We start from the raw sequence: 57512 nt of genomic DNA, 5'->3' as shown, positions 1-57512 counted from the left end.
TGATGTGCTGCCGGCCCGGTTATTGACTTCACAAGACCCCCGCGCGACATTCCCAGCCCATTCCCCGTCGGGCTGGAGCGGCCATGACCCCGAGCACGGACGCACATGCGGAACTCCCGGGCAGAAGACGCGTGTTGGCCGGTGGTGCGGTCGCCGCGCTCGCCGTCGCCGCCGGGCTCCCGCACGCGGCCCACGCCGCGGACCTCCCCCTCCTCGGCACCTACGACGTCGTGGTGATCGGTGCGGGAGCGGCCGGGATGACGGCCGCGCTGACCGCCGCCAAGCAGGGCCTGAGCTGTGTGGTGGTCGAGAAGGCGCCGACGTTCGGGGGCTCGGCGGCCCGCTCGGGGGCCGGGATCTGGATCCCCAACAACCCGGTGATCCTGGCGGCCGGAGTCCCCGACACCCCCGCCAAGGCCGCCACTTACCTCGCCGCGGTCGTCGGCGCCGACGTCCCCGCCGACCGTCAGCAGTCCTTCCTCTCCCACGGCCCCGCCATGATCTCCTTCGTGATGGCGAACAGCCCGCTGGGCTTCCGCTGGATGGAGGGATACAGCGACTACTACCCGGAGTTGCCGGGCGGGCTCCCCAACGGCCGTTCCATAGAACCCGATCAGCTCGACGGCAACATCCTCGGCACCGAACTCGCCAACCTCAACCCGCCGTACCTGGCCGTCCCGTCCGGCATGGTCGTCTTCAGCGCCGACTACAAGTGGCTCGACCTGGCCGCGGTGAGCGTCAAGGGAGCGGCCGTCGCCACCGAGTGCCTGGCCCGGGGCACCAAGGCCGCCCTGCTCGGCCAGAAGCCGCTCACCATGGGCCAGTCCCTCGCCGCCGGCCTGCGCGCCGGACTCCAGTCCGCGCAGGTGCCGGTGTGGCTCAACACCCCGCTCACCGACCTCTACTTGGAGGGCGGAGCCGTCACCGGAGCCGTCGTCACCCGGGCCGGTGCCGCCGGACTGGTGCGCGCCCGGCGCGGGGTGGTGGTCGGCTCCGGCGGCTTCGAGCACAACGCGGCCATGCGCGCCCAGTACCAGCGCCGGCCCATCGGCACGGACTGGACCGTCGGCGCGAAGGAGAACACCGGCGACGGCATCCAGGCGGGCCAACGGGCGGGCGCGGCAGTGGCGTTGATGGACGACGCCTGGTGGGGCCCCACCATCCCGATCCCCGGCGACCCGTACTTCTGCCTCGCCGAACGCACCCTCCCCGGCGGTCTGTTGATCAACCAGGCCGGTTCCCGCTTCGTCAACGAGGCCGCGCCGTACAGCGACGTCGTCCACATCATGTACGACCGCAACGCCGCCGCCCCCGACATCCCGGCCTGGCTGATCGTCGACCAGAACTACCGCAACCGCTACCTCTTCAAGGACGTCCTCCCGACGTTCACGTTCCCCGACGACTGGTACAGCTCGGGCGCGGCGTACAAGGCGTGGACACTGGACGCCCTGGCCACGTCGATCGGCGTCCCGGCGGCAGCCCTCCGGTCGACGGTGAGCCGCTTCAACTCCCTTGCGGCGAGCGGCAAGGACACCGACTTCGGGCGCGGAGACAGCACGTACGACCACTACTACACGGACCCGTCGATCCTCCCCAACTCCTGCCTCGCCCCGCTCTGGCTGCCCCCGTACTACGCCTTCCGCATCGTCCCCGGCGACCTCGGCACCAAGGGCGGCATGCGCACGGACGCACGGGCGCGGGTGCTGCGGGCGGACGGTTCGGTGATCCCCGGCCTGTACGCGGCGGGGAACGCGAGTGCGGCGGTGATGGGGCACAGCTACGCGGGCGCGGGCTCGACGATCGGTCCGGCGATGACGTTCGGGTATGTGGCGGCGCTGGATCTGGCGGGGGCGCTGTAGCGCCGGTGCTCCGGTCTGGTCATCGCCCGGTCAAGGGATGCCCGGGCCGGGGCCAAGCGGCCGTATGCATTGCGCATGCAACGGGTTCCGGGGCCTGACATAGCCGGATTTGGGCGTTGGTCCCGTGGCTACTGTGATGGCGCGAATACGTCCACAGTGACCACGAGGACCAACGGGGAAGAGGAGACGGCGGTGGGGGAGCCGAACCGTTCACGCCTTCTTGACTACACACAGGGGCCGGTAGCGGCGGGGGTGCCCGAGCCGCGTCGGTCGAGTCTGCTCGACCTCGCGGAGGCGGAGCCGCCGGCCCGCCCGGCATCGGAGGGGCGGCCGGGGCCCAAGCCTGGTGTGCCGTCGTACGAGACCGCCGTCTTCGTGCCCGCTCATCCCCGGTACGTCGATGCCGTGGACGAGGACGGGCGGCCGGTCCGCGTGCCGTTCGTCGTCTACGAGCTCTTCGAGCATCCCGCGCACCACACCGCGGCCTACGCCTTCAGCACGGTGGAGAAGCTCGTGGCCGCGTTCGGCGAGGCCCAGCCGTGGGTCGGGACCTCGATCGGGCCGCTCGCCGAGGCGATGGGCGAGCGGGGAGGCACCGTCGTCCTCGACCCGGAGGTCGCCCCGGGGCCGCCCAACTGGCGGCCGGCCGACCTGGCCGCCCTCGCGCGGGAGGTGCGCTGATGTCGGCCGACTTCAAGGCGGTGCTGAGCGACCTCACGTCGATGGCCACGACCTTCCACGACCAGGCCACCGACTACCGGAAGCTGCGACCCCAGGTCTCCCCGCCCGTGGTGAGCGGCGGGGACGCGGGTCTCGACGACGCCATCAAGGAGGTCGTCCACCTCATCCTCGGCCTGCACGCCGGTTTCGCCGACCGGCTGGACGACCACGGCGACAGGGTGGCGTACGCGCGCGACTCGTTCCACCGGCACGACGTCGACGTCCACGGAGTGTTCGACGACCTGATGGTGGGGGAGGACTGAGGACTCATGGGCGACAGCTGGGTCGGCGGCGACATCGGCGGGCTGCACACGATGGCCACGACGTACAAGAACGCGAAGGACCAACTCGACGACGTCGTCCGGCCGGTGACCAATGCCGTCGAGTCGCTCGTCGACGACGCGGGCTGGAAGGGCGACGCGGCGGAGGAGTTCCGCTCGAAGTGGAGCGAGGACGCGCTGACGGCGGGAGCCTTCGCCAGCCTGGTGTTCGAGGCCGGGGACATCCTCGGCACCCTCGCCGACGCGCTGTCCACGTGCGAGACGGCGCTGCAGAACGCGGAGCACGTCGCCACCGGCAAGGGTGTGTCCATGGGGGCCGAGGGCATACCCCTGCCCATGGTCATGGCGAACCCGCCCGGCGCGGCGGATCAGAAGACGATCTCCGCGATGACCGAGTACGACACGGTCCGCAAGCAGGTCATGCACACCGCCCAGCATGCCCGGCTGGTCGCGGCGGACAAGCTGCGTGGACTGTACGCCCAGGTCACCGCGCCGGTGTCGACCGGCGACAAGGTCACCATCGCCGACGCGCTGCGCGGTCTGTACGCCTACGACGCGGAGGACGCGCGGGCCGGGGGCAAGGAGGCGCGCGCCCAGCTCGACGACGCCAAGGCCGCGGAGCAGACGGCGAAGAAGGAGATGCGGGCGGAGCGCAAGGCCTACCAGAAAGCGGGCCGCGGGCTGCCCAAGGACCTGCCCGCCAAGGGCGCCTACCGGGACGCGGTCATGAACGTCGACTCGCTGGAGGAGGCCATCGCCCGCGCCGACGTCGGCAGCAGCAAGCTCCCGTACGACCGGCTGCTGAACGTCAAACTGGCCGACGCGGCGGACGCGTTGCGGCTGGGCAGGGGGCTTGAGGCACTGCCGGAGTTCCTCAAGGAGATTCCCGTGCTGGATGTTGCGGCGGCGGCCGCGTGCGGGGTGTTGGAGGCGAAGGACGACCATGACAAGGGGTGGTCGTGGCAGCACTCCGTGACGGTGGATGTCGGGGTGGCTGCGGGGGGTGTGGCGGCGGGGGCGCTCGCGGTGTTCGCGGCGCCGGTCGAAGGGGCGGTGGCCGTGGCGGTGGTCGGGGTCGGTGCGACGATCCTCGCGACAGACGTTCTCGACCACGCCTTCCACGAGCACTGGAGCGAGGACATTCATGACCACGGGGTTGTGAGCGGTGTGGCACATGGCATCGGGGATGTCGGCTACAAGACCGGGCAGGACGTCGGACGACTGGGTAAGGACATCTGGAATGGCGTCACGAGCATCTTCTGAGGCCCCCACTCACGGAACGCCCGCTGACATCCCGGCCCTGCCGAAGCTCGGCAGGACCTGGTACAAGCGTGGTGCCCTCTACTGGCTGTGCCGCGCCCGCACGACCACCTTCCTGATCATCCTGATGGTTGCCGTCAGCGTTTTCGCGCTTGCGCTCTACAACGGCTTCACCAGCGAGTGGTTGCCGACCGTGCGCCTCGTGTGGAACTGGGCCACGGGGGTCGCTTCCTGCGGGGCCCTCGTCTGGGGCTGGGTGCAACAGCGCCGGGAGCACCGCAAGGCGCTCCTGGACCCGCCCACTCCCGCGCAGACCATCCGGGCCAAGCGCGAGCACAACAGGCAGGCCCCCGCCAAGGCCTTCGCCGGCCGTTGGATGGTGCTGCTTCTGGCGCCCGTCCTGCCCGCCGTAGCCGCGTACATCGTCGGCTGGCTCGCGGCCTGGACCACCGTCCGCGAATACCCGAGCGAGGTCGGCGCGCGTCGCTGGCTGCAGGAGCATCCCTCCGGGACATGACCCCTTCTCCAACCACCCCGAGGGACGAGACCCGCCGCTCCACCGGGCTGCGTCGGCTGGGTGGCAGCCGTGTTCACCGTCCGCGAGTACCCCAGCGAGATCGGCGCCCGCCGTTTTCTAGAGACCCAGGCCCAGGCCCGGCAGACCGGCCATCGGCTTCCGGGCGATCAGGAACGCCTGCGGCGCTGACTCCCCGAGTTCCTCCTCCGCTTCCCGCACGGTCCGTGACCTCAGCGTGAACCCCGCCGCTCCGAGCAGTTCGCCCATCGGCTCCGGTCGCCGACGTTCGAAGTCGAGGGTCACCGGGTGACCGAAGGGCTGGTCCAGGGTGAGGGGCCGATCACCGGACTGGAAGGCGAGCAGCAGGTACCCGCCCGGTGAGATGACCCGGTGGAACTCCGCGAAGAGGGACGGGAGTCGGTCCACAGGCGTGTGGATGGACGAGTACCAGGAGACGACCGCCGCGAGCGTCCCGTCGGGGATGTCCAGCTCCAGCATCGACCCCTGCCGGAAGCGAAGCCCAGGGTTCTCACGGCGCGCGATCGCGAGCATCGACTCGGAAAGGTCGAGACCGAAGACGTCCAGTCCCTGCGCGGCGAGAAACGCCGTGGACCGCCCCGGCCCGCAACCCAGGTCCGCGACCTGCCCGCCCCCGCCGCTCACCAGCTCGGCGAAGCCCGCCATGACCGTCCAGTCCCGCGGCTTGGTCCGCTCCCCGGCGAAGTGGTCGGCGTAGTCCTCGGCGATGGCGTCGTAGAACGTCCGGGTGGTGATCACGAAGTCGGGCTCGGCAGAGGCGGACGGCGTCGATGTCATGGCCGGGGACCCTACCGACCCCCACTGACAACAGGCCGGGCTTCCTCCACTGCCCGGCGACAAGCGGCTGGGGCTGCCCGCACTCATCCGGCGGCGACGGTCCGGGCTGCCGCCTTCTGCCTGGCGACCACGGTCCGGCTTTCACCACCTGCCCGGTGGCGATGGTCCGTCCGCCTCCGGTCCAACGGTAACCGGCCGAGCTTCCGCCACCTGTCCGGCCAACACAGGCGATACCGGTCGGGTTCCTCGCATCCTCCTGGCGGCGATGGGCCAGGCTGTCGCCTTCTGCCCGGCGACCACGGTCCGGGCTTCCGCTCCGTGTCCGACCCAGACCGGCAATACTGGCCGGGTTCCTCGCATGCTCCCCGGCGGCGATGGGCCGGGCTTCCGCCTTCCGCCCGGCGGCGACCAGCGGGCCTTATCGCCTCCCGCTCGGCGGCGACCGGCTGTCCTCCCGCCACCTGTCCGACCGCGATACCGGACGGCCTCCCGCATCCTCCCGACGACCGCCGGACGGGCTCCCGCATCCTCCCGACGGCCCCCGACCAGGCTTTCCGGCACCTGCCTTGCGACGAGCGGCGAGCCAACGAGACCAGCCAAGCCAACAACACCTGCCCGGCGACGAGCGGCCGAGCTTTCCGACGCTTGCCCGACGAATGCCGAATACCGGCCGAGCTCCCCACGCCCTCGCGCCGACCCCGGTCGGCCAACGGCCCCCACTCAGCGACAACCAGCCGACCCAACGCCACCCGCCCAGCGACAACTCGCCAGCCCAACCACACCCGCCCAGCGCCAACCAGCCGCGCCAACCACACCCACCCGGCAACAACAAGCCCCGCCCAACCGCCGGAGGCAAAGGCAGGAGCCCCGTTGCCTTGCGGCACGGGGCTCCTTGGGTCTTGCTATCTGTTCCGGATCAAAGCACCAGGCTCCGAGACCGAAGGACTGCGATCAGGTGACTCAGACGGGGGTGACGTTCTCCGCCTGCGGGCCCTTCGGACCCTGGGTCACGTCGAAGGAGACCGCTTGGTTCTCCTCCAGCGAGCGGAAGCCGCTCGCGTTGATCGCGGAGTAGTGAACGAAGACGTCGGGGCCTCCGCCTTCTTGGGCGATGAAGCCAAAGCCCTTTTCGGCGTTGAACCACTTCACGGTTCCGGTAGCCATAAGCCCTCCTTGGGCCCAAAGGGTTGCCCTGCTCCAGAACCCTGCAAGTGTGAAAACAAGTCCCGCACTACTGCATACGTCTGAAAACGACAAGAGCCCGCGGTTACATGCTCCGCAGGCTCTGTACTGCAAGGGAAACCAAACTGCAACTTGCGGCGAGCCTAGCACTCGGGCAGCCGAAAGCAATAGAGGCCAAGATCACATCACCCGGACGTTTGAAGATCGCCGGGGGCTTGACTGTGGGGCCGAAGTATGGAGCGTACCTCATGAGGTCTAGCCTCACGTTGTGGACAATTCTCGCACCCGGCCGCGCGTCGGCCACATCCAGTTCCTGAACTGCCTGCCCCTGTACTGGGGGCTCGCGAGAACAGGCACGCTTCTCGACTTCGAGCTCACCAAGGACACCCCGGAGAAGCTCAGCGAGCAGCTGGTGCAGGGCGACCTCGACATCGGGCCCATCACGCTCGTCGAGTTCCTCCGCAACGCCGACGACCTGGTCGCCTTCCCGGACATCGCCGTCGGCTGCGACGGCCCGGTGATGTCCTGCGTGATCGTCTCGCAGGTCCCGCTGGACCAGCTGGACGGCCGCCGGGTCGCCCTCGGCTCCACCTCCCGGACCTCCGTCCGCCTCGCCCAGCTCCTCCTCGCCGAGCGCTACGGCGTCGAGCCCGACTACTACACCTGCCCGCCCGACCTGAGCCTGATGATGCAGGAGGCCGACGCCGCCGTACTCATCGGTGACGCCGCCCTGCGCGCCAACCTGCTCGACGGGCCCCGCTTCGGCCTGGAGGTGCACGACCTCGGCACGCTCTGGAAGGAGTGGACCGGGCTGCCGTTCGTCTTCGCCGTGTGGGCCGCCCGCCGCGACTACCTGGAGCGCGAACCGGTCATCACCCGCAAGGTCCACGAGGCGTTCCTCGAATCCCGCAACCTCTCCCTGGAGGAGGTGGGCAAGGTCGCCGAACAGGCCGCCCGCTGGGAGGACTTCGACGAGACGGTCCTGGAGCGGTACTTCACGACGCTGGACTTCCGCTTCGGTGCGCCCCAGCTCGCCGCCGTCGCCGAGTTCGCCCGCCGCGTCGGCCCGACGACCGGCTTCCCGGCCGACGTGAACGTGGATCTGCTCCAGCCGTAAGTGGCGGAGGGGACGGCGCACTACCCTGCTGGAAGTCGTACGGGGAGGGGTGGACGGCATGCAGCCGCTCGGAGGCGACGAACCCACGGTCGTGGGGCCCTACCGGCTGCTCGGCCGGCTCGGTGCCGGCGGGATGGGGCGGGTCTATCTCGGGCGCAGCGCGGGCGGACGTACGGTCGCGGTCAAGATCGTGCATCCGCACTTCGCGTTCGACGAGGAGTTCCGCGCCCGCTTCCGCCGCGAGGTCGACGCCGCGCGCCGGGTGGGCGGCGCCTGGACGGCCCCTGTGCTGGATGCGGATCCCGAGGCGCCCGTGCCCTGGGTGGCTACGGCCTACGCTGCCGGGCCCTCCCTCTCCGCCGCCGTCGCGGACGGCGGGCCGCTGCCCACGGCCACCGTACGGGCGCTGGGCGCGGGGCTGGCCGAGGCGCTGACGGCCGTCCATGAACTCGGGCTCGTGCACCGGGACGTGAAGCCGTCCAACGTGCTCCTCACCCTCGACGGGCCGTTGCTCATCGACTTCGGGATCGCCCGCGCCACCGACGGCACGGCCTCCCTCACCTCCACCGGCGTCTCCGTCGGCTCGCCCGGCTACATGGCCCCCGAGCAGATCCTCGGGAAGGGGGCGACGGGTGCGTCGGATGTCTTCTCGTTGGGTGCGGTGCTGGCGTACGCGGCCACCGGCGAGTCGCCCTTCCCCGGTGACTCCTCGGCCGCTCTCCTCTACAGAGTTGTGCACGAAGAGCCCGAACTCGGCGAGATGGACGGCGAGTTGCGGGAGCTGGCCCTCGCGTGTCTCGCCAAGGACCCTGCCGCCAGGCCCACTCCGGGCGAGGTGGCCCGGCGGCTCGCTCCCGACGGGACGGCTCGGCTGGTGGCCGGCGGGTGGCTGCCGGGGGCGCTGGTCGAGCAGGTCAGCCGAAGTGCCGTACAGCTGCTGAATCTTGAGGCGGCGGGGGTGGCCGAGGGGGTGGCTTCGGGGCCGGTGGGGTTCAGCAGTCCCTCGGTGGGGGGTGGCGGTGCCGGGGCGTTCGGGCCGCCGCCGGTGATGGGTGGCTCGGTGGACTGGGCGAAGACGCCGGCGCCGACCGCGCCGCCGTTCCTCGCGCCCGTGCCGGAGTTCCGGGACGCGCCGCCGCCGCACGACACCGTTCCGCCGCAGGCAGGTCGCCGTCCCGGGAAGGTGTCCGTCTCCGTCGGCGCCACGGCGGCTCCGGACGGCAACCGGCGGAGGCGCAGGGTCAGTTGCACACTCGTGGTGGTCGTCGCCGGGTTCGCCGCGGTGGTCCTGGTGCCGCTCGCCCTGTACTCGATGCTGCCGGGCGAGAAGGGCACGGACACCTCCGCGGGCTCCGCCTCCAAGCAGACGCCGGGCGCTACGACGAGCAGCACGCCGAGAGGTACGACGAGCAGCGTGCCGACCAGTGCGCCGTCCGCGACCGTGGGCACCCCGCTCCCGTCCATCCCCGACTCCTACCTCGGCACCTGGCAGGGCGAGGGCACCGCCCTCAACGGCACGCTCCCCGACGGGACCTTCCGGATCACGATCGCCAAGGTGGGCGTGGGGCAGCGGCTGGGCATCCTCCGCCAGACCGACCAACTCGGCGGCGTCTGCGACGACATACTGACCCTGAAGCAGGTGACGAAGACCCGGCTCGTCGCCTCGGCCGCGGGCGCGACATCGAACCGAGACGTCTGCAACCAGGCCGCCCACACAGTCACCCTCACCCCCGTCGGCGACGACCTCAAGTACCTGTCGGACAGTTCCGCCGAGGGCTCCCCGACCGCGCGACTGTCCAAGGTCAAGTAGCCGGTAGCCGGTAGCCGTCCAGTGGACTACGACCAGCTGCTGATCGCCCTCGCGGGGGTGTGGGGCGCCGGTGCGGGGGCGGTGGTGGCGCGGGTCGGCCGGCGCGGTGTCGGTACCGCGCTCCTCGTCGTCCTGTTGTGCGTCGCCCTCGCCGCCGCCACCGGTACGCGGCCCGAGCTGGCGGTCTGGCTGCTGCTCGCGCCCGTCGCGGTGGCGGCGCCGAGGGCGGCACTTCCCCTCGCCGGTGCCGCCCTCGCCCTCCTCGGCGTCGTCACCCTCGTGCCCGAGCACGCCGGTCACTGGACGACCGCGGTACGCGGCGCCCTCGCGCTCGGCGCGGGGTACTTCGCGCTGAGCCGTATCGACTCCGGCGGAGATGGTGATGGTGAGGGTGGTGGCGGTCTGGGGCTCGGTGAGGTGAAGCTCGCGGTCGCGACCGGGGCCGTGCTCGGGTGGTACGGGTGGCCGACGGTGATGCTGGGCGCGCTCGCGGGGTTCCTGCTCAGGGCGATCTACGGGGGATTCGCGGCCCGGAGACGGCGGGACGGCCGGGCGATCGTCGTCCCCTTTGGCCCGTTTCTGCTCGCCGGTGCTTTCCTCGGGCTGCTGGTCGGCGCGTACACGGCCTGAGGTGGGGGCGGGAAATCCGCTGGCGTAGGCTGACAAGGTCCGCAAGCAACCCTTGCCCGCCCGCAACCCTTGACGAAAGGGACCTCCCGGTGACCGAGAAGGCCGAGCTTCAGTCCGTCCTCGACCGTGCCGCCGAGGGCGGGCGCATCACCCCCGAAGAGGCCCTCGACCTCTACCGCGACGCCCCGCTGCACGCGCTCGGCGCCGCCGCCGACGCCGTACGCAAGCGTCGGTACGCGGGTACGGAGCACATCGCGACGTACATCATCGAGCGGAACATCAACTACACGAACGTGTGCGTCACGGCGTGCAAGTTCTGTGCCTTCTACGCCGCGCCCAAGGACACCGCCAAGGGCTGGACGCGGGACCTCGACGACATCCTGCGCCGGTGCGCGGAGACCGTCGAACTCGGCGGCACGCAGATCATGTTCCAGGGCGGACACCACCCGGACTTCGGCGTCGAGTACTACGAGAAGCACTTCGCCGCGATCAAGGGCGCCTACCCCCAGCTGGTCATCCACTCCCTCGGCGCGTCCGAGGTCGAGCACATGGCCCGGATCAGCGGGGTGTCGGTCGAGGAGGCCATCAGCCGGATCCACGCGGCCGGCCTCGACTCCTTCGCCGGCGCCGGTGCCGAGCTGCTCCCCGCCCGCCCCCGCAAGGCCATCGCGCCCCTCAAGGAGTCCGGCGAGCGCTGGCTGGAGATCATGGAGGCGGCGCACAACCTGGGCGTCGAGTCCACGTCCACCATGCTCATGGGCACCGGCGAGACCAACGCCGAGCGCATCGAGCACCTGCGGATGATCCGTGACGTACAGGACCGCACGGGCGGCTTCCGGGCCTTCATCCCGTACACCTACCAGCCCGAGAACAACCACCTGAAGGGCCGCACGCAGGCCACGCTCTTCGAGTACCTGCGCATGATCGCCATCGCCCGCCTCTTCATGGACAACGTCGCCCACATCCAGGGCAGTTGGCTGACGACGGGCAAGGAGGTCGGCCAACTCTCCCTGCACTACGGCGCGGACGACCTCGGCTCGATCATGCTGGAGGAGAACGTCGTCTCCTCGGCCGGTGCCAAGCACCGCTCCAACCGCATGGAGATCATCGACCTCATCCGCAAGGCGGGCCGCGTCCCCGCCCAGCGGACCACGACGTACGAGCACATCGTCGTCCACGACGACCCGGCGAACGACCCCGTCGACGAGCGGGTGATGTCCCACATCTCGTCGACGGCGATCGAAGGCGGCACGGCTCACCCGGAGTTGAAGCTCCTGTCCGCCAACTAGGCCTGTTGTGCTGACGATTCACACGGCGGACGAGGGCGGGGCCGTCGCCGTCGAGGGTGCCCGGGTCGCGGGTGTCGGGACACTGGCGGAGATCCAGGACCGCTTTCCCGGCGCACGGGTGCGGAGTTGGCCGGGCGTCCTGGGCCCGGCCCGCATCCACGAGGGCCCCCTCCCGGACGCCCCGAGCCCACGTGAACGCATCCACGCCGTACTGAAGACGGGCGCGACCGCTGTCCTGGCGGAACACGTCGACTCACCCGAACTTCGGGCGGCGGCGCAGCGGAACGATGTCGTGATCCTGGCCGCCCCACGCCCTACGGCCCTTTCAGACCTTGGCCGAGCCGACCTGGCCGTATTCGACGAGGCCGGCACCTGCATCGCAACGGTGTGTGCGGGTCGGCTAGTTCACAGACGCCGCTAAGGGCGTTGCCTTTGAGGGCGCGGGGAACTGCGCGACCAGCCACAACGAACCGTCACCCGGCAACGCACCCGTCACCCGGCAAACGCTTCCCCGAACGCCCCCGCAGACTGCGTCACCCCACTGCAATCAGTCGCCGCGTCATCATCAGACGACCCGCTCTCACACTGCTGATCCCGAAACGTCGACCACATCGACACCCACGCGACCTCCTTCGACTCGGCAAACGCCCGCACCTGCGCCGCATCCGAGAGGGAAAACGTCTCACCGGAGACGTCGTTCACCCCGATCATCGACGTGAGCGCCATCCCCTGCCAGGCCCCCGCGTCCGACAACCCGAACACCTTCTTCAACTGGGTGTGCGTGGCCGTAGCAGACGTGATCGCGTAGTCGCCCATGTCGCCGGTGTACGACTCGCCGTAGTTCATGGTCATGATGTTGACCGTGGAGACCGCGACCGCGTTGTCGTTGGCGGACTCCAGCAGCGCCAGGCTGTCGGAGTCGAGGCCGGACGGCATCACGGGGAGCGTGAAGGAGACCTTGAGGTCGCTGCGCTCCTTCTGGAGCAGGGCTATCGCCTTGGAGCGCAGGGCGACCGACGTGGAGTCCGTCAGCGCGTCGCCCTCGATGTCGAAGTCGGCCTGCGCCGAACCGGCCGCGTCCAGCGCCTCGCCGTAGGCCTTCGCGAGGGCGGTCGCGCTGGTGCAGGTCTCCGCCAGCTCCTTGCCGGAGGCCCCGCCGAAGGAGACCCGGACGGTGGCCCCGGACGTCTTGAGCGCCGAGATCCTGGATTTCACCGCCGAGTTGTCGATCGCGGTCGTACCGTTCCACTCCGGCGTACAGGTGCTCCCCTTGGCGATGGCGAAGGAGAGGTTGTACGTCGACGGGGACCCCGCGCTGTCCGTGTCCGCGGCAGTTGCGACGCTGACGTACGGGGCGTAGGACGTGCTCGACGAGGGCGTCGAAGAGGCGCTTTCGGAGGGGGTCGTACTGGCCTTCGGCGTTGTTTTCGGGGCCGAGTCCGACGAGTCACCGGAGCTGGAGGAGCAGCCGGTGACCGCGAGGGCAAACAAGCAGGTGAGCCCGGCCGCCGGTTTCAGGAAACTCCTCATTGAGCATGCACCCTTTCCGTCTCGGGACGGTGATTTCTGTCTCAGGATGGAAACAGAGTCGGTTTCCGAAGGCTAAATGAAGCACATGGGGCTGTGTCTCACGAAGACAGAAAAAACATAGGAAACCCACGGGTATCGATGCGCGAAACGGTCAAGCCGGGCGGCGAACCGGAAAATTGGGGACACTACTGACACCGGCCGCTCATAAGGCTTTTCCTGGGTTCTCTAAGGGACTGCACAGGTTGCGGAGTTTCTCTGGGCGGGCTCACAAGAGAATCAGAGTTTTGGTCACATAAAGGCGGCCTAATGTCTGGGGAATGCAATCCGAGTCCGCCATCGAAAACCGCGCCTCTGCGCGGGGTCGCCGCCGCAAAGCCGGCAACGGGTCCGCTGAAGGTCCCGTGTTCGTTGACAACTCCGGCCGCCGGTCAAAGGTGCTGCGCCGGATCGGCCTCCTCATGGGCACCGTCTGCCTCGGGTACGCGTTCGTACTCGGCATGGCGTTCATGGGCTGGGGCATCTCCCTCAATCCCTCCTCGCTGCTGCCGTTCGGCGGCGGTCAGGCAGGTTCGGCCCCCGGTGGCGGCAACGCCCCCGGCGGAGGCAGAGGCGGCGTAGCGCCCTCCGGTGTTCCGACCGGCGCTCCGACCGACATCCCCTCGGCGCGCCCCACGGGTGCGGCCCCGTCCTCCTCAGCCACCGCACACTGACCGGAGCGCCTCCGCAGCCATGACTACGACGACTTCTTCGCGCGGGCGCCGACGCGCCCCCACTCGGATGGAGCGCGCGGCCGGCAAGGCCGCCGCCCTCCAGCGACCGCGAGTGATCCTCGCCCTGCTGCTTCTGCTCGGCCTCACCTGCGTGATGCTGCTCGACGGCTACCTGCGCGCGGAAGTCGGCGGCGACGAGCGCGTCCGGGACGGCGCGAGCGCCAGCAAGGTGCCCGACAAGGTGCTCAACGGCGGCCCGATCCTGACCTTCCGCAACGGCAAGCCGGTCACCCAGACCATCCCGAAGAAGACCATCGTCCTCACCTTCGACGACGGTCCGAACCCCACCTACACGCCCACGGTCCTGAAGATCCTCAAGAAGTACGACGTGCCGGGCACGTTCTTCCTGGTGGGCTCGATGGTCTCGCGCTACCCGGACATCGTGAAGCAGATGGTCGCGCAGGGCGAAGAGGTGGGCATCCACACCTTCACCCACGTCGACCTCTCCTACCAGAGCGACGCCCGCATCAAGCGGGAGATGGAACAGACGCAGCTCGCGCTCGCGGGCGCGGCCGGCATCACGACGACGCTGTTCCGCGCGCCGTACTCCTCGGAGACGGACGCCATCGACAACTACAGCTACCCCGTCTACAAGAAGCTCGGCGCCTCCGGCTACACCAGCGTCTTCGTCGACACCGACAGCGACGACTGGAAGCAGCCCGGCGTCGCGAAGATCATCAAGTGGGCGACGCCGTCCGGGACTTCGGGCTCCTCGGTGCTCTTCCACGACGCCGGTGGTGTGCGCTCGCAGACCATGAAGGCGCTGCCCAAGTACATCGAGAAGATGAAGGCGAAGGGCTACACGTTCACCACGGTGAGCGGCGCCATCGCCAAGAACAACTCCGGCGCGCGGCCCGTCACGAGCACGGGTGCGGCTGCCGGTACGAGCACCGGCAACGTCGAGGCAGGCGCCCAGCCGTCCGCGGCACCTTCCGCCGCGCAGTCCGGGGCACCCGCCGGCACCGCCGGCACAGGCGCGGCCAACGGCCAGACCCCGGTCGACTCGGCCGTCGGCGGCGCGGGCGGAACCAACGGCTCCGGTACGGGCAACGGCTCCGGCAGCAGGCGGACTTCGGTCCTCCAGGGCGCCCACCGCGAGGCCACCGGCATGACCCTCTACGAGGGCAAGGCGCTCATCTACGCCGTCACCGTCGCCGAGTGGGTGGTGCCGGGACTTGCGGCGGGCCTCACCGTCGTCGGCGTCGCGGTCATGAGCCGCTTCGGGATGATGCTGATCCTCGCCCGGCGCCACTACAGACAGCGCAACAAACGCCGGTTCAGCTGGGGACCGACCGTCACCCGCCCGGTGACCGTGATCGTCCCGGCGTACAACGAGAAGGAGTGCATCGCCAACACCCTTGAGTCGCTGGCGAAGAGCACCCACCCGATCGAGGTCATCGTCGTCGACGACGGCTCCTCGGACGGCACCTCCGAGATCGCCCGCGAGGCGGCCCGCTCCTTCGGCATGACGAACGTCCGGGTCATCCGCCAGGAGAACGCGGGCAAGCCCGCCGCCCTCAACAACGGTGTGCGCAGCGCGAGTTACGACATCGTCGTGATGATGGACGGCGACACCGTCTTCGAACCCGACACCGTACGACACCTCGTGCAGCCCTTCGCCGACCCCGAGGTCGGCGCGGTCGCGGGCAACGCCAAGGTCGGCAACCGCAACACGATCATCGGCGCCTGGCAGCACATCGAGTACGTGATGGGCTTCAACCTCGACCGCCGCATGTACGACCTGCTGCGCTGCATGCCCACCATCCCGGGCGCTATCGGCGCGTTCCGCCGCGAGGCGGTCCTCCAGGTCGGCGGCATGAGCGAGGACACCCTCGCCGAGGACACCGACATCACCATCGCCATGCACCGCGAGGGCTGGCGCGTCGTCTACCAGGAGCACGCCAAGGCCTGGACCGAGGCCCCAGCCTCGCTCAAGCAACTCTGGTCGCAGCGCTACCGCTGGTCCTACGGCACCATGCAGGCCCTGTGGAAGCACCGCAAGTCCCTTACGGACAAGGGTCCTTCGGGCCGCTTCGGCCGGGTCGGCATGCCTCTGGTGGTCATCTTCCAGATCATCACGCCGGTCTTCGCCCCGCTGATCGACGTCTTCACCGTCTATTCGATGATCTTCGTCGACTTCTGGGCGTCCCTCGCGATGTGGTTCGCGGTGCTCGGCATCCAACTCCTGTGCGCGGCCTACGCGTTCAGGCTGGACCGGGAGAAGTACCGCTACCTGCTGATGATGCCGCTCCAGCAACTGGCCTACCGCCAGATGATGTACCTGGTCCTCATCCACTCCAGCATCACCGCCCTGACCGGCGGCCGGCTGCGCTGGCAGAAACTCAAGCGCACCGGCGAGGTCGGCACACCGGCGGGGGCGAGCTGATGACCTGGGAACAGCAACAGCAACAGCAGGGATACGGCGGCGGCTACGGGCAACCGCAACAGCCCCAACAGCCGTACGGCTACGACGGGTACGGGCAGCCTCAGCCGTACGGCCAGCCGCAGCAACCGTCGCCGTACCCGTATCAACAGCAGCAACAGCCTCCGCAGTACGTCGACTACGGGCAGCCGGTGTACGCCACGGCTCCTCTTCCCGTCGTAGAACCGGAGTTGGAGCCGGAGCCCGAGCCGGAGCCGCTTGCCGAGAAGGTGGGAGAGGAGGCTCCCGAGCCGGAACCCGCGCCCAAACCGGCGGGCCGGGACCGGTACTTCGACACCCTGCGGGCCGTCGCGCTGATCCGGGTCGTGACCTACCACACCTTCGGGTGGGCCTGGTGCGGGATGGTGTTCCCCTCGATGGGGATCATGTTCGGGCTGGCCGGGACGCTGATGGCGAAGTCGCTGGAGCGGCCGCCGTTCAAGGTGGTCAAGAGCCGGATGCGGAGGCTGCTGCCGCCGTTCTGGTTCTGGGGCTTCTTCGTGCTCCTGGCGATGATGATCCACGACTGGATGCCGGGCTGGCAGATCGTCTTCTGGATCGTGCCCGTCGGTGACCCGCCGGGCAACGCCTGGGGCACGCAGGCCTGGGAGATCCTCTGGTACCTGCGGACGTACCTCTGGTTCGTGATGCTGTCGCCGGTGCTGCTGTGGATCTTCCGCAAGGCGCCGATCCCGGTGCTGCTGCTGACGCTCGTGCCGATCGTGGTCCTGAAGTTCGTGTGGTCCGGGCCGGACAACCGCTTCGGCAACGCGCTGTGGGACCTGTCGACGTACCTCTTCTGCTGGATCCTCGGCTTCGCGCACCGCGACGGAGTGCTCCAGAAGCTGAAGCCCTTCCTGGTGGTCACGCTGTCGATCGCCGCGATCGTCTTCGGCGGCTGGTACGCCTTCACGCACCAGGCGGAGGCCGGCGGCACCTACGACCTGGACGAGAGCCCGCTCGCCCAGACCTACTGGTCGGCCGGTTACGTGATGCTGCTGATGTGGGCCAAGGCCTACTTCAACATCGACTTCGCCTGGCTGACCCGCTTCAAGAAGCTCGACCGGATCGTCACGATCTTCAACTCGCGGGCCGTGACCATCTATCTCTGGCACGAGATCGCGCTGGTGCTGGCGGTGCCGCTGACCGACCAGTTCTGGAAGGTGCCCGCCTTCGAGAAGTGGCTGCCGCTGGAGAGCCAGTGGTTCATGTTCGGCATCGGCTGGATTCTCATCGCCGTCTTCATCGTGCTCTGCGGCTGGGTGGAGGACGTGGCGGCGAAGAAGAAACCCCAGCTGCTGCCGGGGTGAGCTTCTTTTACAAAGAGGGCAGTACGGGCCGGGCGCCTTCGGTGCGCCCGGCCCGTACTGCCACAATGGGCCCGTGACCCGCGCATCCCTGGACAAGCAGCCGCACGAAGTCGCCTCGATGTTCGACGACGTGGCGGAACGGTACGACCTCACCAACGACGTGCTGTCGCTCGGCCAGGACCGCCGATGGCGCAAGGAGGTCACCAAGGCGGTCGACGCCCGCCCCGCGCAGAAGATCCTCGACCTGGCAGCCGGTACGGCGACCTCGTCCCTCCCCTTCGCCCGCAGCGGCGCCTACGTCGTCCCCTGCGACTTCTCCCTCGGCATGCTCCAGGTCGGCAAGAAGCGCCACCCCTGGCTGCCGCTCACGGCCGGCGACGCCACCAAGCTGCCGTTCAAGGACGACACGTTCGACGCCGTGACCATCTCCTTCGGGCTGCGCAACGTCCAGGACACGGACACCGCGCTGCGCGAGCTGTACCGGGTGACCAAGCCCGGCGGCCGGGTAGTGATCTGCGAGTTCTCACACCCGACCTGGGCGCCCTTCCGCACGGTCTACACCGAGTACCTGATGCGCGCGCTGCCGCCGGTCGCCCGCACCGTCTCCTCGAACCCGGACGCGTACGTCTACCTCGCCGAGTCCATCCGCGCCTGGCCCGACCAGCCCGCACTGGCCGAGCGACTCCGCAAGGCCGGCTGGTCCAAGGTCGCCTATCGCAACCTGAGCGGCGGAATCGTGGCCCTGCACCGGGGCTTCAAGCAGGCCTGACGGGGGCTCCGCCCACTACCTGAGCACCTCGAAGAACGCGTCGCCCGGCGGCTCGTCCAACTCGCGCTGCATCCCACCGCTCGGCGGCCGGGGGACGCGCGGCTCACGCATACCGCCCCCGCCGTCCCCCTCACCGAAGTCGAACCACACGTAGACGACGGAGTCCCGCGGCACCTCGGCGTCGGGCTGCGGATACTGCCGTACGACGTAGTCGACGACGGCGAGATGGAAGTCGGGCCGGTCCGGTGAGTTGATGAACAGCCCGCGCGACTGGGCCGTCTCGCGCGCGTCCACGGCCATCAGGCCGACGAGCCGTGGCACGCGCACTTCGGGTGGTTTGGGTGTTAAGCGCACAGATGTCACCCCCAGCGGTACCGGAAGGGTAACCCCGGTCCGGTCCCGACCGGAAGCGCCAAGTGTCGTTCTGTAGCTGATAGTTACTCTGAGTTACAGAACGAGCCGGTAGCAGTGGCCCTCCTCCTCGCGCGAGGGCGTGGTGAAGACCTCGGCGAGGTGCATGCCCAGCCGTCTCGTCACCGCGATCGACCGGGTGTTGCGGGCCAGGACCATCGCCACCACGCTCGGCACCCCGGCCGCCCGCACCCGCTCCAGGGTCGTCTCGGCCGCCGCGGTCGCATACCCCTGGCCCCAGAACTCCCGCCCCAGCCGCCAGCCGATCTCGATCTCACCCTTCGGTCCCCAGTCCTGCGGCCAGGGCTGGGCGCCGGTGAAGCCGATGACCCGGTCGGAGTCGTCGAGCATCGTCCACAGGCAGAAACCGCGCTCCGCGTCGTGCCGGCGCTGGCGTGCGGTGAGCTCCTCGTAGACGGACAGCTCGGCGGACTTCCCGCCGTGGAACTCCATGACGTCGGGGTGGTCGAAGGCCCGGTGCCAGGCGACGGCGTCCTCGTCGGTCGGGACACGGAGCCGTACTGCGGGGAGAGCTCGGTTCACGGGGCAGCCCTTCAGCCTGGTGATCAGTGGCGCTGAATAGACTGCCCATGTCCAGTGCCGGTCGGCACGCAGATTTCGAACTTGGGGAGATCCCGCCGTGACCGAGCCCCTCTCCGAAAACACCGCCGATGTGATCGTCGTCGGCGCGGGGCCAGCCGGCTCCGCCACCGCCTACCACCTCGCCAAGTCCGGACTCGATGTACTCCTGCTGGAGAAGACCGAGTTCCCGCGCGAGAAGGTGTGCGGCGACGGACTCACCCCGCGCGCCACCAAGCAGCTCGTGGCCATGGGCATCGACATCTCCGAGGAGGCCGGCTGGCTGCGCAACAAGGGCCTGCGCATCATCGGCGGAGGCGTACGACTCCAGCTGGACTGGCCGGAACTCGCCTCCTTCCCGGACTACGGCCTCGTCCGCAAGCGCGACGACTTCGACGAGCAGCTCGCCCGCAACGCCCAGAAGGCCGGCGCCCGCCTCTACGAGCGCTGCAACGTCGGCGCCCCGATCGTCGACGAGCGCACCGGCCGTATCACCGGCGTCAACGCCAAGCTCGGCGACGAGAAACGCGAAGTCACCTTCCACGCGCCCCTGGTGGTCGCCGCCGACGGCAACTCCACCCGCCTCTCCCTTGCGATGGGCCTGCACCGCCGCGAGGACCGCCCGATGGGCGTCGCGGTCCGCACCTACTTCACCTCGCCCCGCCACGAGGACGACTACCTGGAGTCGTGGCTGGAACTGTGGGACCGCCGCGGCGCCGAGGACCGCCTGCTGCCCGGCTACGGTTGGATCTTCGGCATGGGCGACGGCACCTCGAACGTCGGCCTCGGTGTCCTCAACACCTCCGACTCCTTCAAGGAGTTGGACTGGCGCGAGGTGCTGAAGGCCTGGTGCGCGTCCATGCCCGAGGACTGGGGCTACACCCCCGAAAACATGACCGGCCCGATCCGCGGCGCCGCCCTCCCGATGGCCTTCAACCGTCAACCCCACTACACGAAGGGGTTGTTGTTGGTCGGCGACGCCGGCGGCCTGGTGAACCCCTTCAACGGCGAGGGCATCGCCTACGCCATGGAGTCCGGCCAGATCGCCGCCGACGTCATCGTCCAGGCCCACGCCCGCCCGACCCCGGCGAGCCGCGAACTCGCCCTGCAGCGCTACCCGCGGGTCCTCAAGGACACCTACGGCGGCTACTACACGCTGGGCCGCGCCTTCGTGAAGCTCATCGGCAACCCGAAGGTCATGAAGATCGCGGCCCAGCGCGGCCTGACGCACCCCCTGCTGATGAAGTTCACCCTGAAAATGCTGGCCAACCTCACCGATCCCACGGGCGGCGACGCGATGGACCGGATCATCAACGGGCTGAGCAAGGTGGCGCCGAAGGCGTAGCCGTAGGGTCGGCTCTGGGCTCGGGCGCGATCAGCTGCTAAGTGCGGCTGTCTTGGCGGCCCGGCGGGCGAACACCTCGTCGCGCCGGTCCGCCACCTGCCGCAGCGCCTCCTTGCGGTCCCGCTTGGAGAGCCGGTCCAGGTACACCTGGCCGTTGACGTGGTCGGTCTCGTGGGCGAGGCAGCGCGCGAAGTACCCCGTGCCCTCGATCACCAGCGGGTCGCCGTCCTTGTCGAGCCCGCGCACCACGGCCCGGTCCGGACGCGGTACGTCCATCATCGCGCCCGGCACGGACAGGCAGCCCTCGCCCTCGTCGAGCAGCCGGCGCCCGGCCGGGTCGAGCGGGTCGAGGACCGGGTTGACGATGTGTCCGACATGCCGGACGCCGTCGTCGTCGGGGCAGTCGTACACGAACAGGCGCAGATCCACGCCCACTTGATTGGCCGCGAGGCCGGCCCCTTCGGCGACGTACATGGTGAGGAACATGTCGTCGATGAGCGCGGCGAGGTCGGGACCGAACTCGGTCACGTCCCGGGACGGCCGGTGCAGGACCTCTTCACCGACCTCGGTGACGCGTCGCACCGAGCCGCGGCTGGCCTCGGGAGCGGGGCGCGGATACGAGTCGACGGGCCTGCCTTGTACGAACACGCGTGGCATGTGTGTGTCTCCTTGTGATGGTGAGGATGCTGTGGGTGATCGGGACTCGGGGTTCCGGCCTTCCGTGACCCCTCCCTACCCTCCCGTATTCATGACAACAGAGCGCGCTCAGCAGCCGCAGGAGAACTTCGGACGCTCCCGCAGACACTTTCTGGCCGCTACCGGGGGAGTGGCCGGCGCCCTCGCCTTATGGCCGGCCGCAAGGGCGAACGCCGCCTCCGGCAAGACCGTCGCCGTGCTCGGCGGCGGCGTCTCGGGCCTCAGCGCCGCCCACGAACTCGCCGAACGCGGCTACGCCGTCACCGTTTACGAGTACTACGACATCCTCGGCGGCAAGGCCCGCTCGATGGACGTCCCGGGCACGGCGGCCGGTGGCCGCAAACCCCTCCCCGGCGAACACGGCTTCCGCTTCTTCCCCGGCTTCTACCGGAACCTGCCGGACACCATGCGGCGCATCCCCGTCGCGGGCAACGCGAACGGCGTCCACGACAACCTCCGGGGCGGCACCGAGGAGTTGTTCGCCCGCGCCTCGGGCCGCCCCGACCTGCACTTCCCGCTGCGCCGGGTCACCACCCCGCCCGCCCCCGGCGACATCACCCCGTCCTGGATCCGCGACCAGCTGCTGTCCGTCCTGGACCTGGGCACCCGTCTCCCCGCCCACGAGGCCGCCTACTTCGCCGACCGGCTCCTCGTCCACCTCACCAGCTGCGACGCCCGCCGCGAGGACCAGTGGGAGAAGGTCACCTGGTGGGACTTCATCCGGGCCGAGGAGATGAGCGAGGAGTACCGGACACTCCTCGGCATCGGCCAGACCCGCAACCTCGTCGCCACGCGCGCGGAGGTTGCGTCCACACGCACGGTCGGCCGCGTCATCATCGAGGCCCTGATCCTCTGGGGCCTGCTCGGCCAGGGCCTGGACGGCGACGCCGACATCGACCGCGTCCTCAACTCCCCGACCAGTGAGGCGTGGATCGACCCCTGGGAGACCCATCTGCGCGCGCTGGGCGTCGAGTTCGTGACCGGCACGCAGGTGAACGAGGTCGTCTACGAGGGTGGCCGGGTGACCGGCGTACGGGTGTCCGCACGCGACGGCGGCCAGGAGCGCGCGGTCACCGCCGACCACTACGTCTCCGCGCTTCCGGTCGAGCACGCGCGCGTGACGTGGGGCAAGGCCCTGCGCGCCGCCGACCCGCAACTCGCCAGATGCGACGCGCTGCGGACGGACTGGATGACCGGCGTCATGTTCTACCTGCGCACGCCCACCCCCGTCGTGCACGGCCACGTCAACTGCCTCGACTCACCCTGGTCGGTGACGGCCGTCGGCCAGGCCCAGTTCTGGGACGGACGCGACTTCTCCGCCGACTACGGCGACGGACGTGCCCACGACTGCCTGTCCACGATCATCTCGGAGTGGGACAAGCCCGGCATCCTGTACGGCAAGACGGCCAGGGAGTGCACCAAGGACGAGATCGTCGCCGAACTCTGGGCCCAGCTCAAGGACGCCCTGAACGACTCCGGCAAGACGACCCTCACCGACGACGACCGGCTCGGCTGGTTCATGGACCCGGCGGTGACGGGCCTCGGCGGCCCCGACCCGCAGAACCGCGAACAACTCCTCATCCACCCCACGGGCACGCTCTACAACCGCCCGTCGGCGAAGACCGCGGTGCCGAACTTCTTCCTCGCGGGCGACTACGTCCGCACCGACGTGGACCTCGCGACCATGGAAGGCGCCAACGAGTCGGCGCGACGGGCCGTCAACGCCCTTCTGGAGGCGGACAATTCGGACACCGAGCGCTGCCGGATCTGGGAGCTGTACCGGCCGCCGGAGATGGAGCCCCTCAAGCGCGTCGACGAGGTGCGCTACCGACTGGGCCTGCCCAACACCTTCGACCTCGGATAACCCGCCGGGATACGACGGAGGGGCCGCTGCCCCCGAGCGGCAGCGGCCTTGTTCCGTACGGCGGTGAGTGCGGGGCTCAGAGCACCCGCACCGCGCCGGTCGGCGGGTCGTACGACAGCGGCCTCTCCACGATGCCGGTGGAGGGGTTCTGCGCGCCGACGAACATGCCGTCGCCCACGTACACCGCCACGTGGTAGGCGCTGCCGGCGCTGCCCCAGTACAGGATGTCGCCGGCCTGCAGGTTGCTCAGGGACACCTGAGTACCGGCGGTCGACTGGTCCTGGGAGACGCGCGGCAGGCTGATGCCGACCTGCTTGAAGGCGGCTCCGACGAGTCCGGAGCAGTCGTAGGCGCTGGGGCCGGTGGCGCCCAGGACGTAGGACTTGCCGATCTGGGCCTTCACGAAGGCCACGATGGTCGCGGCCGAACCGGTCGCCGTCGACGAGCTGGTGCTCGTGGAGGCGCTCGTGGTCGCCGTAGAGGCCAGGGTGGTCCTCTCGGAGCTGCGTGAGGCTGCCTGCGCCGCAGCGGCCTTGCGAGCGGCTTCCTGGGCCTTCTTCTTGGCCTCCGCCTTCTTCTTGGCGTCCGCGAGGTCCGCCTTCGCCTGCTTCGCGGCGTTTGCGGCGGCCGTGTCACGCTCGGCCTGCAGCTGGTAGTTGGCTGCGGCCTGCTGCGTGGCCTCCGCGGACTGGGCGACCTGCGTGGACAGGTCGGCCGTCAGGGTGGGCAGTTGCAGGGTCTGCGTCGTCTCGGCAGCGTTGGCCGAGGCTGCACCAGCCGCCGCCATGCTGAGAACGCCACCGGCAACTCCGGCCCGCACGGCGATGTTCGTCGTCGCGCTGCGGCGGGGTTTCCGGTGGCTGCGTATGTGAGCGGTGTGGGACATGAGACCAACCGGTATCAGGGGCTCCTCCATACCTTCAAGAAACGTGTGCTGCGCCACAATTGTTCAATGCGCACCATGAACCCCGGGTGTGTCGTTCCTTATTGACGCCGTAACGGACATTGCGGACCTGGGCGATCCGGCCCGTGATCACGGTCTTTCATCGGTACGCCCGAATTGCCCGGCGCCTACCACCTGTTGGGACAGGTGGCCAAGCCCCGTTCTCATGCGCCTCTCATGAGTGTGGTGGAGGTCACGGAACGGTTACCGGAATGCGTGCGTCTCGCGTGGGTACCGCGAGCGGGTGACTTCGTGAATGTGTGCACGCGTCCACACCGTGCCGCGCGACTCCTCCCGACGTGTGAACGGGCTTCCACTATCAAGCCGTCGCGTCCAACTCCAATTTGCATGCAAGGGAAGTCTCTTGATATTGAGACGCTGCCCTCGGCCTGCGATGACGGGCGAAAATGTCACCTCTGGTGATCACTTGGACGCTTCACGTGCGAAGATCGCCGGTCATCCGACTCGATGATCCTTCGTCGGGTGGTGGAGATCACAAAGCTTGTGTAATACCCCGTGTCGCAGATCACAGAGCGGCGGGCATAAGATGCGGAGCAGTTGGGCTTGTGACCTGCTTCACATGTTCGCGATCTTCGCCGGGACGGGCGGGAGTTGCGGGGCGTGCGGCGGGTCCGGGCCCGAGCCATCGCCAGCAGTCAGTGCCGACTGAGAGGAGCGAGGAGCGGTGAACGCGTATGCGCCCATCCTCGTACTGGGAGCCCTCGGGGCAGGCTTTGCGATCTTCTCCGTGGTCATGGCCACGCTGATCGGTCCGAAGCGTTACAACCGGGCCAAGCTCGAAGCGTACGAGTGCGGCATCGAGCCGACCCCCACGCCGGCCGGCGGCGGGCGCTTCCCCATCAAGTACTACCTGACGGCGATGCTCTTCATCGTCTTCGACATCGAGATCGTCTTCCTCTACCCCTGGGCCGTCACCTTCGACGCCCTGGGTGTTTTCGGGCTCGTGGAGATGCTGCTCTTCGTGCTCACCGTCTTCGTCGCGTACGCGTACGTATGGCGGCGCGGCGGCCTGGAATGGGACTGAGGGGCCTTTAACTCATGGGACTCGAAGAAAAGCTGCCGAGCGGCTTCCTGCTCACCACCGTCGAGCAGGCCGCGGGCTGGGTGCGCAAGGCATCCGTCTTCCCGGCCACGTTCGGACTCGCCTGCTGCGCCATCGAGATGATGACGACCGGCGCCGGCCGGTACGACCTGGCGCGCTTCGGTATGGAGGTCTTCCGCGGATCACCCCGCCAGGCGGACCTGATGATCGTCGCGGGCCGGGTCAGCCAGAAGATGGCGCCGGTCCTGCGGCAGGTCTATGACCAGATGCCGAACCCCAAGTGGGTTATCTCCATGGGCGTTTGCGCCTCGTCGGGCGGCATGTTCAACAACTACGCGATCGTGCAGGGCGTCGACCACATCGTCCCGGTCGACATCTATCTCCCGGGCTGCCCGCCACGGCCCGAGATGCTGATGGACGCGATCCTCAAGCTCCACCACAAGATCCAGACCTCCAAGCTCGGTGTGAACGCCGAGGAGGCTGCCCGCGAGGCGGAGGAGGCGGCGCTCAAGGCACTGCCCACCATCGAGATGAAGGGCCTGCTGCGGTGAGCGACGCGAACGGCACCAACCCGGAGCAGGATCCGGGTGCCTCCAACCTCCCCGGCCAGCGTGGCGAGGGAGGTGAGGAGATCCGCGTCCAGCGCGGCATGTTCGGCGCCAACAACGGTGGTGACACGTCCGGTTATGGCGGCCTGGTCCGCTCGGTCCGCCTGCCGGGAGCGGCGAGCCGGCCCTACGGCGGCTGGTTCGACGAGGTCGCCGACGAGTTGGAGGGCGCCCTGGAGGAACAGGGCCTGCTGCCCGACAACGCGATCGAGAAGACGATCGTCGACCGCGACGAACTCACCTTCCACATCGAACGCGAGCACCTGCTGCGCGTCGCCCAGACCCTGCGCGACGACCCGGCCCTGCGCTTCGAACTCTGCACCGGCGTCAGCGCGGTTCACTACCTGCACGACAAGGGCCGCGAGCTGCACGCCGTCTACCACCTGCGCTCGATCACCCACAACCGGCTGATCCGCCTCGAAGTCAGCGCCCCGGACAGCGATCCGCACATCCCGTCACTGGTCTCGGTCTACCCGACCAACGACTGGCACGAGCGCGAGACCTACGACTTCTTCGGCATTGTCTTCGACGGTCACCCGGCCCTGACGCGGATCATGATGCCGGACGACTGGCAGGGCCACCCGCAGCGCAAGGACTACCCCCTCGGCGGCATCGCCGTCGAGTACAAGGGCGCCCAGATCCCGGCTCCGGACCAGCGGAGGTCGTACTCATGAGCACGCAGTCAGCATCCGCTCGGGAGACCACCGAGGGCACCGTATATACGGTCACCGGTGGCGACTGGGACGAGGTCGTCCAGTCCGCGGCCAAGGCCGACGACGAGCGCATCGTCGTCAACATGGGCCCCCAGCACCCCTCCACGCACGGTGTGCTCCGCCTCATCCTGGAGATCGACGGAGAGACGGTCACCGAGGCCCGCTGCGGCATCGGCTACCTCCACACCGGTATCGAGAAGAACCTCGAATACCGCACGTGGACGCAGGGCACCACGTTCGTGACGCGCATGGACTATCTGACGTCCTTCTTCAACGAGACCGCCTACTGTCTCGCCGTCGAGAAACTCCTCGGCGTCGAGGACCAGATCACCGAGCGGGCGAAGATCATCCGGGTGCTCCTGATGGAGCTGAACCGGATGTCCTCCCACCTGGTGTGCATCGCCACCGGCGGGATGGAACTCGGCGCCACCACGATCATGATCTACGGATTCCGCGATCGTGAAATGATTCTCGACATCTACGAGCTCATCACGGGCCTGCGGATGAACCACGCGTACATCCGCCCCGGCGGACTCGCCCAGGACCTGCCGCCCGGCGCGGTGGACCAGATCCGCGAGTTCGTGAAGAAGATGAAGAAGAACCTCCCCGAGTACGACAAGCTCGCCACCGGGAACCCCATCTTCAAGGCCCGTATGCAGGACGTCGGTTACCTCGACCTGGCCGGCTGCATGGCCCTCGGTGCCACAGGCCCGATCCTGCGCTCCACGGGCCTCCCGCACGACCTGCGCAAGGCGCAGCCGTACTGCGACTACGAGACGTACGACTTCGACATCCCGACCGCCGACACCTGCGACTCCTACGGCCGCTTCCTCATCCGCCTTGAGGAGATGCGCCAGTCGCTCCGGATCGTCGAGCAGTGCCTGGACCGGCTGCAGCCCGGCCCGGTCATGGTCGCCGACAAGAAGATCGCCTGGCCCGCCCAACTCGCGCTCGGGCCGGACGGGTTGGGCAACTCGCTCGACCACATCAAGCAGATCATGGGCACCTCCATGGAGGCCCTGATCCACCACTTCAAGCTGGTGACCGAAGGCTTCCGCGTGCCGCCGGGACAGGCGTACGCGGCGGTCGAGTCGCCCAAGGGCGAACTCGGGGTGCACGCCGTGTCCGACGGAGGCACCCGCCCCTACCGGGTCCACTTCAGGGACCCGTCCTTCACCAACCTTCAGGCCATGGCGGCGATGTGCGAGGGCGGCCAGGTCGCCGACGTCATCGTCGCCGTCGCGTCCATCGACCCCGTGATGGGAGGCGTCGACCGGTGACCACCAGTTCTTCGGAGCAGGGCGTCAGTCTGGGCATGCCCCAACTGCCCGCGCCCGCTTACCCGGACGACGTCCGGGCCCGGCTGGAGGCCGACGGGCGGGAGATCATCGCCCGCTACCCGGACTCCCGCTCGGCCCTCCTGCCGTTGCTGCATCTCGTGCAGGCGGAGGAGGGGCATGTCACGCGCACAGGGCAGCAGTTCTGCGCGACCCTGCTGGACCTGACGACGGCCGAGGTCGCCGCCGTGGCGACCTTCTACTCCATGTACCGGCGTCGGCCGAGCGGTGACTACCAGGTCGGGGTCTGCACCAACACCCTGTGTGCGGTGATGGGCGGCGACGCGATCTTCGAGTCGCTCCAGGAGCACCTGGGCGTCGGCAACGGTGAGACCACCGACGACGGCAAGGTCACCCTGGAGCACATCGAGTGCAACGCGGCCTGCGACTTCGCGCCGGTGGTGATGGTCAACTGGGAGTTCTTCGACAACCAGACCCCGGCCAGCGCCCGCCGTCTCGTCGACGACCTGCGCACGGGCGCTGCGGTGGAGCCCACGCGCGGGGCGCCGATGTGCACCTTCAAGGAGACCGCGCGGATCCTCGCCGGTTTCCCCGACGAGCGGCCCGGGGCCGTCGAGGCGAGCGGCGGTGCGGGACCCGCGTCGCTGGTGGGCCTCCGCCTGGCCAGGGGAGAGACCGCACCCGCGCGCGTGGTCCATCCGCGGGGCTCCGGAGCGCCGCAGGACCAGTCGCCGACGACCGAGCACCTCAGTTCGCACGACGCGCCGCAGGACACGTCGGCCTCCGACCCCGCCCACCCGGCGGGGCCTGTCGCCGAGGAGGGGGAGTGATGACCTTGGCACCCGAACTGAAAGACCACAGCCCCGAGAAGCTGCTCGCACCCGTCCTGTCGGCCTTCTGGGACGAGGACAGGTCCTGGACTCTGGACACGTACCGAAGGCACGAGGGATACGAGGGGCTCCGCAAGGCGCTCGCGATGTCGCCGGACGACCTCATCGCGTATGTGAAGGACTCCGGTCTGCGCGGTCGCGGTGGCGCCGGCTTCCCCACCGGAATGAAATGGCAATTCATTCCCCAAGGGGATGGAAAACCACACTATCTAGTTGTCAACGCCGACGAGTCGGAGCCCGGAACCTGTAAGGACATCCCGCTCCTCTTCGCGAACCCGCACAGCCTCATCGAGGGCATTGTCATCGCGTGCTATGCCATCAGGTCTTCGCATGCCTTCATCTATCTGCGTGGTGAAGTCGTCCCCGTATTGCGGCGGTTGCACGAGGCCGTGCGTGAGGCCTACGCGGCGGGCTACCTCGGCGAGAACGTCCTGGGCAGCGGACTCGACCTCGAACTCACCGTGCACGCGGGCGCCGGCGCGTACATCTGCGGTGAGGAGACCGCACTGCTCGACTCGCTCGAAGGCCGCCGTGGTCAACCGCGGCTCCGTCCCCCTTTCCCTGCGGTCGCGGGCCTCTATGCGTGCCCGACTGTGGTGAATAACGTCGAGTCGATCGCGTCAGTTCCCGCCATTCTGCAAAAAGGCAAGGAATGGTTCAGGTCGATGGGCAGCGAGAAGTCTCCGGGCTTCACGCTCTACTCGCTCAGCGGCCATGTCACCAGCCCCGGTCAGTACGAGGCGCCGCTCGGCATCACCCTCCGCCAACTGCTCGACATGAGCGGCGGGATCCGGGCCGGGCATCGCCTCAAGTTCTGGACGCCGGGCGGGTCTTCCACGCCGATGTTCACCGACGAGCACCTCGACGTCCCTCTTGACTACGAAGGAGTGGGTGCCGCGGGTTCCATGCTCGGCACAAAAGCTCTGCAGTGTTTCGACGAGACGACCTGCGTCGTGCGTGCCGTCACCCGCTGGACCGAGTTCTACGCCCACGAGTCCTGCGGCAAGTGCACACCGTGCCGCGAAGGGACGTACTGGCTCGTGCAGTTGCTGCGCGACATCGAGGCCGGCAAGGGCGTCATGTCCGACCTCGACAAGCTGAACGACATCGCCGACAACATCAACGGCAAGTCCTTCTGCGCCCTCGGCGACGGCGCCGCCTCGCCGATCTTCTCCTCGCTCAAGTACTTCCGCGAGGAGTACGAGGAGCACATCACGGGCCGGGGCTGCCCCTTCGACCCGGCCAAGTCCACGGCCTGGGCCGACCGCACGGAGGTGAACGCATGACGGTGACCACGAGCGCTCCCTCGGGTGGGGGAGAGGCGGCGGTCCCGCCGGAAGATCTCGTCTCGCTGACGATCGACGGCGCCGAGATCAGCGTGCCCAAGGGCACCCTGGTCATCCGCGCCGCCGAGCAACTCGGCATCGAGATCCCCAGGTTCTGCGACCATCCCCTCCTCGACCCGGTCGGCGCCTGCCGTCAGTGCATCGTCGAGGTCGAGGGCCAGCGCAAACCGATGGCGTCCTGCACGATCACGTGCACGGACGGCATGGTCGTCAAGACCCAACTCAGCTCGCCCGTGGCCGAGAAGGCCCAGCACGGTGTGATGGAACTGCTCCTCATCAACCACCCGCTGGACTGCCCGGTCTGCGACAAGGGCGGCGAGTGCCCCCTGCAGAACCAGGCGATGTCCCACGGCAACGCCGAGTCCCGCTTCGAAGGCAAGAAGCGGACCTACGAGAAGCCCGTGCCGATCTCCACCCAGGTGCTGCTCGACCGCGAGCGGTGCGTGCTGTGCGCGCGCTGCACCCGGTTCTCCAACCAGATCGCGGGCGACCCGATGATCGAGATGGTCGAGCGGGGCGCGCTCCAGCAGATCGGCACCGGTGAGGGCGACCCCTTCGAGTCGTACTTCTCCGGGAACACCATCCAGATCTGCCCGGTGGGCGCGCTCACCTCGGCGGCGTACCGATTCCGCTCCCGCCCCTTCGACCTGGTCTCCACGCCCTCCGTGTGCGAGCACTGCTCCGGAGGCTGCGCGACCCGCACCGACCACCGGCGCGGCAAGGTCATGCGGCGCCTGGCCGCCGTCGACCCCGAGGTCAACGAGGAGTGGGTCTGCGACAAGGGGCGCTTCGGCTTCCGGTACGCGCAGCAGCGCGACCGGCTGCAGACGCCCCTGGTGCGCAACGCGGACGGGGTCCTGGAGCCCGCGTCCTGGCCGGAGGCCCTGGAGGCCGCCGCCCAGGGACTGTCGGCCGCGCGCGGCCGGACCGGTGTCCTGACCGGTGGCCGCCTCACCATCGAGGACGCCTACGCGTACAGCAAGTTCGCGCGCGTGGCGCTCGACACGAACGACATCGACTTCCGCGCGCGCGTGCACAGCAGCGAGGAGGCCGACTTCCTGGCCGCCCGGGTCGCCGGCCGCGGCCGGGACCTCGACGGCAAGGGCGTCACGTACACCTCCCTGGAGAAGGCGCCCGCCGCTCTGCTGGTCGGGTTCGAGTCCGAGGAGGAGGCGCCCGGCGTCTTCCTGCGGCTGCGAAAGGCCTCGCGCACGCACGGGCAGCGGGTGTTCTCGCTCGCCACCCATGCCACGCGTGGCCTGGAGAAGGCGGGCGGCACGCTGCTGCCGGCCGCTCCCGGCACCGAGACCGAGTGGCTGGACGCGCTCGCCAGCGGGGTCGGCCTGGAGGATGACGGCGCCAGGGCCTCCGAGGCGCTGCGCACCGAGGGCGCCGTGATCGTCGTCGGCGAGCGGCTGGCCGCCGTCGCCGGGGGCCTCACCGCCGCCGTACGGGCCGCGTTCGCCACCGGTGCCCAGCTGGTGTGGATTCCGCGCCGGGCCGGGGAGCGCGGGGCGATCGAGGCGGGCGCGCTGCCGTCGCTGCTGCCGGGCGGGCGTCCGGCCACCGACCCACGCGCGCGTGACGAGGTCGCCGTCGCCTGGGGCGTCGCCGAACTCCCGCACCGCTACGGCCGCGACGCCGGCCAGATCGTCGAGGCCGCCGCCGGTGGTGAACTGCGGGCACTGGTCGTCGCCGGTGTGGAACCGGCCGACCTGTCCGATCCGGCACGCACGCGTGCGGCACTGCACGAAGTCGGCTTCCTGGTGTCGCTCGAACTGCGGCCCAGCGAGGTCACCGACCACGCCGACGTCGTCCTTCCGGTCGCGGCGGTCACCGAGAAGGCGGGCGCCTTCCTCAACTGGGAGGGCCGGGTCCGCTTCTTCGACGCCGCGCTCAAGCCCGACCAGATGACCCGCACCCTCGCCCCCACCGACGCGCGCGTCCTGCACATGCTGGCCGATGCCATGGACGTACACCTGGGGCTGCCTGATCTGCGCACCACGCGCGCGGAGTTGGACCGCCTGGGTGCCTGGGAAGGGCCGCGGGCCTCCGATCCGCTGGAGATCGCGGGCGTGCTGCCCCGGCCGGCCGCCGGGGAGGCCGTGCTCGCCGGGCACCGGCTGCTGCTCGACCAGGGCGCGCTCCAGGAGGGCGACGAAGCACTTGCCGGCACCCGGCACCCCGCCCACGCGCGCGTGTCGGCCGCCACGGCCGACGAGGCGGGCGTGAAGGACGGCGACGCGCTCGCCGTGACCGGCGGCTCCGGAACCGTCGAACTCCCGCTGCGGATCACCGAGATGCCCGACCGGGTGGTCTGGCTCCCGCTGAACTCCACCGGCGGGGGCGTCGCCTCCGACACCGGGGCGCTGCCCGGCGCACTCGTCCGCATCGGCCCGGCCACGCTCACGGGCGAGGCCCCCAAGGAGGTGGAGGCATGAGTCCCTACGGCATGAGCCCGTACCTCGCCGCAGAAGACCTCTCGATGTTCGGCCGCGACCCCTGGTGGCTGGTCGTCGTCAAGGCGGTGTTCTGCTTCGCCTTCCTGATGATCACCGTGCTGTTCTCGATCGTCTGGGAACGCAAGGTCGTCGCCTGGATGCAGCTGCGCATCGGCCCCAACCGGCACGGCCCCTGGGGCATGCTCCAGTCGCTCGCCGACGGCGTGAAGCTGATGCTCAAGGAAGACCTGATCGTCAAGCGTGCGGACAAGCTGATCTACATCCTCGCGCCGATCATCGCGGCCATCCCGGCCTTCATGGCGATCGCGGTGATCCCCTTCGGGCCCGCCGACAACGAGGTCTCGATCTTCGGCCACCGCACCACGATGCAGCTCACCGACCTGCCGATCGCGATGCTCTACATCCTCGCGGTCGCCTCGGTCGGCATCTACGGCATCGTCCTTGCCGGTTGGAGCTCCGGCTCCACCTACCCGCTGCTCGGCGGCCTGCGCTCCTGCGCCCAGATGATCTCCTACGAGATCGCCATGGGTGCCGCGTTCGCCTCGGTGTTCCTCTACTCGGGGTCGATGTCGACCTCGACGATCGTTGAACAACAGCACGACCGCTGGTACATCATCCTGCTGCCGGTCTCCTTCATCATCTACATCATCACGATGGTCGGCGAGACCAACCGCGCCCCCTTCGACATGCCGGAGTCCGAGGGCGACCTGGTCGGCGGCTTCAACACCGAGTACTCGTCCATCAAGTTCGCGCTCTTCATGCTCGCCGAGTACGTGAACATGGTGACGGTCTCCGCGGTGTCGACCACGCTCTTCCTGGGCGGCTGGCGGGCCCCGTGGCCGATCAGCTCCTTCTGGGAGGGCGCGAACCACGGCTGGTGGCCGATGCTCTGGTTCGTCATCAAGGTCCAGCTGCTGCTGTTCTTCTTCATCTGGCTCCGCGGCACCCTCCCGCGCGTGCGCTACGACCAGTTGATGAAGCTCGGCTGGAAGGTCCTCATCCCGGTCTCCGTGGTCTGGCTGATGCTCGTCGCGACCGTGCGGACCCTGAAGAACGAGAACTACGACTTCGCCGACATCGCCCTCTACATCGGCGGCGGTGTGCTCGTCCTGCTGTTGCTGTCCTTCATCGCGGACATGTTCCGCCAGAAGGCCAACGACGACGCACGGGCCGCCGAGGAACCCGCCGGGTTCGACGCGATGGCGGGCGGATTCCCCGTACCGCCGCTGCCGGGACAGGAGTTGCCGCCGGTGCCACGGCGCCCCTCGCGCCGCGAGCGGGAGCTGATTGTCAGTGGTGGGTCGGACACTGGCAGTGACGGATCTCTGGATGGAAAGGAGGCGTCCGATGGCTGAGGAGCCCAAGGAGACCAAACCCGGTTTCCAGAACCCCGTGGCTGGCTTCGGCGTGACCTTCAAGGCCATGTTCAAGAAGCGGCTGACCGAGCAGTACCCGGAGCAGCAGAAGACCACAGCCCCCCGGTTCCACGGACGGCACCAGCTCAACCGCCATCCGGACGGCCTGGAGAAGTGCGTCGGCTGCGAGCTGTGCGCCTGGGCCTGCCCCGCCGACGCCATCTATGTGGAGGGCGCCGACAACACCGACGAGGAGCGCTACTCGCCGGGCGAGCGGTACGGCCGCGTCTACCAGATCAACTACGCCCGCTGCATCCTGTGCGGCCTGTGCATCGAGGCGTGCCCCACGCGCGCGTTGACGATGACCAACGAGTTCGAGCTGGCCGACACCAGTCGCGCGAACCTCATCTACACCAAGGAACAGCTGCTGGCCGGCCTCGAAGACACCATGGTCGACAGCCCGCACGCCATCTACCCGGGGATGGACGAGCAGGACTACTACCGGGGCCTGGTGACGGAGGCCGCACCCGGCACGGTGCCCCAAGTCGCCGTCTCCAAGGGCGAGAAGCCCACCGAAGAGGGGGTGGAGGCATGAGCGCGCAGCTGGCCGCCGCCTACTCCACCTCCACCGGCGAGGCCTTCCAGTTCTGGGTCCTCGGCACGGTCGCGGTGATCGGCGCCCTGTCCACCGTCCTCATGAGGAGGGCCGTCCACAGCGCCCTCTCCCTCGCCGGAACCATGATCATCCTGGCGGTCTTCTACCTCGCCAACGGCGCCTACTTCCTGGGCATCGTCCAGATCGTCGTCTACACCGGCGCGATCATGATGCTGTTCCTCTTCGTGGTGATGCTGGTCGGCGTCACGGCCGCGGACTCCCTGACGGAGACCATCAAGGGCCAGCGCTGGCTGGCCCTTCTCTGTGGGCTCGGCTTCGGCGTCCTGCTGTTCGCGGGCATCGGCAACGCCTCGCTCACCCAGTTCGACGGCCTGAGCACGGCCAACGCGAACGGCAACGTGGAGGGCTTGGCCGCCCTCATCTTCACGAAGTACGTGTTCGCCTTCGAAATCACCGGCGCCCTGCTGATCACGGCCGCCGTCGGCGCCATGGTGCTCACGCACCGCGAGCGCACCGAGCGGCCCAAGACCCAGCGCGAGCTGTCCGAACAGCGCGTCCGCGAGGGCAAGCACGTCCCGCCGCTCCCTGCCCCCGGCGTCTACGCCCGGCACAACGCGGTGGACGTCCAGGGCCTGCTGCCCGACGGCACCCCGTCCGAGCTCACGGTCAGCAAGACGCTCCGTGACCGCGGCCAGATCCGTGACGTGTCCAGCGAGGCGCTGAACGACCTGCGGGCCCTGGAGCAGCGCGCCGAGGAGCGCCTGGAGCGCACCGAGATCGAACCGGCGAACCTCAAGCGGACCGAGGAGGCGTCGAAGTGAACCCCGTCAACTACCTCTACCTCTCAGCCCTGTTGTTCACGATCGGCGCCACCGGCGTGCTGATCAGGCGCAACGCGATCGTCGTGTTCATGTGCATCGAGCTGATGCTCAACGCCTGCAACCTCGCGTTCGTCACCTTCTCCCGGATGCACGGCAATCTCGACGGTCAGGTCATCGCCTTCTTCACGATGGTCGTCGCCGCCGCGGAGGTCGTGGTCGGGCTCGCGATCATCGTGTCGCTGTTCCGTTCCCGCCACTCGGCCTCGGTCGACGACGCCAGCCTGATGAAGCTCTGAGGGGTCGCTGAATCGTGGAGAACCTGATTGCGCTGCTGGTAGCGGCGCCTCTGCTCGGAGCGGCCGTACTGCTGTGCGGCGGCCGGCGGCTCGACGCCGTCGGCCACTGGATCGGCACGCTCCTGTCGTCCGCCTCCTTCGTGATCGGTGTCGTCCTCTTCACCGACCTGCTGGGGAAGAACGCCGAGCACCGGACGCTCATGCAGCACCTGTGGACCTGGGTCCCCGTCGAGGGCTTCCAGGCGGACGTCACCTTCCGCCTCGACCAGTTGTCGATGACCTTCGTCCTGCTGATCACCGGTGTCGGCTCGCTGATCCACCTGTACTCGATCGGGTACATGGAGCACGACGAGCGCCGCCGCCGCTTCTTCGGCTATCTGAACCTGTTCCTCGCGGCGATGCTGATCCTCGTCCTCGCCGACAACTACCTGCTCCTGTACGTCGGTTGGGAAGGCGTCGGTCTCGCCTCCTACCTGCTGATCGGCTTCTGGCAGCACAAGCCCAGCGCGGCCACCGCCGCGAAGAAGGCCTTCCTGGTCAACCGGGTCGGCGACATGGGCCTGTCGATCGCCATCATGCTGATGTTCACGACGTTCGGGACCTTCGCCTTCGGGCCGGTCCTCAGCCACGTCGGTGACGCCTCCGAGGGCAAGCTCACGGGCATCGCCCTGATGCTGCTCCTCGCCGCCTGCGGCAAGTCCGCCCAGGTGCCGCTGCAGTCCTGGCTCGGCGACGCGATGGAGGGCCCGACCCCGGTCTCGGCCCTCATCCACGCGGCGACCATGGTGACCGCGGGCGTGTACCTCATCGTCCGCTCCGGAGCGATCTTCAACGCGGCGCCGAACGCACAGCTCGTCGTCACCGTCGTCGGCGCCGTCACGCTCCTGTTCGGTGCGATCGTCGGTTGCGCGAAGGACGACATCAAGAAGGCCCTCGCAGGCTCGACCATGTCGCAGATCGGCTACATGGTGCTCGCCGCGGGCCTCGGCCCCATCGGCTACGTCTTCGCGATCATGCACCTGGTGACACACGGCTTCTTCAAGGCCGGGCTGTTCCTCGGCGCCGGTTCGGTCATGCACGGCATGAACGACGAGGTCGACATGAGGAAGTACGGCGGCCTCAGGAAGTACATGCCGGTCACCTTCATCACCTTCGGCCTCGGCTACCTCGCCATCATCGGCTTCCCGGGCCTGTCCGGCTTCTTCTCCAAGGACAAGATCATCGAGGCGGCCTTCGCGAAGGGCGGCACCGAGGGCTGGATCCTCGGCGGCTCGGCCCTGCTGGGCGCGGCCATCACGGCGTTCTACATGACGCGCGTGATGCTGATGACGTTCTTCGGTGAGAAGCGCTGGCAGCCCGACGAGAACGGCAACGAGCCGCACCCGCACGAGTCCCCGAGGACGATGACGATCCCGATGATCGTGCTGGCCTTCGGATCGGTCTTCGCCGGCGGCATCTTCGGCATCGGCGACCGCTTCCTGCACTGGCTGGAGCCCATCACCGGCCACACGGAGGGCAACTCCCCGGTCAGCGCCCTGACGGTCACCCTGGCCACCATGGTGGTCCTCGTCATCGGCGTCGGGATCGCCTGGGCGCAGTACGGCCGCCGCCCCGTCCCGGCCGTCGCCCCGCGCGGGTCGCTGCTCACCCGGGCCGCCCGCCGCGACCTCCTCCAGGACGACTTCAACCACGTCGTCCTGGTGCGCGGCGGCGAGCACCTCACCCGCTCCCTGGTCTACGTCGACCACACCCTGGTCGACGGCGTCGTCAACGGCACGGCGGCCTCCATGGGCGGCCTCTCCGGAAGGCTGCGCAAGCTGCAGAACGGCTACGCGCGGTCGTACGCGGTCTCGATGTTCGGCGGTGCGGCCATCCTCGTCGCCGCGACCCTGCTGATGAGGGCGGTCTGATACCGATGTCCTTTCCCCTCCTGACAGCGACGGCGGCGCTCCCGGCCCTCGGGGCGGTGGCCACGGCCGCCGTCCCGGCCGCCCGGCGCACCGCCGCGAAATGGCTGGCGCTGCTCGTCTCGCTGGCGACGCTCGCGCTGGGCATCACGATCCTGGTGCGCTTCGACCCGGGCGGCGACCGCTACCAACTCACCGAGTCCCACGCCTGGATCGCCGACTTCGGGGTCCGCTACGAGCTGGGTGTGGACGGCATCGCGGTCGCGCTCATCGGGCTTACCGCCCTGCTGATCCCCTTCGTGATCCTGGCCGGCTGGCACGACGCCGACCCCCTGGAGACCGGCAACAAGCGCTGGCGGCCCACCCAGGGCTTCTTCGCTCTCATCCTTGCGGTGGAGGCGATGGTGATCATCTCCTTCGAGGCCACCGACGTCTTCCTCTTCTACATCTTCTTCGAAGCCATGCTGATCCCGATGTACTTCCTCATCGGCGGCTTCGGGGACAGCGCGCACGAGCACGGCGACGAGGCGGCGGCCACCCAACGGTCGTACGCCGCCGTGAAGTTCCTGCTCTACAACCTGGTCGGCGGGCTCATCATGCTGGCGGCCGTGATCGGCCTCTACGTAGTGGCCGGGAACTTCTCGCTCGCGGAGATCGCGCAGGCGCGGGCCAACGGTTCGCTGCACATGGCGACCAACACCGAACGCTGGCTGTTCCTGGGCTTCTTCTTCGCCTTCGCGGTGAAGGCGCCCCTGTGGCCGCTGCACACCTGGCTGCCCAACGCGATGGGCGAGGCGACGGCCCCGGTCGCCGTACTGATCACGGCAGTTGTCGACAAGGTCGGCACCTTCGCGATGCTCCGCTTCTGCCTCCAGCTGTTCCCGAACGCCAGCAAGTGGGCGACGCCCGTGATCCTCGTCCTCGCCGTGATCAGCATCATCTACGGCGCGTTGCTCGCGGTCGGGCAGCGGGACATCAAGCGGCTGGTGGCGTACGCGTCGATCTCGCACTTCGGGTTCATCGTCCTGGGCATCTTCGCGATGACCAGCCAGGGCCAGTCCGGTGCGACGCTCTACATGGTCAACCACGGTATTTCCACGGCCGCGTTGATGCTCGTCGCCGGATTCCTGATCTCGCGGCGCGGCTCGCGTCTGATCGCCGACTACGGAGGGGTGCAGAAAGTGGCCCCGGTGCTCGCGGGCACCTTCTTGATCGGCGGACTGGCCACGCTGTCGCTGCCGGGACTCGCGCCCTTCGTGAGTGAGTTCCTGGTCCTGGTCGGCACGTTCTCGCGCTACCCGGCGATCGGGATCATCGCCACCTTCGGCATCGTCCTGGCCGCGCTGTACACCCTCGTCCTCTACCAGCGGACGATGACCGGCCCGGTGAAGCCCGAGGTCGCCACGATGCCGGACCTGCGACCGCGCGAACTCCTGGTCGTCGCCCCGCTGATCGTGCTGTTGATCTTCCTGGGCGTCTATCCGAAGCCCGTCACGGACATCGTGAACCCGTCGGTCAAGCAGACCTTGTCCGACGTGCACAAGAAGGATCCCAAGCCCTCGGTGGAGGCGGCCAAGTGAGCGCAACAGCCGTCCACAGCCTGTGGACAACGGCGGCCACCGCGGCCGACCCGATCTCGAAGATCAACGCACCGAAGATCGAGTACGGGCAATTGTCGCCCACCTTGATCATCCTCGGCGCGGCCCTCATCGGGGTGCTGGTCGAGGCGTTCGTCCCGCGCAAGTCCCGTTACTACGCCCAGGTGTTCGTGTCCGCCGTAGCGCTCTGCGCCGCCTTCGCGGCGGTCGTGGCACTCGCGGCGGACGGGTACGGCACCACCAAGGCGCACATCGCGGCGATGGGCGCGATCGCGGTCGACGGACCGGCCCTGTTCCTCCAGGGCGTGATCCTGCTCTCCGGACTGGTCGGCCTGTTCACCTTCGCGGAACGCCGACTCGACCCCGAGGCGCACGGCAACCGCGTCGACTCCTTCGCCGCGCAGGCCGCGTCCGTGCCCGGCAGCGACAGCGAGAAGGCCGCGGTCAAGGCCGGGTTCACCACCACGGAGGTGTTCCCGCTCCTGCTCTTCGCGGTCGCCGGAATGCTCGTCTTCCCGTCGGCCAACGACCTGTTGACCCTGTTCGTGGCCCTGGAAGTCTTCTCGCTCCCGCTCTACCTCCTGTGCGCCCTGGCCCGCCGCAAGCGGCTCCTGTCGCAGGAGGCCGCGGTCAAGTACTTCCTCCTCGGCGCCTTCGCCTCCGCGTTCACCCTGTTCGGCATCGCGCTGCTCTACGGCTACGCGGGCTCGATGTCGTACGCCACGATCTCCCAGGTCGTCGACGGCTCCATCACCAACATCAACCCGGCCCTCGCGGACACCATGGGCAACGACGCGCTGCTGCTCATCGGCGGCGCGATGATCGTCATGGGGCTGCTGTTCAAGGTGGGTGCGGTGCCGTTCCACATGTGGACGCCCGACGTCTACCAGGGCGCGCCCACCCCGGTCACCGGCTTCATGGCCGCCGCGACCAAGGTGGCCGCCTTCGGAGCGCTGCTCCGCCTGCTCTACGTCGTGCTGCCGGGCCTGCGCTGGGACTGGCGGCCCGTCATGTGGGGCGTGGCCATCATCACGATGCTGGGCGGCGCGATCGTCGCGATCACCCAGACCGACATCAAGCGGCTCCTGGCGTACTCGTCGATCGCGCACGCGGGATTCATCCTCGCGGGCGTCATCGCGACCACCAGGGACGGCGTCTCGTCCGTCCTCTTCTACCTGGGCGCCTACTCGTTCGTGACGATCGGCGCCTTCGCGGTCGTCACGCTCGTACGGGACGCCGGTGGCGAGGCGACGCACCTGTCGAAGTGGGCGGGGCTCGGGCGGAGGTCGCCGCTGGTCGCGGCCGTGTTCGCGGTGTTCCTGCTGTCCTTCGCGGGCATTCCGCTGACGGCCGGTTTCGCTGGGAAGTTCGCCGTGTTCAAGGCGGCGGCGGCCGGCGGCGCGGCCCCGCTGGTCGTGGTCGGTGTGCTCTCCTCCGCCATCGCGGCGTTCTTCTACATCCGCGTGATCGTGCTCATGTTCTTCAGCGAGCCGAGGCCCGACGGCCCCACCGTCGCGGTCCCGTCCCCGCTGACCATGGCGACGATCGGGGTGGCCGTGGCGGCCACGCTCGTCCTCGGTGTGGCCCCGCAGTACTTCCTGGACCTGGCGAACCAGGCGGGGGTCTTCGTCCGCTGAGGGCAGGCTGATGAGCCCATGCGCAAGGCCCCGGTTCCCTTTGAGGGAGCCGGGGCCTTCGCGTATGCCCGGTCAGACGGTCGGGCAGACGACCTCGGGGTTCCAGGCCGCGAACAGGCCCGCCGAGTTGGGCTTGTAGAGCCAGGCGTGCAGGGTGAAGTAGCCGGGGAGCTGGTCCTTCTGGAAGGTCTGCCCGAACAGCGTCGGGGCGGCCTGGCCCTTGTCCTTCACGACCCACTCCACCGCGACCAGCTTGCGCGCGCCGCCGAAGTCGGGCCCGCCCGTGTACTCGTTCTTGAACCCGTCCGCGTACAGCAGAGCCGCCGGTTTCGCCGGATCGAGCGAGTCGATGTTCGCCGGGTTGACGTAGTGATAGCCCATGCCGCCCTCGGCCGGGTCGGCGACACAGGCGTCGGTGCGTACGTATCCGCCGCCCGCGGCGAACCCCTCGTACCCGTACCTGGCGGTGGCCTGGGTCGTCTTGCTCAGCTCGGTCCACACGGACGGGTCGGGGTCGGACGCGGCGTGGGCCGGGGCGGCGGTCAGCGCGAAGGCCGCGGCCGTCGCCACCGCGAGGGCGGTCTTGACGGCGCTCCGCAGGGGCCGCGAGGACAGGGGCCGAGGGGACATGGTGGGGCTCCTTGGACTTTCGGGAGGCGTCCGCACGCACGGCGCGCCGTCCGTTCGGGGCGTGGCGGGCCTCCGCGGTCCCGCCCGAGCAGCATGTTCCGGCCCTACCCGTCGCGCCATGTGACGGCAGCCATTCGAATGACCACAGTCGGTCACCGCCGCCAGCCTGTGGATAACTCCGACGCTGTCAGCGCGGACCCCTATCGTGGACGCAGTGGTCGAGGGACGACGTACGGGGGACGAGCGATGCACGGGATGGGCGGGACGGTTGTGACGACCGAAGTACGGACGCCGGCGACACACGGCGAGAGCGAGGCACTGGCCACGCTCCACCGCGTCTTCGGATACGACAGCTTCCGCGGCGCGCAGGAAGAGGTCATCGAGCATGTGGTGGCGGGCGGCGACGCCGTCGTCCTCATGCCGACCGGCGGCGGCAAGTCGCTGTGCTACCAGATCCCCGCCCTGGTGAGACCCGGTACGGGAGTCGTCGTCTCCCCGCTGATCGCGCTGATGCAGGACCAGGTGGACGCGCTGCGGGCGCTCGGTGTGCGCGCCGGGTTCATGAACTCCACGCAGGACTTCGACGAGCGGCGCGTCGTCGAGGCGGAGTTCCTGGCCGGCGAGCTGGACCTGATCTATCTCGCGCCGGAGCGGCTGCGGCTCGACAGCACCCTGGACCTGCTCTCGCGCGGCAAGATCTCGGTGTTCGCGATCGACGAGGCGCACTGCGTGTCCTCGTGGGGCCACGACTTCCGCCCCGACTACCTGTCGCTCTCCCTGCTCGGCGAGCGCTGGCCGGACGTCCCGCGGATCGCGCTCACGGCGACGGCCACGGACGCGACGCACAAGGAGATCACCCAGCGGCTGAAGATGCCGGACGCCCGGCACTTCGTGGCGAGCTTCGACCGGCCCAACATCCAGTACCGGATCGTGCCGAAGGCCGAACCCAAGAAGCAGCTGCTGAGCTTCCTGCGCGAGGAGCACGCGGGCGACGCGGGCATCGTGTACTGCCTGTCGCGCAAGTCCGTCGACACGACCGCCGAGTTCCTGTCGCGCAATGGCATCGAGGCGGTGCCGTACCACGCGGGCCTGGACTCGGGCACGCGCGCGGCGCACCAGTCCCGGTTCCTGCGCGAGGACGGCCTCATCGTCGTCGCGACCATCGCCTTCGGCATGGGCATCGACAAGCCGGACGTACGGTTCGTCGCCCACCTCGACCTGCCCAAGTCCGTCGAGGGCTACTACCAGGAGACAGGTCGTGCGGGGCGTGACGGATCGCCCTCCACGGCGTGGATGGCGTACGGCCTGAACGACGTCATACAACAGCGCAAGATGATCCAGTCCAGCGAGGGCGACGAGGCGTTCCGCCGCCGGGCCGCCTCCCACCTGGAGGCGATGCTCGCGCTGTGCGAGACGGCACAGTGCCGACGCGGTCAACTGCTCGCCTACTTCGGGCAGGACCCGGACGCGGCGGGCTGCGGCAACTGCGACACCTGCCTCACCCCGCCGGAGACCTGGGACGGCACGGTCGCCGCGCAGAAGGTGCTGTCGACGGTGGTGCGGCTGCAGCGGGAGCGGGGTCAGAAGTTCGGCGCCCTGCAGATCGTCGACATCCTCATGGGGCGCCGGTCGGCCAAGGTGATCCAGTTCGACCACGACCAGCTGTCCGTGTTCGGCATCGGCCAGGACCTGGCCGAGGGTGAATGGCGGGGCGTCGTACGGCAGTTGCTGGCACAGGGGCTGCTCGCGGTCGAGGGGGAGTACGGCACGCTGGTGCTCACCGAGGCGAGCGGCACGGTACTGCGGCGCGAGCGTGAGGTACCGCTCCGCAAGGAACCGAAGAAGCCTGCAGGCTCCTCGCGGTCGGGTTCGTCGTCCTCCGGCCGGGGCGAGCGCAAGGCCAAGGCCGCCGCGGTGGAGTTGCCCGAGTCGCTGCAGCCCGCCTTCGAGGCCCTGCGCGCCTGGCGTGCGGAACAGGCCCGTGAGCAGGGAGTTCCGGCGTACGTCATCTTCCACGACGCCACGCTGCGGGAGATCGCCACGGTCTGGCCGACGTCGGTGGGGCAGCTCGGGGAGATCAGCGGGGTCGGCGAGAAGAAGCTGGCGACGTACGGGGAGGGCGTGATCGGGGTGCTGGCGGGGCTGGGCGAGGCGCCGGCCGTGGCTCCGACTCCGGTTGCGGTGCAAGTGCCGGCACCGGCACCGGCACCGGCGCAGGCGCGGGCACAGGCGTCGGCACCTGCGCCGGGCCGGGCTGCGAAGGATGTTGACCCCGGTGCGGATTTCTGGCCGGAGATGGATGAGGAGCCGGAGCCCGAGGACTGGATGTAGGGGGCGGGACCGGGGTGTTGGGGCCCGGACAGGGCGTGGGTAGTCCCCGGTAGGGTCCTCAGCCCAGTGCGGTGAGTCTGAGGGCGTCGGTGCGGGGGGCCGTAATTCCCGCGGCCGGGGCGCGGGGACCCCGCTACGGCCGGCGGCCCAGGACTGTCGGTGCTTGGCGCTCAGCCCAGGACCGTGAGCCCGGGTTCCTCAGCTCAAGGCCGTAAGCCCAGGCGCGAACACGATCAGCAGCGGCAGCAGAGGGACCAGGGCCGCCACTGTCGTCGTCAGGGCGCGGCGACGACGGCCCAGCCTCGGCCGGGGGGCCAAGAGGCGGTCGACGCGTTCGCCGAGGAGGCGGTGGCTGGAGGCGCAGGAGAGGACGCCGCGATGGTTGTTGAGTTCGATCAGGGCCAGGGCCGTGGTCAGGTGGCCGCACCGGCGGGAGGCGGTGTCGTCGGCGGCCAACTCGACCAGGCGGTGGGTCTGGTCGCAGAAGTGGGCGAACAGGGGGACGCGCGGGAAACCGGAGGCCAGCGCGGTCGACAGGTGCAGCAGCCAGTCGTGGTGGGCGCGGGCGTGACCGCGTTCGTGGGTGAGGACCGCGTCGAGCTGGTGGCCGGTGAGGCGGTGCAAGGCGCCTGTGGTGACGACGAGTTGGGGCGGGTGCCCGGGCATCCACCAGGCGTCCGGGTACTCGTCCTCCAGGACCAGGAGGGGGCCGCGCGCCGGGGGCAGACCGGCCGGCAGGTCGGGGGCGCGTTCGCGGAGGTGTGCGCGGGCCTGGCCGCGACGGCGGCGGGCCTCGGCGAGTTCGCGGGCCAGCATCGCGGTGGTCCAGGCTGCGCCGCAGGCCAGCGACAGGGTGAGGGCGACGGCCCAGAAGGGGGCCGCGGAGAGGTCGTAGGCCGCGGTGACGGCGGGCGGAGCGGGGGCGAAGACATGATCACGGACGGTGTGGAAGACGGCGGCGGCACCCAGCACGAGTGCGGCAAGACAGCACAGCAGGACCGTCGCGACCAGGCACTGCCACGCCCACAGGCCGACCACGGGTTCCTGTTCGGGCCACACGGCCCGGGTCAGGGCGCGCGGAGCCGGCACGGCGGCCGAGAGGGCGACGACGCTCAGCAGGAGCAGGCAGACAGTCATGCCACGGGCTCCGGATCCTGGTCAACGGCAAGGTGCGGGTGCGGCTGTACCCGACGGCGAGCGCACGACATGTGTGCCGCCCGCCGTCAGTATGACTGCACGGGCGCCCGGAGTCAGGGGGACAGCGACCACCGGACGCACCCGCGACAGCGCTCAGCCCCTCGCCACGATCCGCCCGGTGACCTCGCCCAGCCCCACCCGCGTGCCGTTCGCCGCCGGTGCCCATGCCGACAGGGTCACGACATCCCCGTCCTCCAGGAACGTCCGCTTCCCGTCCGGGAGTTCGAGGGCGTCCCGCCCGTTCCAGGTCAGCTCCAGAAGCGAACCGCGCTCATGTTCCGCCGGCCCGCTGACCGTACCCGAGCCGTACAGGTCGCCGGTGCGCAGGGAGGCGCCGTTGGCCGTCATCTGGGCGAGTTGCTGCGCGGCCGTCCAGTACATGGTGGAGAACGGCGGCTCGGACACCGTGTGGCCGTTGATCGCGACGGAGATGCGGAGGTCGTAGCCGCCGGGCTCCTCGGCCGAGTCGTCCAGGTAGGGCAGGAGGTCGTGCGTGCGCTCCGGCGGCGCCACCCGCGACTCCTCCAGCGCGTCCAGCGGGGTGATCCACGCCGACACCGACGTGGCGAAGGACTTGCCGAGGAACGGGCCGAGGGGGACGTACTCCCAGGCCTGGATGTCGCGTGCCGACCAGTCGTTGAGCAGGCACAGCCCGAAGACGTGCTCGCGGAAGTCGGCGAGCGCCACCGGCTCGCCCCTCTCCGACGGCACCCCCACCACGAAGCCGACCTCCGCCTCGATGTCCAGGCGGATCGACGGGCCGAAGACGGGTGCCGGGTCGGCCGGGGCCTTGCGCTGTCCGGACGGGCGTACGACGTCCGTGCCCGAGACCACGACCGTGCCGGAGCGGCCGTGGTAACCGATGGGCAGGTGCTTCCAGTTGGGGGTGAGGGAGTCGGGCGCGTCCGGGCGGAAGATCCGGCCGACGTTCCGGGCGTGGTTCTCCGAGGCGTAGAAGTCCACGTAGTCCGCGACCTCGAAGGGGAGACGCAGGGTCACTGCGGAGAGCGGGTGGAAGTACGGGGTGATCGTCTCCTGGTGGGACGGGACCGTCACCCATGCGGTCAGCGCGCGGCGGACGTCCGACCAGGCCGTGTGGCCCGCCGCGAGCAGTGGGTTGAGGGTGGGGTGCGCCAGGAGGGAGACGTACGGCGAGCCGAGTGCCTCCGCTGCCGCGCCCGCGTCGAGTACGTGGTCGCCGAGGCGGACGCCGACGGTCCGTTCGGCCGAGCCGGCGGGCGAGAAGACCCCGTAGGGAAGGTTGTGCGGGCCGAAGGGGTCGCCCTCGGGAAGATCGAAGGGGGGCATCAGGTGCTGCCTCACTCTCGTACGTACTCGCATGTGGCCGCGCCATACGTTACGGGTGAGTTGCAGGTAGCGGCAGTGTCTAAAGAGTTCGCAATGTCCGAATAAGCCTTGTCGGAAGCGGCAATTCCGGCTTAGCGTCCTTTGGGGGACACGGACGGGGTGGGTCCGGTCCGTAGGGGGGACACGTGGGGGGACCCGTGGCCAAAAGCACCAGCAGTATGCCTTTCGAGGCCGACCGCGAAGTGCCCGGCCTGATCGTGAAGTTCGGCGACTATCCGCTGCATCACGGTGGCGTGGGCGCGATCCGCAGTCTGGGCCGTCTCGGCGTGCCGATGTATGCGATCACGGAGGACCGTTACACGCCCGCGGCGGCATCCCGTTACCTGGAACGCGCGTTCGTGTGGCCGACGACCGGCACGGAGGAACCCGGGCGACTGGTCGAGGGCCTGCTCCGCATCGGGCGCCGCATCGGCCGTCCCGCCGTCCTCATCCCCACCGACGAGGAGGCCGCCGTCCTGATCGCCGAGCACCAGGACGTGCTCGGCGCCCGCTTCCTCTTCCCGCGCGTCGAGGCCGCGCTGCCCCGCCGCCTCGCGAGCAAGCAGGGCCTGCACGAACTGTGCGTGGAACACGGCATACCCAGCCCCGCCGCCGCCTTCCCGCAGTCGTACGACGACATCGTCGACTTCGCCGAGAAGGCCCGCTTCCCGATCGTCGCCAAGAACAGGGAGGCGTTCGTACGACGCTCCCGGCCCGCGGTGAGCGGCACGACCAGGATCACCACCCGCGAGGGGCTGCTCACGCTCGCCCGTGACTGGGGCGAGCACCCCGGGGTGATCCTCCAGGAGTACCTGCCGAGGGAGGACGCCGAGGACTGGATCGTGCACGCCTACTTCGACCAGGACTCCACCCCGCTAGCCCTGTTCACCGGCGTCAAGGTGCGCTCCTGGCCGCCGCACGCGGGCATGACGGCAAACGCGTATGTCGTGGACAATCCGGAACTCGCGGACCTCGCCGCACGTTTCATCAAACAGATCGGCTTCACCGGAATCATCGACCTCGACCTGCGCTTCGACCGGCGCGACGGTCAGTACAAACTGCTCGACTTCAACCCCCGCATGGGCGCCCAGTTCCGACTCTTCGAGAACGAGTCGGGGGTGGACGTCGTCCGCGCCATGCACCTCGACCTGACCGGCCGCACCGTCCCGGAGGGGGAACAGCGCGCCGGCCACCGGTACATCGTGGAGAACATCGACCTGCCCGCCCTCCTCGCCTACCGCCGCAGCGGCTATACGACGCCGCACGCACCGGCGAAGGCGAGCGGGACGGAGCTGGCCTGGCTCGCGGGTGACGACCTGCGGCCGTTCTTCACGATGCTCGCTCGCTTCGTGCGGCCGGGCGCGAAGCACCTGTATCAGCTGTGGCGCACCAACCGCCGCGGCAGCGGCAACTCCAGCAGTAGCTCCAGCAGTAGCTCCAGCACGAAGTGACGAATTGACGTCCTGGGGAGGGACTTCGTGATTCAACCGGTAGCAGTCATCGGCGCCGGGCCGTTCGGCCTGTCCACCGCCGCGCATCTGAGGGCACGCGGCATTCCCGTCCGTGTCTTCGGCGAGCCCATGGTCAGCTGGCGCGACCACATGCCCGCCGGGATGCTCCTGAAGTCGACCCCCGCCGCCTCCAGCCTCGACGCCCCGCAGCCCGGCCACAACCTCGTCGACTACTGCGACGCGGCCGGCATCCCCCGCCTGGTCACCGACGAGGACATCATCCCGGTGGAGACCTTCATCGGCTACGGCGAGTGGTTCCAGCAGAAGCTGGTGCCCGAACTGGAGCGGGTACGGGTCGTCTCCGTGGACCGGAACGCCGACCGGAACAAGGGCGGCGGCTTCGAACTCAAGCTGGACTCGGGGGAGTTGTTCACGGCCCGGGCGGTCGTGGTCGCGACCGGCCTGTACGGCCTCGCCAACCTCCCGCCGGAGCTGGCCGCCGCGGCGCCCGACGGGCCCGCGCCCACCGGTCCCGTCTCGCACAGTTCCCAGCACCACGACCTGAGCGGCTTCAAGGGCAAGGAGCTGATCGTCGTCGGCGCCGGTCAATCCGCCCTGGAGACGGCGGCGTTGGCGGCGGAGGCGGGTGCGAGTGTGCGGATCGTCTCGCGCGGTCGCGGCCGGGTCGCCTTCGGCGCACCGCCGTGGGAGCAGCCGAAGCTGCGTCCCGAGTCGCCGTTCGGGCGGGCGTGGTCGTTGTGGGCGTTGAGTTACTACCCACAGCCGTACCGCTATCTGCCCGAGCAGACTCGCCACTACCTGGTCCGCCGGGTGCTCGGTCCGCTGGGTGCGTGGTGGCTGCGCGAGCGGTTCGAGGGGAAGGTGCAGGTCAGCGAGGTCGAGCGGATCGTACGGGTGGAGGCGAACGGGGGCGCGGCGAACGGCGGCCCGGTACTCACCGTCGCGACGCCGGGCGGGGGCACGCAGCAACTCACCGCCGACCACGTCATCTCGGCGACGGGGTACCGGGTGGACATCGCGGCGATGGACTTCCTGGGGCACGAGTTGCGCACCCAGCTGGCGGTGAGCCGGGGTACGCCGAAGCTCGGTGCGGGGTATGTGTCCTCGGTGCCGGGGGTGTACTTCACGGGTCTGCCGGCCGCGTCGTCGTACGGGCCGGTGATGCGGTTCGTGTGCGGTACGGAGTTCGCGTCGCCGCGGCTGGCGAAGCATCTGGCGGCGGCGCACGGGTAGTTCGCCGGGCGGGGCTCAGGGGGCGGGGCTCGGGGGCGGGGCTCAAGTGTTGGTCGCGGACCGGGCGACGCGGAAGCCCACGTCGTCCACGCGGAAGGTCGGGTGGCTTCGGCGCCGTACCGAGGCACGGCAGCTCCAGTGCTCGTCGAACCAGCCGCCGCCGCGCAGTACCCGGTAGGTGCCGTAGACCTCGGGATCGTAGAGGTCCCAGCACCATTCCCATACGTTGCCCAGCATGTCGTGCAGGCCCCAGGGATTGGGCAGTCGACCGCCCGGTTCGTGGGGCCGCTCCTCGGAGTTGCCGCGGTGCCAGGCGATGTCGTCGAGGGGGCCGTAGCGGGGGCCGCTTGTCCCGGCGCGGCACGCGTACTCCCACTCGGCTTCGGTGGGGAGGCGGTAGCCGTCGGCGGAGGCGTCGTGTGCGACGGGTTCGCCCTGGGCGTCGAAGGCGTACGCGGGGGTCAACTGCTCTTGTTCGGAGAGGGAGTTGCAGAAGAGGACCGCGTCCCGCCATGACACGGTTTCCACGGGGAGGTGGTCGTTGCCCTGTGCGGTGCTGGGCCGATCACCGGTGACCTGGGCGTACTGCCCCTGTGTGACAGGGAGGGTGCCGAGGTGGAAGGGGGCGAGGTCGACCGTCCAACTGCGTTGCGTGCGGCGGTCGGAGAGGGTGACCCGGCCGGGCGGGACGGGGGTGAGGTCGATGTGGGTGGTTGTGCCCATGGGTTACGTCAGCTCCGTCAGCATCGGGCTTGGGCGGGCGGCGAGTTGGGGATCCGAGTGGGGCAGTTCCGTTGCCGTTGCGGTTGCGGTGATTGTCGCATTCAGGGTGCGGCGGAGTTCTGGTTCGGTGAGGTGGCGGGTTGGTTGGTGGGTGTGTGGGTTGCGGTGGTCGGCAGTGTTCGGGTGTGTGGGTTGTTCGCCTGGGGTGCGTTGTGGGTCGGTGCCGCGCCGGGGGGTGTCCGTCCTCGGAACGGCGCGGAATCGGTCACTCAAGAATGTGGCGGTGTTGACGCGCCAACCGCTGCGGGCGGACACCCCCCGACACGTCACCTTCTCGCCGTACGCGGTCGGGCGCGCGGTGCGGGGTGCCGAAGAGTGTTCGCTACGTCGGCCCCCGGGCGCCTGACTCCGACTCCGGGGCGAAGGTGATGTCCAGTTCCCCCCATGTCGGCAGCAGGAAGACGTGGATGACACTGGTGCCGCCCGCGCCGAGGTGCCAGTGGTGCGAGTCGTCGGCTTCGGCGTGGGCGAGGAGTTGGGCGCGGGTGTGGTCGCGTTGTTCGGCTGTGAACATGTCTAGATGATGTGTTCCAACGGCTTGTGCCCAAGGGGTTGTGCTGGTCGCTGGCAGGCGAGGGAACGGTTGCCGGCGGGGCTTGTAGAGCCTGGACCCCGGTCATGCATGACGTCTCTGGTTTCGGAACGTCGCCGGTAGCCTCGGCCGATGCGCATCCTGTTCACGTTCATCGGCGGTAGCGGTCACTTCCGTCCTCTGATCCCTGTGGCCCGAGCAGCTCAGGCCACAGGACATACGGTCGCCGTTGCCGGTGCGGGTGGGAGGGGCCCCGAGATCGAGGCCGCCGGGTTCACTGCCTTCGCCACGAGCGAGCCGCGCAGACGTACGCAGGCTGTGGATCGCAGGACGGTGGAGATACCCGATCCGGCAGCGGATGTTCGGCAACTCGCGGATGGCTTCGCCCGGCGCGGGGCACGGCGGCATGCCGCGGCGATTCTTGACCTTGCGCGTGCGTGGAAGCCCGATGTCCTGGTACGAGACGAGGTCGACTTCGGCACCGCGATCGCGGCCGAGTCGCTCGCGATTCCGTGCGCGACTGTCCTCGTGCTCGCTGCCGGGGGCTTTCTGCGCAAGGAAGTCGTCGCCGAACCGCTGCACGAACTGCGAGGCGAGTACGGTCTTCAACCGGACCCCGAACTCGCCATGCTGGACCGGCACTTGGTCCTGTCGCCGTTCCCGCCGAGCTTTCGGAACCCGCGCTTTCCCGTGCCGGCGCACAACTTCTCGTTCCGAACGGCGGACGCCAGTCCAGTCGACACCGCGCCCCGCATGCCTACCGTGTACTTCACCCTTGGCACCGTGAACAACACCACTGACCTGTTCTCCCGTGTCCTGGCCGGACTCCGGGAGCTTCCCGTGAATGTGGTGGTGACCGTCGGCGAGAGCGTCGACCCCGGTGAGCTCGGGCCGTTACCTGGTCATGTCCGGGTCGAGCAGTTCATTCCGCAGGAGCTGCTTCTGCCGCAGTGCGATCTGGTGGTCTCGCACGGAGGCTCCGGCACCGTCATGGGAGCGCTCGCCCACGGCCTGCCGTCGGTCCTGTTTCCCCTAGGCGCGGACCAGCCGTACAACGCGCAACGGTGCCTCGACCTCGGGACCGCGCAGGTTCTGGACCCGGTCACCGTCACCGTGGAGGAAGTGTGTACGGCGGTGTCGACTGTGCTCGCTGACCGTGCCTTCCGTCGCGCTGCCGAGCGGGCCAGAGCGGAGATCAACGCGCTACCTGGACCTGAGCAGACGGTTCCCCTGCTGGAAGGGCTCCGCTGATCAACCACGCGGTCAGGCTTCGGACGCGTACGTCACGAAGTTCGTCCACGCGGCCGGCGTGACGGTGAAGCGGGGGCCCTGGGGGCTGTGCTTGGAGTCGCGGATGTGGATGGTGGCGGGGGTGGTGGCCACCTCGACGCAGTCGTTCGGGTCGCTGGTGTCGCTGTAGCTGCTCTTGAACCACGCCAGTTCAGAGGCGACCTTAGCCGGGGACTTGCGGATCATGCTTCCTCCACCAGTTGCAGGAAGTCCGTCCAGGCAGCCGCCGTGACGGCGAACCGGGGGCCCTGGGTGTTGTACTTGGAGTCGCGGACGTGGATGGTGCCGGGGGCCGTGGCTACCTCGACGCAGTCGTTCGGGTCGCTGCTGTCGCTGTAGCTGCTCTTGAACCACGCCAGTTCGGCAGCGTCCCCGGTGGCGGCCTTGCGGATCATGTTTCTCCCAGCAGTTGCTCGATGAAGGACAGAGACTCCCGTGCGGTCATGGCCTCTGCTCGGATAATCCCATAGCGCAGTTCAAGGATCCGCAGCTGCTTCGCGTCGGATACAGGACGGCCGCCGTATCCGTCATCCATGCGACCGGCCGCCGTGCCGTCCCCGAACTTCAGCACCTGGATCCGTCCGCCCATGCCGGGGTGGTCCCAGCGGTCCATGGGCATCACCTGGATTGCGACGTTCCGCAACTGTGCTATTTCCACGAGGTGTTCGAGCTGCCTCCGCAATACCGCCGTGCCCCCGACCGGGCGCCTCAATGTCACCTCTTCGAGGATGAAACTGAGCTCAGGGGCAGGGGAGCGCTCGAAGATCTTCTTGCGGGCCATGCGCCCGGCCACTGCCCGGTCCAGCTGATCTTCTGGGAGCGCGGGCCGCTGCGTCATCAGCAGTGCCTGCATGAACTCCTCTGTCTGCAGCAGACCGTGCACGTTGTGGTTGCCGTACGAGAGCAGCTCGACCGCCTTGGCCTCCAACGTCGTCAAGTCCCGCACCTTCTTTGGGTACCGGACCTTCTCCACGTCCTCCTTCATCGCCGAGATCAGTCCACTCGCGTCCAACAGCTCCTCGGACTTGTCCAGATACTCGGGCCGGGGAATCCGTTTCCCACCCTCGATCTTGTAGACCAGGTCCTCGCCGTACCCCACCGCCACCGCGAAGTCGGCAGCCCGCATTCCCACCGCCTCCCGCCGCAGCTTCAACTGCCGCCCGACGGTCGCGAGGACCGCCAACCCCCACTCGTCGTCCGGGTCCACCTCCCAACCCGGCTCGTCCACCTCGTTGTCCACGCTCATCCCGCGCTCCTCCGTCGTACGGCCATGCCGCACACGCCCCTACCCGTACAGCACTTGCCAGCAGTCCGGACAGCACCGGACAAGCGCTGGACAAGTCACCGTACGGGTTGGACTCGTCACGCGCAGGCGTTACGACCGGTAGCGGCCCAGCGTCCTCAACCCCGGCAACTCCCTGTCCTGGAAGTCGAACAACGCCAGGTTCTCCCACGCGTTACCGGACGTCGGGTCGGTCGGGTCCCAGCCGTCACCGGCGCGGTACGTCCACACGCCCTCCCAGTAGCAGTAGCCGAGGCCCTTCCCGCCAGGCACATCCACCATCAGGTCCGCCACCGTCCGCAACCACGCCGCCTGCCCCGCCGGGGTCGCCGGATACCCCTCCGTCAACTGCGAGGGGTCGTACATGATGTCGTTCGTCGCGTCCTCGCTCTCCAGCGTGAACGGATACGCCGTCTCCGCGATCAGCACCGGCTTGTCGTAACGCGCCGCCAGATCTGCCAAGTTGGCCGCCGCCGCAGCCGGGGCGCCGTGCCAGAACGGGTAGTACGACTGGGCGATGATGTCGAAGTCGACGCCGTCGGCGACCACGTTGTCGTACCACCAACGCGACGTGCCGTTGTCGCCGCCCGATGCGATGTGGAGCATCGTGCGGATGCGCGGTGTGGTGTCGCGGGCCGCGGTGAGGCCGGCCTTGAGGAACGTCGTCAGGTTGCCCCAACCCCCGCCGTCGTCACCCCAGTTCTTGCCGGTGGGCCAAAGCAGCCCGCCGTTGATCTCGTTGCCGATCTGGACGAGGTCGGCCGGAGTGCCTTGGCGGCGCAACGCGCCCAGGACATCCGCCGTGTGGTCGTAGACCGCCCTCGTCAGGCCCGCCACATCCAGGTCCGCCCAGGCCGCCGGCTTGGTCTGGTGGGACGGGTCGGCCCACGTGTCGGAGTAGTGGAAGTCGACCCAGATGCCGATGCCCGCCCGGCGTAGGCGCTTGGCCAGCGGCAGGATGTGCTTCTTGTTGTTGTAGCCGTCGGCCGGGTTGACCCAGACCTTCAGGCGGGCGTGGGTGACGCCCGCGTCCGCCAGGATGCGGATCGGATCGTCCCGGCGACCGTCCGCCCGGCGGTACACGGCACCGAAGGCCTCGTCCTTGGGGAGGGACGAGATGTCCATCCCCCGGATCTCCAACCGGCGCCGGTCGGCGGCGACTGCGGGCGTCGCGCCCAACACCGGTACCGCGAGCGCGGCGGCACCGACCGCACCCGCCGCCGTAAGAACACTGCGTCTGCGCATCACGAAGTTTCCCTTCAGCAAGTGACCAAAGAAACAAGCAAGTTGAGTGGAGTTTGAGTTGAGTTGAGTGGAGGTCAGCGCGGGTCCCTGAACACCTCCACCCCGCCCGCCGGCACCGCCGCCCTGCTCCCGTCCGGCAGCACCACCTTCACCTCGCCCCCGGTGTGGTTCACCGCGAAGCGAAACGTCCCCGACTCGCCCTCCCGTACGACGAGTTCGACATCGCGGGGCAGATCGACCGGCGTGATCCCGGCGTCCGCGAGGGCGAGGTCCACCACGGCGGCCAGATCCGCACCGGTGAGGCGCGTCGCCAAGTACCAGGCCGTACCGGACCCCCGCTCGTACCGGGTCAACGCGGGCCCTCCCGCCGTACGCCCGTCGGCGAAGACCGCGACCGTCTCGCACCCCGCACCGGGCACGACCACCTCGGACCAGAGATCCGCGGCGTACAACGAACCGTCCGCAGACCGCACGTTCACCGTCTCGCCCGGCAGCAACGGGTCGAACTCCTCGACGGTCAGCCCGAGTACGTTCCGCAACGCCCCCGGATACGCCCCGGGATGCAGCGTGTCGTTCTCGTCGACGATCCCGGAGAAGAAGGAGACCAACACGGTCCCGCCCCGCGACACGTACCGCTCCAGATCCGCCCCCACCCCGACCGGCGCCGCGTACAACTGCGGTACCACCAGCAGCGGATATCGAGAAGGGTCCAGGTCGCCCAAGCCCGTCGGTGGCAGGAAGTCCACCGTCAAGTGCCGGTCGTACAGGGCCTCGTAGAACGAATCCAACCGTTCCCGCGCGTCCAGATCCTGACTCGGCCGCCACTCCAGGCTCTGCGCCCACCAGGAGTCCCAGGACCACACCATCGCCACGTCACCGCGTGTCCGGGTGCCGCGCAGACCGGCCCGGCTCAAGTCGTCGACACGGCGGCCGAGTTCTGTCACCTCGCGCCAACCCCGGTTGTCCGTACCCGAGTTCGCCAGCATCGCCGTGTGGAACTTCTCCGCCCCCGACTGCGACTGCCGCCACTGGAAGAACATCGCGCCCTCGGAGCCCCGGGCCACGTGCCCGAGTGAGTTGCGCGCCATCTCGCCGGGGCGCTTCGCGGGGTTGTACGGCTGCCAGTTGACGCCTGACGTGGCGTGCTCCAGCAGCAGCCAGGGGTCGCCGCCTGCCACCGAGCGCGTCAAGTCCGCCGCCAGCGCCAGGTTCACGTGCGTGCGGCGGCCGTCGGTCATCAGGTAGTGGTCGTTGGTGACGAGGTCCACCTCCTTGGCCCAGGCCCAGTAGTCGACGCCCTGGCCCTGGCTCGGCGCGACCATGAAGTTGGTGGTGACGGGGACGCCGGGGGAGAGGCGGTGCAGGATGTCCCGCTCGGCACAGAAGTTGGCGCGGGCCTGTGCGTCGGCGAAGCGCCGGTAGTCGAGTTGCTGGGTGGGATTGCATACGGACGGGGTCGCGCGGGGCGGAGTGATCTCCTCCCAGTCGCCGTACTGCTGGCCCCAAAACGCCGTTCCCCAGGCCTGGTTGAGGGCGTCGAGGGTGTCGTAGCGCGCACGCAGCCACTCCCGGAAGGCCGCCGCGCACACATCGCAGTAGCAGGCGAGGACCGGGGCGCCGTACTCGTTGTGGACGTGCCACAGGACCACGGCCGGGTGGCTGCCGTAGCGCTCGGCGAGGGCCGTCGTGATCGTGGCCGCAGCCGCTCGGTAGGTGGGGTTGGAGTGGCATATCGCGCCCCGCGAGCCGAAGGCCAGACGGACGCCCTCGCGCGTCACCGGGAGCGCGTCAGGGTGCGCGCGGTAGAACCACGCCGGCGGGACGACGGTCGGTGTGCCGAGGTTCACGGAGATCCCGGCCGAGTGCAGCAACTCGACGACCGTGTCCAGCCACTCCCAGTCGTACTCACCGGGACGCGGCTCCATGCGGGCCCAGGAGAAGACGCCGAGGGAGACGGCCGTGACCCCGGCCTCCCGCATCAGCCGTACGTCCTCCTCCCAGACCTCCTGCGGCCACTGCTCGGGGTTGTAGTCACCTCCGAAGGCGAGCGGCAGACGGTCGTGCGGGGCGGGGGACGGCATGGGTTCACTCCCGGGGATCGGAGGGGAAAGTCAGCTGTTTCTGTGATCGTGCACATGGATGGTTGCGGCGTCCATCCGTCAGCAACAAGTAGGTAACCCCAGGGTTCATCCATTGACAAGGGTCCGAAACAATTCTCTACTGTGCACGGTCACAGAGCCGTGACCGGCTCGCACTCAGTCAGGGGAGATGAAGATGTCGATCCACCGCCACCAGTTCAGCAGGCGCAGCATTCTTGCCGGGGCAGCAGCCGTAGGCCTCACGGGCACCCTCGCCGCCTGCGGCGGTTCCGACGACTCCGGCAAGAGCAGCGGGCCCGTCAAGCTGACCTACTGGTCCTGGGCGCCGAACATGGAAAAGGTCGCCGCGATCTGGAACAAGAAGAACCCGGACATCACGGTCACCGTGTCCAAGCAGGCCGCCGGCCATGACATCCTCTCCAAGCTGATCACCGCGAAGAAGGCGGGCAACGCCCCCGACCTGATCCAGGTCGAGTACCAGTCCCTGCCGACGCTGGTCTCGAACGACGTCCTCGCGGACATCTCGAAGTACGCGAAGTCCGCCAAGTCCGAGTTCGCTGACGGACTTTGGGCGATGGTCACGCTCGGCACCGACGCGGTCTACGCGATACCGCAGGACTCCGGCCCGCTGATGTTCTTCTACCGCGAGGACCTGTTCAAGCAGCACAACCTGACCGTCCCGACCACGTGGGACGACTTCGCCAAGACCGCGCGTGCCGCCAAGAAGGCCCTCCCGAACGCCTACTTGACGACGTTCTCGTCCAACGACCCCGGTCTGTTCGCGGGGTTGGCGCAGCAGGCCGGCGCCAAGTGGTGGACCGTGCAGAGCGGCGGCAAGTGGACCGTCGGCATCGACGACGCGGCGACGAAGAAGGTCGCCGACTTCTGGGGCGGTCTGGTCCAGGAGGGCGTGATCGACAACCAGCCGATGTACACGCCGGCTTGGAACAACGCGCTGAACAAGGGCACCAACATCGCCTGGGTCTCCGCCGTGTGGGCGCCCGGTGTGCTCGTCAGCTCGGCCCCCGACACCAAGGGCAAGTGGCGGATGGCGCCGCTGCCGCAGTGGAGCGCGGGCGAGAGCGTCACCGGCAGTTGGGGCGGCTCCTCCACCGGTGTCTCCACCGACACCAAGCACGCCGAGGCCGCGGCCAAGTTCGCGACCTGGCTGAACACCGACCCGGAGGCGCTGGCCGCCCTGGTCAAGGACGTCGCCATCTACCCGGCGGCCACCAAGGGCCAGTCCGGCTCGGTGCTCACCACGCCCGAGTTCTTCCCGAACCAGACCGACTTCTACGACACGGCCGCGAAGATCGCCGCCACCACGGCCGCCTCCGCCTG

At 69.1% G+C, this 57512-nt stretch carries 52 protein-coding genes (1 of these 52 cut by a window edge); 35 read left to right on the top strand and 17 right to left on the bottom strand.

The features are described 5' to 3' along the window. The first annotated feature begins 83 nt into the window (after window positions 1-83). From kstD to AB0I69_RS34280, 5 genes are all read left to right on the top strand, one after another. The gene (gene kstD / locus AB0I69_RS34300; RefSeq protein WP_363099621.1) at window positions 84-1859 is read left to right on the top strand and encodes a 3-oxosteroid 1-dehydrogenase; all 1776 of its coding nucleotides are present in this window, start codon (window positions 84-86) and stop codon (window positions 1857-1859) included. Between the two features lie 192 nt (window positions 1860-2051). Beyond that, window positions 2052-2540: a hypothetical protein gene (locus AB0I69_RS34295; RefSeq protein ID WP_363099620.1), complete on the top strand. Its 489-nt coding sequence runs from the start codon at window positions 2052-2054 to the stop codon at window positions 2538-2540. Further along, complete coding sequence (locus AB0I69_RS34290; RefSeq protein ID WP_363099619.1) at window positions 2540-2842, top strand: DUF6317 family protein; 303 nt, start codon at window positions 2540-2542, stop codon at window positions 2840-2842. Before AB0I69_RS34295 ends, AB0I69_RS34290 begins: the two co-directional genes overlap by 1 nt. A gap of 6 nt (window positions 2843-2848) precedes the next feature. After that, window positions 2849-4123, top strand: a complete 1275-nt coding sequence (locus tag AB0I69_RS34285) for a hypothetical protein (protein WP_363099618.1) — start codon at window positions 2849-2851, stop codon at window positions 4121-4123. Beyond that, window positions 4101-4637 carry a hypothetical protein gene (locus AB0I69_RS34280; protein WP_363099617.1) on the top strand — a complete coding sequence of 179 codons (537 nt, stop codon included), beginning with the start codon at window positions 4101-4103 and terminating at the stop codon, window positions 4635-4637. Before AB0I69_RS34285 ends, AB0I69_RS34280 begins: the two co-directional genes overlap by 23 nt. A 117-nt stretch (window positions 4638-4754) precedes the next feature. On the opposite strand, the gene AB0I69_RS34275 is transcribed toward AB0I69_RS34280, so the two are convergent. Together AB0I69_RS34275 and AB0I69_RS34270 are read right to left on the bottom strand one after the other, a co-directional pair. Beyond that, complete coding sequence (locus AB0I69_RS34275) at window positions 4755-5453, bottom strand: methyltransferase domain-containing protein (RefSeq protein ID WP_363099616.1); 699 nt, start codon at window positions 5451-5453, stop codon at window positions 4755-4757. A 960-nt stretch (window positions 5454-6413) separates the two neighbouring features. Continuing rightward, window positions 6414-6617, bottom strand: a complete 204-nt coding sequence (locus AB0I69_RS34270) for a cold-shock protein (RefSeq protein WP_003998944.1) — start codon at window positions 6615-6617, stop codon at window positions 6414-6416. Between the two features lie 286 nt (window positions 6618-6903). On the opposite strand from AB0I69_RS34270, the gene AB0I69_RS34265 reads away from it, so the two are divergent. The 5 genes from AB0I69_RS34265 to AB0I69_RS34245 all read left to right on the top strand — a co-directional run bounded on the left by AB0I69_RS34265 (window position 6904) and on the right by AB0I69_RS34245 (window position 11902). Continuing rightward, window positions 6904-7752 (top strand): menaquinone biosynthesis protein, encoded by an 849-nt coding sequence (locus AB0I69_RS34265; protein WP_363099615.1) that lies wholly within the window; start codon window positions 6904-6906, stop codon window positions 7750-7752. 58 nt (window positions 7753-7810) lie between these two features. Continuing rightward, window positions 7811-9562 carry a serine/threonine-protein kinase gene (locus tag AB0I69_RS34260; RefSeq protein WP_363099614.1) on the top strand — a complete coding sequence of 584 codons (1752 nt, stop codon included), beginning with the start codon at window positions 7811-7813 and terminating at the stop codon, window positions 9560-9562. A gap of 21 nt (window positions 9563-9583) precedes the next feature. Beyond that, entirely contained in the window at window positions 9584-10192 is a 609-nt protein-coding gene (locus AB0I69_RS34255; RefSeq protein WP_363099613.1) for a hypothetical protein, read from the top strand. Window positions 10193-10281: 89 nt separating this feature from the next. Further along, window positions 10282-11481 carry a cyclic dehypoxanthinyl futalosine synthase gene (gene mqnC, locus AB0I69_RS34250; RefSeq protein WP_363099612.1) on the top strand — a complete coding sequence of 400 codons (1200 nt, stop codon included), beginning with the start codon at window positions 10282-10284 and terminating at the stop codon, window positions 11479-11481. A gap of 7 nt (window positions 11482-11488) precedes the next feature. Further along, window positions 11489-11902: a hypothetical protein gene (locus AB0I69_RS34245; protein ID WP_363099611.1), complete on the top strand. Its 414-nt coding sequence runs from the start codon at window positions 11489-11491 to the stop codon at window positions 11900-11902. A 71-nt stretch (window positions 11903-11973) separates the two neighbouring features. Here the strand turns inward: AB0I69_RS34245 and AB0I69_RS34240 are convergent, their stop codons facing one another. Beyond that, complete coding sequence (locus AB0I69_RS34240; RefSeq protein WP_363099610.1) at window positions 11974-13011, bottom strand: chitinase; 1038 nt, start codon at window positions 13009-13011, stop codon at window positions 11974-11976. A 401-nt stretch (window positions 13012-13412) separates the two neighbouring features. Here AB0I69_RS34240 and AB0I69_RS34235 point away from each other — a divergent pair, with 401 nt between their 5' ends. From AB0I69_RS34235 to AB0I69_RS34220, 4 genes are all read left to right on the top strand, one after another. Next, entirely contained in the window at window positions 13413-13721 is a 309-nt protein-coding gene (locus AB0I69_RS34235; RefSeq protein ID WP_363099609.1) for a hypothetical protein, read from the top strand. A 19-nt stretch (window positions 13722-13740) separates the two neighbouring features. Then, on the top strand, window positions 13741-16167 hold the full coding sequence (locus AB0I69_RS34230) for a bifunctional polysaccharide deacetylase/glycosyltransferase family 2 protein (protein ID WP_363099608.1): 2427 nt from the start codon (window positions 13741-13743) through the stop codon (window positions 16165-16167). After that, window positions 16167-17513, top strand: coding sequence for an acyltransferase (locus tag AB0I69_RS34225; RefSeq protein WP_363099607.1), 1347 nt, complete (start codon window positions 16167-16169; stop codon window positions 17511-17513). The genes AB0I69_RS34230 and AB0I69_RS34225 overlap by 1 nt, the downstream gene beginning before the upstream one ends. A 73-nt stretch (window positions 17514-17586) precedes the next feature. Continuing rightward, complete coding sequence (locus AB0I69_RS34220; RefSeq protein WP_363099606.1) at window positions 17587-18282, top strand: demethylmenaquinone methyltransferase; 696 nt, start codon at window positions 17587-17589, stop codon at window positions 18280-18282. A gap of 15 nt (window positions 18283-18297) precedes the next feature. On the opposite strand, the gene AB0I69_RS34215 is transcribed toward AB0I69_RS34220, so the two are convergent. Together AB0I69_RS34215 and AB0I69_RS34210 are read right to left on the bottom strand one after the other, a co-directional pair. Further along, window positions 18298-18609 carry a PASTA domain-containing protein gene (locus tag AB0I69_RS34215; protein ID WP_363099605.1) on the bottom strand — a complete coding sequence of 104 codons (312 nt, stop codon included), beginning with the start codon at window positions 18607-18609 and terminating at the stop codon, window positions 18298-18300. A 120-nt stretch (window positions 18610-18729) separates the two neighbouring features. Continuing rightward, a complete protein-coding gene (locus AB0I69_RS34210; RefSeq protein WP_363099604.1) occupies window positions 18730-19236 on the bottom strand; it encodes a GNAT family N-acetyltransferase in 507 nt (168 codons plus the stop codon). Window positions 19237-19333: 97 nt separating this feature from the next. Here AB0I69_RS34210 and AB0I69_RS34205 point away from each other — a divergent pair, with 97 nt between their 5' ends. Continuing rightward, window positions 19334-20617 (top strand): geranylgeranyl reductase family protein, encoded by a 1284-nt coding sequence (locus AB0I69_RS34205; protein WP_363099603.1) that lies wholly within the window; start codon window positions 19334-19336, stop codon window positions 20615-20617. A gap of 30 nt (window positions 20618-20647) precedes the next feature. Here the strand turns inward: AB0I69_RS34205 and def are convergent, their stop codons facing one another. Then, complete coding sequence (def, locus tag AB0I69_RS34200; RefSeq protein WP_363099602.1) at window positions 20648-21274, bottom strand: peptide deformylase; 627 nt, start codon at window positions 21272-21274, stop codon at window positions 20648-20650. Window positions 21275-21365: 91 nt separating this feature from the next. On the opposite strand from def, the gene AB0I69_RS34195 reads away from it, so the two are divergent. Next, a complete protein-coding gene (locus AB0I69_RS34195) occupies window positions 21366-23177 on the top strand; it encodes an FAD-dependent oxidoreductase (protein ID WP_363099601.1) in 1812 nt (603 codons plus the stop codon). A gap of 76 nt (window positions 23178-23253) precedes the next feature. Here AB0I69_RS34195 and AB0I69_RS34190 read toward each other — a convergent pair whose 3' ends face one another. After that, the gene (locus AB0I69_RS34190) at window positions 23254-24063 is read right to left on the bottom strand and encodes a C40 family peptidase (protein WP_363099600.1); all 810 of its coding nucleotides are present in this window, start codon (window positions 24061-24063) and stop codon (window positions 23254-23256) included. A gap of 742 nt (window positions 24064-24805) precedes the next feature. Between AB0I69_RS34190 and AB0I69_RS34185 the strand changes: the two genes are divergently transcribed. The 14 genes from AB0I69_RS34185 to nuoN are packed head-to-tail and all read left to right on the top strand — an operon-like array spanning window position 24806 to window position 40730. Next, window positions 24806-25165 carry an NADH-quinone oxidoreductase subunit A gene (locus AB0I69_RS34185; RefSeq protein WP_007383963.1) on the top strand — a complete coding sequence of 120 codons (360 nt, stop codon included), beginning with the start codon at window positions 24806-24808 and terminating at the stop codon, window positions 25163-25165. A gap of 14 nt (window positions 25166-25179) precedes the next feature. Continuing rightward, window positions 25180-25734, top strand: coding sequence for an NADH-quinone oxidoreductase subunit B (locus AB0I69_RS34180; RefSeq protein WP_023547484.1), 555 nt, complete (start codon window positions 25180-25182; stop codon window positions 25732-25734). Then, window positions 25731-26465 carry an NADH-quinone oxidoreductase subunit C gene (locus AB0I69_RS34175; RefSeq protein WP_363099599.1) on the top strand — a complete coding sequence of 245 codons (735 nt, stop codon included), beginning with the start codon at window positions 25731-25733 and terminating at the stop codon, window positions 26463-26465. Before AB0I69_RS34180 ends, AB0I69_RS34175 begins: the two co-directional genes overlap by 4 nt. Then, the gene (locus AB0I69_RS34170; protein ID WP_327402075.1) at window positions 26462-27784 is read left to right on the top strand and encodes an NADH-quinone oxidoreductase subunit D; all 1323 of its coding nucleotides are present in this window, start codon (window positions 26462-26464) and stop codon (window positions 27782-27784) included. The genes AB0I69_RS34175 and AB0I69_RS34170 overlap by 4 nt, the downstream gene beginning before the upstream one ends. Further along, window positions 27781-28632, top strand: coding sequence for an NADH-quinone oxidoreductase subunit NuoE (nuoE, locus tag AB0I69_RS34165; RefSeq protein WP_363099598.1), 852 nt, complete (start codon window positions 27781-27783; stop codon window positions 28630-28632). Before AB0I69_RS34170 ends, nuoE begins: the two co-directional genes overlap by 4 nt. Next, window positions 28629-29978 (top strand): NADH-quinone oxidoreductase subunit NuoF, encoded by a 1350-nt coding sequence (gene nuoF, locus AB0I69_RS34160; RefSeq protein WP_363099597.1) that lies wholly within the window; start codon window positions 28629-28631, stop codon window positions 29976-29978. The genes nuoE and nuoF overlap by 4 nt, the downstream gene beginning before the upstream one ends. Further along, a complete protein-coding gene (locus tag AB0I69_RS34155; protein ID WP_363099596.1) occupies window positions 29975-32479 on the top strand; it encodes an NADH-quinone oxidoreductase subunit G in 2505 nt (834 codons plus the stop codon). Before nuoF ends, AB0I69_RS34155 begins: the two co-directional genes overlap by 4 nt. A gap of 11 nt (window positions 32480-32490) precedes the next feature. Then, a complete protein-coding gene (nuoH, locus tag AB0I69_RS34150; RefSeq protein ID WP_363099722.1) occupies window positions 32491-33855 on the top strand; it encodes an NADH-quinone oxidoreductase subunit NuoH in 1365 nt (454 codons plus the stop codon). Next, on the top strand, window positions 33848-34450 hold the full coding sequence (gene nuoI / locus AB0I69_RS34145; protein WP_363099595.1) for an NADH-quinone oxidoreductase subunit NuoI: 603 nt from the start codon (window positions 33848-33850) through the stop codon (window positions 34448-34450). Before nuoH ends, nuoI begins: the two co-directional genes overlap by 8 nt. Then, the gene (locus tag AB0I69_RS34140) at window positions 34447-35292 is read left to right on the top strand and encodes an NADH-quinone oxidoreductase subunit J (protein WP_363099594.1); all 846 of its coding nucleotides are present in this window, start codon (window positions 34447-34449) and stop codon (window positions 35290-35292) included. The genes nuoI and AB0I69_RS34140 overlap by 4 nt, the downstream gene beginning before the upstream one ends. After that, on the top strand, window positions 35289-35588 hold the full coding sequence (nuoK, locus tag AB0I69_RS34135) for an NADH-quinone oxidoreductase subunit NuoK (protein ID WP_016437642.1): 300 nt from the start codon (window positions 35289-35291) through the stop codon (window positions 35586-35588). Before AB0I69_RS34140 ends, nuoK begins: the two co-directional genes overlap by 4 nt. A gap of 14 nt (window positions 35589-35602) precedes the next feature. Further along, window positions 35603-37498, top strand: coding sequence for an NADH-quinone oxidoreductase subunit L (gene nuoL, locus AB0I69_RS34130; RefSeq protein ID WP_363099593.1), 1896 nt, complete (start codon window positions 35603-35605; stop codon window positions 37496-37498). A 5-nt stretch (window positions 37499-37503) separates the two neighbouring features. After that, window positions 37504-39075, top strand: a complete 1572-nt coding sequence (locus AB0I69_RS34125; protein ID WP_363099592.1) for an NADH-quinone oxidoreductase subunit M — start codon at window positions 37504-37506, stop codon at window positions 39073-39075. Beyond that, window positions 39072-40730, top strand: coding sequence for an NADH-quinone oxidoreductase subunit NuoN (nuoN, locus tag AB0I69_RS34120; protein ID WP_363099591.1), 1659 nt, complete (start codon window positions 39072-39074; stop codon window positions 40728-40730). Before AB0I69_RS34125 ends, nuoN begins: the two co-directional genes overlap by 4 nt. A gap of 72 nt (window positions 40731-40802) precedes the next feature. Here nuoN and AB0I69_RS34115 read toward each other — a convergent pair whose 3' ends face one another. Next, window positions 40803-41360 (bottom strand): hypothetical protein, encoded by a 558-nt coding sequence (locus AB0I69_RS34115; protein WP_363099590.1) that lies wholly within the window; start codon window positions 41358-41360, stop codon window positions 40803-40805. A gap of 255 nt (window positions 41361-41615) precedes the next feature. Here AB0I69_RS34115 and recQ point away from each other — a divergent pair, with 255 nt between their 5' ends. Continuing rightward, on the top strand, window positions 41616-43691 hold the full coding sequence (gene recQ, locus AB0I69_RS34110; RefSeq protein WP_363099589.1) for a DNA helicase RecQ: 2076 nt from the start codon (window positions 41616-41618) through the stop codon (window positions 43689-43691). A 198-nt stretch (window positions 43692-43889) separates the two neighbouring features. Here the strand turns inward: recQ and AB0I69_RS34105 are convergent, their stop codons facing one another. Continuing rightward, on the bottom strand, window positions 43890-44828 hold the full coding sequence (locus AB0I69_RS34105) for a M56 family metallopeptidase (protein ID WP_363099588.1): 939 nt from the start codon (window positions 44826-44828) through the stop codon (window positions 43890-43892). A gap of 153 nt (window positions 44829-44981) precedes the next feature. After that, on the bottom strand, window positions 44982-46196 hold the full coding sequence (gene fahA / locus AB0I69_RS34100; RefSeq protein WP_363099587.1) for a fumarylacetoacetase: 1215 nt from the start codon (window positions 46194-46196) through the stop codon (window positions 44982-44984). A 218-nt stretch (window positions 46197-46414) separates the two neighbouring features. On the opposite strand from fahA, the gene AB0I69_RS34095 reads away from it, so the two are divergent. Beyond that, window positions 46415-47686 (top strand): ATP-grasp domain-containing protein, encoded by a 1272-nt coding sequence (locus tag AB0I69_RS34095; protein ID WP_363099586.1) that lies wholly within the window; start codon window positions 46415-46417, stop codon window positions 47684-47686. Between the two features lie 27 nt (window positions 47687-47713). Then, on the top strand, window positions 47714-48940 hold the full coding sequence (locus AB0I69_RS34090; protein ID WP_363099585.1) for an FAD-dependent oxidoreductase: 1227 nt from the start codon (window positions 47714-47716) through the stop codon (window positions 48938-48940). 42 nt (window positions 48941-48982) lie between these two features. Here the strand turns inward: AB0I69_RS34090 and AB0I69_RS34085 are convergent, their stop codons facing one another. Together AB0I69_RS34085 and AB0I69_RS34080 are read right to left on the bottom strand one after the other, a co-directional pair. Further along, the gene (locus tag AB0I69_RS34085; RefSeq protein ID WP_363099584.1) at window positions 48983-49663 is read right to left on the bottom strand and encodes an SUMF1/EgtB/PvdO family nonheme iron enzyme; all 681 of its coding nucleotides are present in this window, start codon (window positions 49661-49663) and stop codon (window positions 48983-48985) included. Window positions 49664-50045: 382 nt separating this feature from the next. Further along, window positions 50046-50237: a hypothetical protein gene (locus AB0I69_RS34080; protein ID WP_363099583.1), complete on the bottom strand. Its 192-nt coding sequence runs from the start codon at window positions 50235-50237 to the stop codon at window positions 50046-50048. A gap of 150 nt (window positions 50238-50387) precedes the next feature. Here AB0I69_RS34080 and AB0I69_RS34075 point away from each other — a divergent pair, with 150 nt between their 5' ends. After that, window positions 50388-51506, top strand: coding sequence for a glycosyltransferase (locus AB0I69_RS34075; protein WP_363099582.1), 1119 nt, complete (start codon window positions 50388-50390; stop codon window positions 51504-51506). Between the two features lie 12 nt (window positions 51507-51518). On the opposite strand, the gene AB0I69_RS34070 is transcribed toward AB0I69_RS34075, so the two are convergent. From AB0I69_RS34070 to AB0I69_RS34050, 5 genes are all read right to left on the bottom strand, one after another. Continuing rightward, complete coding sequence (locus AB0I69_RS34070; RefSeq protein WP_363099581.1) at window positions 51519-51731, bottom strand: DUF397 domain-containing protein; 213 nt, start codon at window positions 51729-51731, stop codon at window positions 51519-51521. Continuing rightward, entirely contained in the window at window positions 51728-51940 is a 213-nt protein-coding gene (locus tag AB0I69_RS34065) for a DUF397 domain-containing protein (protein WP_363099580.1), read from the bottom strand. The genes AB0I69_RS34070 and AB0I69_RS34065 overlap by 4 nt, the downstream gene beginning before the upstream one ends. Continuing rightward, complete coding sequence (locus tag AB0I69_RS34060; protein ID WP_363099579.1) at window positions 51937-52791, bottom strand: helix-turn-helix transcriptional regulator; 855 nt, start codon at window positions 52789-52791, stop codon at window positions 51937-51939. Before AB0I69_RS34060 ends, AB0I69_RS34065 begins: the two co-directional genes overlap by 4 nt. A gap of 129 nt (window positions 52792-52920) precedes the next feature. Continuing rightward, complete coding sequence (locus tag AB0I69_RS34055; RefSeq protein ID WP_363099578.1) at window positions 52921-54072, bottom strand: arabinogalactan endo-1,4-beta-galactosidase; 1152 nt, start codon at window positions 54070-54072, stop codon at window positions 52921-52923. 74 nt (window positions 54073-54146) lie between these two features. Beyond that, on the bottom strand, window positions 54147-56153 hold the full coding sequence (locus tag AB0I69_RS34050; RefSeq protein WP_363099577.1) for a beta-galactosidase: 2007 nt from the start codon (window positions 56151-56153) through the stop codon (window positions 54147-54149). Window positions 56154-56340: 187 nt separating this feature from the next. On the opposite strand from AB0I69_RS34050, the gene AB0I69_RS34045 reads away from it, so the two are divergent. Continuing rightward, on the top strand, window positions 56341-57512 hold the 5' portion of the coding sequence (locus AB0I69_RS34045; protein ID WP_363099576.1) for an extracellular solute-binding protein. 160 nt of this gene lie beyond the right edge of the window; the window shows 1172 of its 1332 coding nt (coding positions 1-1172); the start codon lies at window positions 56341-56343; its stop codon lies beyond the right edge, outside the window.

The sequence above is a fragment of the Streptomyces sp. NPDC050508 genome (assembly GCF_040655155.1).
GTDB lineage: Bacteria > Actinomycetota > Actinomycetes > Streptomycetales > Streptomycetaceae > Streptomyces.
This window is presented reverse-complemented; position numbering and strand designations above follow the sequence as displayed.

Coding starts and splice junctions, on each gene's coding strand:
- AB0I69_RS34105 (WP_363099588.1), bottom strand. CDS start 44,828: ATGACTGTCTGCCTGCTCCTGCTGAGCGTCGTCGCCCTCTCGGCCGCC.
- AB0I69_RS34270 (WP_003998944.1), bottom strand. CDS start 6,617: ATGGCTACCGGAACCGTGAAGTGGTTCAACGCCGAAAAGGGCTTTGGC.
- AB0I69_RS34285 (WP_363099618.1), top strand. CDS start 2,849: ATGGGCGACAGCTGGGTCGGCGGCGACATCGGCGGGCTGCACACGATG.
- AB0I69_RS34060 (WP_363099579.1), bottom strand. CDS start 52,791: ATGAGCGTGGACAACGAGGTGGACGAGCCGGGTTGGGAGGTGGACCCG.
- AB0I69_RS34280 (WP_363099617.1), top strand. CDS start 4,101: ATGGCGTCACGAGCATCTTCTGAGGCCCCCACTCACGGAACGCCCGCT.
- AB0I69_RS34065 (WP_363099580.1), bottom strand. CDS start 51,940: ATGATCCGCAAGGCCGCCACCGGGGACGCTGCCGAACTGGCGTGGTTC.
- def (WP_363099602.1), bottom strand. CDS start 21,274: ATGCCACGCGTGTTCGTACAAGGCAGGCCCGTCGACTCGTATCCGCGC.
- AB0I69_RS34275 (WP_363099616.1), bottom strand. CDS start 5,453: ATGACATCGACGCCGTCCGCCTCTGCCGAGCCCGACTTCGTGATCACC.
- AB0I69_RS34070 (WP_363099581.1), bottom strand. CDS start 51,731: ATGATCCGCAAGTCCCCGGCTAAGGTCGCCTCTGAACTGGCGTGGTTC.
- recQ (WP_363099589.1), top strand. CDS start 41,616: ATGGGCGGGACGGTTGTGACGACCGAAGTACGGACGCCGGCGACACAC.
- AB0I69_RS34230 (WP_363099608.1), top strand. CDS start 13,741: ATGACTACGACGACTTCTTCGCGCGGGCGCCGACGCGCCCCCACTCGG.
- kstD (WP_363099621.1), top strand. CDS start 84: ATGACCCCGAGCACGGACGCACATGCGGAACTCCCGGGCAGAAGACGC.
- AB0I69_RS34055 (WP_363099578.1), bottom strand. CDS start 54,072: ATGCGCAGACGCAGTGTTCTTACGGCGGCGGGTGCGGTCGGTGCCGCC.
- AB0I69_RS34095 (WP_363099586.1), top strand. CDS start 46,415: ATGCCTTTCGAGGCCGACCGCGAAGTGCCCGGCCTGATCGTGAAGTTC.
- AB0I69_RS34140 (WP_363099594.1), top strand. CDS start 34,447: ATGAGCGCGCAGCTGGCCGCCGCCTACTCCACCTCCACCGGCGAGGCC.
- AB0I69_RS34190 (WP_363099600.1), bottom strand. CDS start 24,063: ATGTCCCACACCGCTCACATACGCAGCCACCGGAAACCCCGCCGCAGC.
- AB0I69_RS34170 (WP_327402075.1), top strand. CDS start 26,462: ATGAGCACGCAGTCAGCATCCGCTCGGGAGACCACCGAGGGCACCGTA.
- AB0I69_RS34125 (WP_363099592.1), top strand. CDS start 37,504: ATGTCCTTTCCCCTCCTGACAGCGACGGCGGCGCTCCCGGCCCTCGGG.
- AB0I69_RS34260 (WP_363099614.1), top strand. CDS start 7,811: ATGCAGCCGCTCGGAGGCGACGAACCCACGGTCGTGGGGCCCTACCGG.
- AB0I69_RS34085 (WP_363099584.1), bottom strand. CDS start 49,663: ATGGGCACAACCACCCACATCGACCTCACCCCCGTCCCGCCCGGCCGG.
- nuoI (WP_363099595.1), top strand. CDS start 33,848: ATGGCTGAGGAGCCCAAGGAGACCAAACCCGGTTTCCAGAACCCCGTG.
- fahA (WP_363099587.1), bottom strand. CDS start 46,196: ATGCCCCCCTTCGATCTTCCCGAGGGCGACCCCTTCGGCCCGCACAAC.
- AB0I69_RS34240 (WP_363099610.1), bottom strand. CDS start 13,011: ATGAGGAGTTTCCTGAAACCGGCGGCCGGGCTCACCTGCTTGTTTGCC.
- AB0I69_RS34050 (WP_363099577.1), bottom strand. CDS start 56,153: ATGCCGTCCCCCGCCCCGCACGACCGTCTGCCGCTCGCCTTCGGAGGT.
- AB0I69_RS34290 (WP_363099619.1), top strand. CDS start 2,540: ATGTCGGCCGACTTCAAGGCGGTGCTGAGCGACCTCACGTCGATGGCC.
- AB0I69_RS34180 (WP_023547484.1), top strand. CDS start 25,180: ATGGGACTCGAAGAAAAGCTGCCGAGCGGCTTCCTGCTCACCACCGTC.
- AB0I69_RS34075 (WP_363099582.1), top strand. CDS start 50,388: ATGCGCATCCTGTTCACGTTCATCGGCGGTAGCGGTCACTTCCGTCCT.
- AB0I69_RS34080 (WP_363099583.1), bottom strand. CDS start 50,237: ATGTTCACAGCCGAACAACGCGACCACACCCGCGCCCAACTCCTCGCC.
- AB0I69_RS34115 (WP_363099590.1), bottom strand. CDS start 41,360: ATGTCCCCTCGGCCCCTGTCCTCGCGGCCCCTGCGGAGCGCCGTCAAG.
- AB0I69_RS34225 (WP_363099607.1), top strand. CDS start 16,167: ATGACCTGGGAACAGCAACAGCAACAGCAGGGATACGGCGGCGGCTAC.
- AB0I69_RS34155 (WP_363099596.1), top strand. CDS start 29,975: ATGACGGTGACCACGAGCGCTCCCTCGGGTGGGGGAGAGGCGGCGGTC.
- nuoH (WP_363099722.1), top strand. CDS start 32,491: ATGAGCCCGTACCTCGCCGCAGAAGACCTCTCGATGTTCGGCCGCGAC.
- AB0I69_RS34195 (WP_363099601.1), top strand. CDS start 21,366: ATGACAACAGAGCGCGCTCAGCAGCCGCAGGAGAACTTCGGACGCTCC.